Here is a 57671-nt window from a genome sequence, read left to right as displayed (position 1 = left end):
CGCCTGCGTGACAAACCCAAAGGCAATCGTGTTTTTCGTCGCGCTGTTCCCGGGCTTCATCGCGCCGGATCTGAACGTTGTGGCACAGTCTTTGGTCTATGGCGCCGTTTTCATCGCCGTAGATGCGACCTCGATCCTTGCCTATGCACTTCTGACGGTCCGGGCCGTGCGCTCGCCCCTCGCGGCCCGGATCCCCATCCATCGGATTAGCGCCTGTGGCCTCGCGGGCGTGGGCGCCTTGCTGATCTGGAAAGGCTGGCGGGACCTGCCGCGCTGACGCATTGCGCGGCGGTTCGCCTTCGCCGCCCATCACCCGCGTAGGGTGCCGCCTGTCGCCTTCGTCACCTTCTCGACCACCTTCGCGGCCACGGCCTCGATGTCCTTGTCGGTCAGGGTCTTGTCGGTGGGCTGCAAGCGCACGGTCAGGGCAACAGACTTTTGCCCGGCCTCCAAGCTGCCGCCTTCGAAGGTATCAAAAACGCGCACGTCGGAGATCAGCGCTTTATCCGCACCGAGGGCCGCTTGGACCAGCTTTTGGGCCTCCACCTCGGCGTCGACGACAAAGGCAAAGTCCCGATCCACCGCCTGCAGGTCAGACAGGTGCAGGGCACCGCGCGACGCCCCTTGGGCCTTGGGGAAGGGCACCTCAGCGGGCCAAACTGTGAAACCGACCGCAGGGCCCTTCACATCCATGGCCCGCAGGACCTTGGGGTGGATTTCCCCGAACACTGCCAACACTTTCTTCGGCCCCAGGCAGATCTTGCCTGACCGGCCCGGATGCCACCAATCCTGCACGCCGCGCAGGATCTGGGCCTTGGCGGGCGCCCCGATGGCCGACAAAACCGCCTCGGCATCGGCGCGGGCGTCGAAGACATCCACCGGCCGACGGTCCCCATGGACGCCTTTGGGCCCGGTGTGGCCAACCAACAGGCCCGACACCATCAGATGCTGCTCACCCGGCTCCCCCCCGTGGAAGGCCGCGCCGACTTCGAACAGGGCCATATCGGCAAAGCCTCGGGCCTGGTTGCGAGCGGCGGCCTGCAACAGCCCGGGCAGCAGCGCGGGCCGCATATGAGACATGTCCGACGAGATCGGGTTCTCCAGCCGGGTCGCCTCTGTCCCGCCACCGAACAGCGCCGCCGAGGCCTGGTCGATGAAAGCATAGGTCACGCATTCGTCGTAGCCCAGCGCCGCCGCCGTGCGCCGCGCCGTCCGCTCGCGCATTTGCATCGGTGTCAGAACCGGGCGCAACACCTGGGCGGGCCGCGACAGGGGCTTGCCCTGGAGTTTGGTCAGCGAGGCGACGCGCGCCACCTCTTCCACCAAATCGGCCTCGCCCTGCACATCGGGGCGCCAGGACGGCACCGCCGCCATGTCGCCGTCCAACGCAAAGCCGAGCGCAGTCAGCGTCTCGCGCTGTTCATCAGCTGGGATGGCCATGCCAACCAGGCTTTCGACCCGCGCGGTGTCGAGCTTATAGGCACGCGACACATCCGGCACCGCGCCCGCAATAACAGGGCGCGACGCCTCACCACCCGCGTGGTCCAGGATCATCCGCGTGGCGTGGTCCAGCCCATCGGGCGTGAACGCCGGGTCCACGCCCCGCTCGAACCGGTAGCGCGCGTCGGAGTTGATCTTGAGCGCCCGGCCCGTCAGCGCAGTCTGGATGTGGTCCCAGAAGGCGCTTTCGACCAGCACATTCACGGTGTCCTCGGTCACGCCCGAATGGGCGCCGCCCATGATGCCCGCAATACTTTCGACACCGGCGTCATCGCTGATGACCATAGCCCCCTCGGGCAATGTATAGTCCTTTTCATCCAGCGCAGTGATCGTCTCACCACCGACCGCGCGATGCACGCGCAGGTCGCCCTTCACCACATCAGCGTCAAAGACATGCAGCGGACGATTCAGATCGTAAGTGAACCAATTGGTGACATCCACCAGGAAGCTGATGGGACGCAAACCAATGGCCCGCAATTGATCTTGGAGCCAGTCTGGCGAGGGCCCGTTCTTGACCCCCCGAATGAGGCGCAGGGCGAAGACCGGGCAACCGTCGGTCGTATCCTCGGCGATGGTGACACTGGTGGGGCAATCGAAGGTGCCCTCGATCACCGGCGTGCCCTGGGGGATCAGCGCGCCTAGGCCGCGCGCAGCCAAATCGCGGGCTATACCCCGCACGCCCAGCGCGTCGGGACGGTTGGGCGTGATGGCGATCTCGATCACAGGATCGACCTTGGCCGGGTCGTGCTCAGTCAGCCAATCGGTGAACCGCTGTCCCACCTCGCCCGAGGGCAGTTCGATGATGCCGTCGTGTTCGTCAGATAGCTCCAACTCCCGCTCCGAGGCCATCATGCCGAAGCTCTCGATGCCCCGGATTTTGCCGACGCCGATGGTGGTGTCGATACCGGGCACATAGACACCGGGCTTGGCGACGACGACCGTGATGCCTTGGCGCGCGTTGGGCGCACCGCAGATGATCTGTTTGACGCCTTCGTCGGTGGCCACCTGGCAGACGCGCAGACGGTCCGCATCCGGGTGCTTCTCGGCGCTTTCTACGTAGCCGAGGGTAAAATCCTTCAACCGCGCGGCACGATCCTCGACGCCCTCAACCTCTAGGCCCAGATCGGTCAGAGCCTCGGTGATTTGATCGACCGTGGCAGTGGTCTCGAGGTGGCGTTTCAGCCAGGAAAGCGTGAATTTCATCGTATCGGTCCCGCGTCGCTATGCGTCCGCCCTGGGGCAGACGGTTGACGTCCGACTAGCGCATCACCGCGACGGATTGAAGGGCGTGTCGTGAGGGCGGCGTCCCCGTCCTCGGGCGTGCCCCGAGGACCCCCGCCCCAGAGGGTGCGCCCTCCGAACGGAGCACCGCTCACTCCAAGGCAAAGGCAATGCGGCGCACGCGGACGGCTTTGCCAACCAGGGTGTCCGGCTCTTCGCCTTCGTCCTCGCCGCCATTGGCCAAGTAGAAGGCATAGGCCCGCGTGTTGCGCGACAGGACGGTCAACTCGCTCTGGCGAAAGCCCTGCTCTGCCAAAGCCGCGTTCACCGCCTGGAGCAAGCGCTTGCCCAGGCCGCCCCCCCGGCGCGCGGGATCAACATGGAGGTTGTCGATCAACGGAACCGCCCGGTCGGTCAGCGCACAGACAAACCCCGCCACATCACCGTTGGGGACCTCGGCCACGAGGGTGACCTGATCCGCACCAAAGGTCCGCCCGGTCCATTTGTCGGCAAGGTATCCCGGCAGGACGTCCGACAGAACGTGCTGCGGCAGTTCGATACCGTAACTGGACTGCCAAGAGGCGAGGTGCAGGGCGATGATCGCGCGACGATCCCGGGCCGTCGCGGGTCGGATGCGGGCCGTCACAGGGCGCATAGGCTGTCTCCGATCGCAAGGGGGCCGGGGGTGTCGACGGAGGCGCACCAACCGCCATGGTGGCGCACAGCGGAATAGCCGCCTGGACCCAGCGCCTCCTCCATCCGGCTGCAAGGGGCACAGGGGCCCGTCAGGGTCACGACGGCTCCGCCCAATTGGACCTGTCGGCCCCGCAAGGCCGCGAGGTTTATACCGGACACCACGACATTGCGGCGCAGCACGGACGCGGAGACAGGCCCATCACAGAGGGCGGCGATCACCGGGATATGTTCCGCCTGGAGCAGGGTGATCGCGCGTTTGCCCGCGCGTCCATGGTCCCCCCGGAGCCCGTCGCCTTGGATATCGGCGGCCTCCACCACGATCATCTCGGCCCGACGGGCTGGCCGCAACCCGATCCATGTAACGCGCCCGTCCCGGACCTGCCGCCGGATCAGGTCGCGAAGCCCTGTCATCGCGCGAAGGTCGCATGGAGCAGGCGAGACAATTCGTCGGCATCGGTCTGGGTAAAGGCATCGGGTTGATCGCTGTCGATATCGAAGACCGCGATCAGGGTTCCGGTGCCATCCCAGACCGGCAGCACCAATTCGGACCGCGTGGAAGACGCGCAGGCGATATGCCCAGGGAAAGCCTCCACATCTGGCACAAGCTGAGCCTGCCCCGTGCGCGCCGCCGCGCCGCAGACCCCCCGCGCAAAGGGGATCACCAGACAGCCGTGGCCCCCCTGATAGGGCCCGATCTTCAAAAGCTCCGGCGCGACGACACGGTAGAACCCGGTCCAATCGAAACGATCATCCGAATGGTGCACCTCGCACGCGAGGGTGGCCATCAGCGCGATGGCATCGTGCTCGCCCTCGGTCAGGCTGGCGACCGTCTTGTGGAGCGTCGGGTAGTCCACCATCGCGTCGTCCTTGTGGCTACTGGCGGAGCGGGGGTTTCACACCCCCGCACCCCCGTGGAGGTATTTATGCCGAGAAGAAACAGGTTATGGTCGCTCAATGGCGATGGCCGTGCCTTCGCCTCCGCCGATACAAATCGCGGCGATCCCGCGTTTGAGGTCTCGAGCCTCCAGGGCGTTCAGCAAGGTCACGATAATCCGGGCACCAGAAGCCCCAATGGGATGCCCCAGCGCGCAGGCGCCGCCATTCACGTTCACCACGTCAGGCGGCAGGCCCATTTCGTGCATGAAGGCCATGGGGACGACGGCAAACGCCTCGTTCACCTCCCAGAGGTCAACGTCGGATGTGGTCCAGCCGAGCCTGTCCATAAGGGCACGCGCGGCGGGGACTGGCGCGGTTGTGAACAGGCCTGGCGCTTGGGCGTGGCTGGCATGGCCCAGAACGTGGGCGCGGACCGGCAACCCTTCGGCCTCGGCGACGGAGCGTGACGCCAATAGCAGCGCAGCCGCCCCATCGCTGATCGACGAGGAATTGGCGGCGGTCACGGTCCCGTCCTTGCGAAAGGCGGGCTTCAGATGCGGGATCTTATCGGGACGGGCGCTGCCGGGCTGTTCGTCATGGGTAACCTGATGGCTGCCCTTTCGGTTTGTCACTGTGAAGGGTGCGACCTCGGGGGCAAAGGCGTCCGTATCGATGGCGGCCTGCGCGCGGGAGAGGGAGCGCAGCGCGTAGTCGTCCTGCGCCTCGCGCGTGAATTGATAGGCCTCGGCGCAGTCTTCTGCGAAGGTCCCCATGAGACGGCCCTTGTCATAGGCATCTTCCAAGCCGTCCAGAAACATGTGGTCGATGGCCTGACCATGGCCCAGCCGGGCGCCGCCCCGCATGCGCGGCAGCAGATAGGGCGCGTTTGTCATGGATTCCATGCCCCCGGCGACCATGATGCCCGTCTGCCCGAGGGCAATTTGATCATGCGCGATCATCGCGGCCTTCATCCCGGAGCCGCACATCTTATTGAGCGTCGTGGCAGGCACATCCTGCGGCAGGCCCGCGGCGAACCCAGCCTGACGGGCGGGCGCCTGGCCTTGCCCAGCAGGCAAGACACAGCCCATCAAGAGTTCCTCGACCTTGGACGCGGGCAGCCCTGTATCGGCCAGCAGCGCGGCTATCGCCGCCCCTCCCAGATCAGCCGCCGTGGCCTTGCTCAGGGCGCCTTGGAAGCCACCCATGGGGGTCCGGCGAGCGGCGACGATGACGACGTTTTCCATGGCGCGGTTACCCTTTCGTAAGACCTTGGACGGTAGCTTGCCAAAGGTCAGGGCGGAGCGCCAGCGGCAGATGCGGGAAGGGACAGGGATGCAGATCACACAGACGATGCAGGGCGATGTGCTTGCCCTAACGCTCAGGGAAACACGGTTGGACGCGACCGGGGCGCTGTCGTTCAAGGAGCAGATGCGTTCGGCGGTGGCCAATCACGACGGTCGGGTCGTGCTGGACATGCATGAGGTTCAGTTCATGGACAGCAGCGGCCTCGGCGCATTGGTTGCTGGCATGAAAATGCTTGGTGAGGGACGGCGACTGGAGTTGGCCAGGTGTGATGCCATTGTGCTCAAAGTCTTGGCATTGACACGCATGGATAGGGTCTTCGTCATGCACGACGGCCTCCCATGGGAGAGCGATGATCAGGACGCGGCCTGATGAACGCGGCCCGTTCAACAACATCGACCATGTTCTTACATCGCCGCTTCAACGGCACAGCCCATGCCGTGCGGTCCCATTTGCAGTCGATTGAGGACCTGGCGCGGTCGTACAACATCGCCAAAGATATCTATGGGGACGTTCTGATTGTCTTGGGCGAAGTTCTAAACAACATCGTTGAACATGCCTTTGCAGATGAACCCGATGGCTGGATTGACTGCAAAATTAGCCGCCACCGAACGCATTTTCTGATCGAGACACGGGATAACGGCACACCGCTGCCCCCGCGCTTACTGAGCGCAGGCGCCCTACCTGACACGGGAACGGACCTTGAGGATCTGCCGGAAGGAGGCTTCGGCTGGTTCATCGTTCACACCCTGACCGATGACATGATCTACGAACGCCTGGACGGCCAAAACCATTTGAGCTTTTCGCTGGCGATCTCCTAGCTTCGGCCGATGCGAGAGCCCCTGGTGGTCGTGGAGATCGGCCACGTGATCGATTGAAGTGGTGAGTTTGCCCTTTGGTTCCAGGGTAAAGCTATTTGAATTGAGTTGGACCCAACCTTCAGGGTCGACGTTTCCGCGCTAACGCGTCCTGATTGTCTCGGTCAGATCATAAGGCGCGTTCTTACATTGGTCGTTGTTCAGAAAAGCCGCCTTTGTCGCCGGACATGTTTTGTTGATCCGCCAAACGTAAGTTGCCAGCCTAAAGGCCAGTCCCAAAAATGCTCACCCGCGAACGTCATCGTTAAACCGAAGCACAGACGACGCCCATGGGCCCCGATCCCTCTCCGACACCGTCCGATCCGGAGGAGCCATGCGCAGTGGGTGGTCCCATCCGCCTCTGACATCGCTTGTTTCGACTGGACACCTACACCGTGGCGCCTAGGCTCCGATAGGCTCACATGGTGGAGGGGAACATGCGCGATTTTCATCTGCCCGGACGCTCGCAAGTCTATGGGACCAATGGCATGGCAGCCACCTCCCACCCGCTCGGCGCGAGACTGGCCATTGATACTTTGGCGCGGGGCGGGAACGCTGTGGATGCGGCCATCGCTGGCGCCGTCGCCCTTGGCCTGTGCGAACCACAGATGACGGGGCTCGGTGGGGACTGCTTTGCGCTGATAAAACCCCCAGGGTCAGAGACGGTTCTGGCCCTAAACGGATCCGGCCGCGCCCCTGCGGCAGCCACCGCCCAGGCGCTGCGGGCGCAGGGGCACCGGGCCGTTCCGGTGTCATCGCCCGATGCCGTGACAATACCCGGTGCCGTGGATGCATTTTGCACCCTGTCGCGGGAGCATGGAAAGCTAGGTCTGGCCGATATTCTCGGTCCCGTGATCGCGGTCTTCGACGCCGGGGTCCCGGTGGCGCCGCGGGTGGCATTCGACTGGGCCGAAGCAGCGAACACGCTGCAAGGCACGGCGCGCGATGTCTATCTGACAAAGGGCAACGCCCCATCGGTGGGAGATATGTTCCGCCTACCCGGTCAAGCGGACGTCCTGCGCCGTATCGCAAAAGAGGGGCGCGACGGGTTCTACACCGGCGAAGTGGCCGAAGACATGGTCAATAGCCTACGCGCCATGGGTGGATGCCACACCTTGGAAGATTTCGCCGCCACGGCCTGCGATTGGACGGATCCCATCGCAGGCACCTACAAGGGGATCGACTTGGTGGAGCATCCGCCGAACGGCCAAGGCGCAACGGCGCTGCTACTGGCGAACATCCTCGGGCATTTCGACATCACGGAGCTTGATCCCTTGGGCGCCCGCAGAGTCCATTTTGAGGCGGAGGCTACGAAACTCGCCTATGATGCCCGAAACCGTTTTCTAGCCGATCCTGATCATACGACCCGCCTTGCGCATATGACGGCGCCGGAGACGGCGGAGCAATTGGCGCAACTGATCCATCCCAAACGGGCCATGGCCGCACCGGCGCCCCTGACCGAGGCGGTTCACAAAGACACGATCTATATCACCGTCGTGGACAGAGACGGTATGGCGGTCTCTCTGATCTATTCCATTTTTCACAGCTTTGGGTCCGGAATCGCATCAGATCGATTTGGCATCCTCTTCCAAAACCGCGGAGCTGGATTTACCCTGGACCGATGGCATCCCAATGAATTGGGCCCCGGAAAACGACCTATGCACACGATCATTCCGGGCATGTTGCGGCAAGACGGGCGGATCACGATGCCGTTCGGCGTCATGGGCGGCGCCTATCAACCCTGCGGTCACGTTCGATTTCTCTCAAACATGGTTGATTTTGGGATGGACCCGCAAACCGCCATCGACATGCCCCGCGCGTTCGCCGACGGCGACGTCCTGCGCGTGGAAAGAGGCTACAGCGACGCGGTCCGGGCGGAACTCTATGGGATGGGACACCGGATTGAGGTTCCAGCGGGTCCCATTGGTGGCGCTCAAGCCATTGAAATACGCGCTGACGGGGTGCTCGTGGGCGCCTCCGACCCTAGAAAGGACGGGTGCGCTTTGGGGTTATGAGGGGCCAAACTTTTCATGGAAAAGTTTGAAAAGACTTTTCGATGAAAAGTCTTCAACCAATCCGCTCGATGGCGAGCGCTATCCCTTGGCCGCCCCCGATGCACATGGTGATGAGCCCACGGCGGCCCCCGATGCGCTCCAATTCGGCGAGGGCTTTGACCGCGATGATCGCACCGGTTGCGCCGACTGGATGGCCAAGGGCAATCGCTCCCCCATTGGGATTGACCCGGTCGCTGTCCAATCCGAGCGCGCGGCTCACGGCAATCGCTTGGGCCGCAAAGGCTTCGTTCGATTCAATCACGTCGAGGTCGTCGGCACCCAGCCCCGTTTTGGCGAAGAGGGCTTCACAGGCAGGCACCGGCCCAATCCCCATGACCTCCGGGCGGACCCCTGCCAATGCATAGCCCAGAATCCGTGCGCGCGGTGTCAGGCCCATGTCGCGCGCGGCGTCGGCCCGCGCCAGGACGAGCGCCGCAGCCCCGTCATTCAACCCAGACGCATTCCCGGCGGTGACGGTGCCATCTTTCTGAAACGCTGGGCGTAGTTTCGCCAAGGTGTCCACGTCGGTCGTCTTGGGGTGCTCATCCACCGCGAAATCGATCTGCTGCCGCCTCTGGCGGACGGAGACAGGCACGATCTGCTCGGAGAACCGGCCCTCAGTGATTGCTTTGGCCGCCCTCTCTTGGGACTGAAGCGCAAAGGCATCCTGATCGGCGCGGGTCACGCCATGCTCCGCCGCAACGTTCTCGGCCGTGACGCCCATATGACCCGTCCCAAAGGGACATGTCAGTGCGCCAAGCATCATATCCTTGGAGCGCACGTCCCCCATTTTCGCGCCCCAGCGCGCATCCTGTAGGATAAACGGAGAGCGCGACATGCACTCGGCCCCACCGACCAAGGCGACGTCCGCATCGCCCAGCATCAGCGATTGGGCCCCCGAGACAATGGCCTGAACACCAGAGCCGCACAGGCGATTGACGTTCACCGCAGGCACCGTATCGGGCACACCGGCCTCGATGGCCGCCGCCCGGCTCAGGTACATATCCCGCGGCTCGGTATTGATCACATGGCCGAAGACCGTCGTGCCGATTTGGTCGGGCTGCACGCCTGCGCGGGCCATCGCCGCCTCGGAGACGGTCTTCGCCAACTCGATGGGCGTGGTCCCAGCCAAGGATCCGCCGAAGGTCCCGATGGCCGTGCGCACACCAGAAAGGATGACGATATCTGACATTGGGCTCCCTTCCCGCTGGAGGGGCGCCAGGCCCCAGTCCGCGCATATGAACGGACTGGGGGCGGTTTTGAAACCAGGACGTTGCGTTCCGCCTTAGACGTCGAAGCGCAAGGGCGAGACCGTCTGGAACAGGCCCGTTGCGCGCAACTTCTCCAACACCGGAGCGGGCGGCTGATCGTCCAGATACAGCAAGGCGATGGCGTCCTGACCGCGGTCCGAGCGGCCGAGCGTAAAGTTGGCGATGTTCACGCCGTTTTCGCCCATGGTCTGCCCCAAGGTCCCGATGATCCCCGGCACGTCCTCGTTGGTGGTGTAGAGCATATGCGCCCCGACCTCGGCGTCGATGTTGATGCCTTTGATCTGGATAAAACGCGGCTTGCCGTCGGTGAAGACCGTACCCGCGATGGACCGCTCGCGCGACGCCGTCTTGACGACCAGCTTGATGTAGCCGTCAAACACGCCCGACTTGTCCTGACGGGTGGTGGAGATTTCCACGCCCCGCTCCCGCGCGATGACGGGGGCCGAGACCATGTTCACGTCCGGGTTTGTGGCCTTCATCACGCCCGAGATGGCGGAGCAATTCAGCGCCTCCAGGTTCATGTCGGCAACCGCGCCATTGTAGATGATTTCGATGGCCTGGATCGGCTCATCGGTCATCTGGCCCACGAAAGCGCCCAGGTGGTCGGCCAGCTTGACCCAGGGGCCCATGACCTTGGCCTCTTCGGCGGTGACGGACGGCATGTTGAGCGCATTCGTCACGGCTCCGGTCAGCAGATAGTCGGACATCTGCTCGGCTACTTGCAGGGCGACATTCTCCTGCGCCTCGGTCGTGGCGGCGCCCAGGTGGGGCGTGACGACCACGTTGGGCAGATTGAACAACGGGCTCTCCGTCGCAGGCTCCACCGCGAAGACGTCAAAGCCCGCGCCGGCCACATGGCCTTCTTTCAACAGGGCCGCCAAGGCCTCTTCGTCGACCAGGCCGCCGCGCGCGCAGTTGACGATGCGCACGCCCTTCTTGGTCTTGGCCAGGTTCTCGGCGGACAGGATGTTCTTGGTCTGATCGGTCAGCGGCACGTGCAGGGTGATGATATCCGCACGGGTCAGCAAGTCTTCCAACTCGACCTTCTGCACGCCCAGTTTGGAGGCACGCTCATCGGACAGGAAGGGATCGTAGGCCACGACCTTGAGGCCCAGGCCCACGGCCTTCTGGCAGACGATACCACCGATGTTGCCCGCGCCGATGACGCCCAGGGTCTTGCCGGTCAGTTCCACGCCCATGAAGCGCGACTTTTCCCATTTGCCCGCATGGGTCGAAGCGTTGGCCTCGGGGATCTGACGAGCCACGGCGAACATCATGGCGATGGCATGTTCGGCGGTGGTGATCATGTTGCCGTAGGGCGTGTTCATGACGATCACGCCCTTCTTGGAGGCGGCGGGCTTGTCGACGTTGTCGGTCCCGATGCCCGCACGGCCGACAACCTTCAGGTTCGGCGCGGCCTCCAGCAGCTTTTCGGTGACCTTGGTGGCAGACCGGATGGCGAGGCCGTCGTAGTCCTTCACGGCAGCCAACAGCGCGTCCTTATCCTTGCCCAAGGAGGGATCAAAGGTGACGTCGATGCCGCGGTCGCGGAAGATCTGAACGGCGGTTTCCGAGAGTTTGTCGGAGACGAGAACTTTGGGGGCCATGGTGGGCTCCTGTCGCTGAAATTGGGATCCGCGCCCCGGACATGATCCGGGGCCGCTTGCGTTGGAGGGGGAGGCCCCGGATCAGATCCGGGGCGCGTCGCGTCAGGCGGCGGCGGTGGCCGCCGTCTCTGCGCGGTAGGCCCAGTCGAGCCAGGGCAGCAGCGCCTCGATATCCGCCGTCTCGACGGTGGAGCCGCACCAAATCCGCAGGCCCTCGGGCGCGTCGCGATAGGCGCCGATGTCCAGGGCGACGCCCTCGGCCTCCAGCCGTTTGGCCATGGCCTTGGCGGTTCCTTCGGGGGCACCCACCAGCTTGAGGCAGACCGACGTCGTCGACCTGGTCGCCTCGTCCTCGGCCAGGTTCTCGATCCAGTCTCGGGCGGCGCAGAAGTCCCAGATGGCCGTCGCATTGGCCGTAGCCCGGTCGATCAGGCCCTGCAGCCCCAGGTCTTCGGCCCAGTCCAGCGTGACGAGGTAGTCCTCGACACAGAGCATCGAAGGCGTGTTGATCGTGGCACCCGTAAAGATCCCTTCGATCAGCTTGCCACCCTTGGTCAGGCGGAAGATCTTGGGCAGCGGCCAGGCGGGGGTGTAGCTTTCGAGGCGCTCGACGGCGCGCGGGCTCAGGATGATGACGCCATGGGCGCCCTCCCCACCCAGAACCTTCTGCCAGGAGAAGGTCGTCACATCGAGCTTGTCCCACGGCAGATCCATTGCGAAAGCGGCGGAGGTCGCATCGCAGAGGGTCAGGCCGTCGCGGTCGTCGGCGATCCAATCGGCGTTGGGCACACGCACGCCGGAGGTGGTGCCGTTCCAAGTGAAGCAGATGTCGTGCGCAGGATCGATCGTCAGATCGGGCAGCGCGCCGTAATCGGCGGTGCGGACCTCGGCATCGAGCTTCAGCTGCTTGACCGCATCGGTCACCCAGCCGGCGCCAAAGCTTTCCCAGGCCAGCATGGTCACCGGGCGCGCGCCCAGCATGGTCCACATGGCCATCTCATAGGCGCCGGTGTCGGAGGCGGGCACGATGCCGACGCGGTAGTCGTCTGGCACGCCCAGCAGAGCCTTGGTGCGGTCGATGGCGGCCTTCAACTTGGCCTTGCCCACCGCGGCGCGGTGCGAGCGGCCAAGGGGCGCGTCCATCAGATTGTTCAGGGAGTATCCGGGGTGCTTGGCGCAGGGTCCCGAAGAAAAACGCGGGTTTGCCGGCCGCGTGGCCGGGGTCGTCGTCTCGGTCATGTCTATCCTTACAGATATATGCCCTTCGTTGGGGAAGGGTGTCCCAAGGCCGCTGCTATGGGAGCGAAGGGGGTCGCGCAAGACCTGAATCGGCGCTAAGCGGGCCGCGATTGCACAAATTGCGCGGACCTTTGTTCGCCATCGGAAACTTACCAGGGACCCGCCCATGTATGTCTGCGTTCTGACCGCCTCCCCCGCCGCCGCCACGCTGGAGATCCCCATGATCGAGGCGCTGCGGAACGCCTGGGGTGGGGGCGACGCGACCTGGTTAGCCCCTGGAATCGCGGCGGAATTTCCGTTGGACCGGTTGCCAGATACGCTGGATGGTGCGCGCGCCGACCTGGACGCTATGGGCGTGGATGTGAACGTTGTACCCGTCGAGGGACGGCGCAAACGCCTGCTGCTGGCGGATATGGATTCGACCATGATCCAACAGGAATGCATCGACGAATTGGCCGCCGAGGCAGGCGTGGGCGACCGCGTGGCGGCGATCACGGCCAAGGCGATGAATGGCGAAATCGACTTTGAAGGCGCCTTGCGGGAACGGGTTGGCCTGCTTGCGGGTCTTGATGTCTCCGTCATCGACCGTGTGATCGCAGACCGCATAACGTTGATGCCCGGAGGCCCGGAATTGGTTGCGACGATGAAGGCGAATGGCGCGCGCGCGGCGCTGGTGTCGGGCGGCTTCACGGCCTTCACCTCGGTCATCGCGGCTCGGCTCGGGTTCGATGAAAACCGCGCCAACACCCTGTTGGAGGCGGACGGTAAGCTAACCGGCGAGCCCGGCACGCCGATTCTGGGGCGCGAGGCCAAAGTCACCGCGTTGGAGGAGATCACCGCGCAGATGGGGATCACGGATGCGGACGTCTTGGCCGTGGGCGACGGCGCCAATGACCTGGGCATGTTGACCCGCGCGGGCATGGGCGTGGCCCTGCACGCCAAGCCCGCCGTCCAGGCGGAGGCCGGGCTGCGCGTGAACCACGGGGATCTGACGACGCTGCTGTACTTGCAAGGCTACCACGTCGACGCCTTCGTACACCCGTGATCGACCCCAACGTCATCGCGGTGCTGATGACCGTGGCTCTGCTGGCTGGGTTTGTGGATGCCATTGCGGGCGGCGGCGGCCTCCTCACAGTGCCGGGGTTGGTATTGGCGGGCGCAGACCCTGTCACAGCGGTCGCGACAAATAAGGTGCAGGGCATCTTTTCGCCCCTGTCGGCGGCCATCGCCTACGCGCGTGCTGGCCTGGTGGACCTGAGCGCCCAATGGCCCATGGCGCTGACGGCCTTCGGCGGTTCAGTCGCAGGCGCGCTATCCGTGACGCTGCTGCCGGTCGAGACGCTGCGCATCGGTCTGCCCATCCTGCTGATCGGGATCGCCCTGTTCGTCGCGTTCAAACCCGGCTTGGACGACCGGCCGCGCCTGCGGCGGATCACGCCGTTGCTGTTCGGAGCAACGCTGGTGCCCGTCGTCGGGTTCTATGATGGGCTGCTGGGACCGGGGGCAGGCTCTTTCTACATGCTAGGGTTCGTTCTTTTGGCGGGTGATGGGCTGCTACGGGCGACGGCGCAGTCGAAGCTGTTGAACGTAGCGTCAAATGCGGGCGGCTTGCTGACCTTCGCGGTGATCGCCTCACCCTGGTGGATCGCCGGACTGGCCATGGGGGCGGCGGCCTTTACCGGAGCACAGATTGGCGCGCGGGTCGCCAGCCGCAGGGGCGCGCGGCTCATAAAACCACTGCTGGTGACCATGACCTTGGCAATGGCCTGCCGATTGATGTGGGATTGGCTGTAAGTGTCACAATGCTGCAACGCAGCGGCTATACTGGGCCCGCGAATGGTACTCCGGGGGACGGACTCATGGCCGAGATCGACGCTGTAAAGTTCATGTGGCACGTCTTGCTGGGCAAGCCCCGCAAACGCTGACGGCTAGAGGCCCGCTTCGGCGGCGATCTGAGCGCGGCTTTTGCGCGCCCGTTCAGTCGCCGATTTCAACTGGCCACAGGCTGCCATGATGTCCTCACCCCGCGGCGTCCGGATAGGCGAGGCATAGCCCGCCTGCATCAGGATCGTCGCAAAGGCCCGGATGCGGTTGTTGGACGACCGCGTGTAAGCGGATCCAGGCCATTCGTTGAACGGGATCAGGTTCACCTTGGCCGGAATCCCGTCGAGCAGCTTCACCAGACGATGCGCATCCTCGTCGGTGTCGTTCACGCCGTTCAGCATCACATACTCAAAGGTTATCCGCTCGGAATTGGTGGCCTTGGGGTATTCGCGCAGGGCCTCCAGCAGGGCTTCGATGTTCCAGCGCTTGTTGATTGGCACCAGCACATCGCGCACCGCATCCGTGGTCGCGTGGAAGGACACGGCCAGCAGGCACCCAATCTCCTGCGCGGTGCGGGCGATTTCAGGCACAACGCCTGAGGTCGACAGGGTGATGCGACGGCGGCCCAGGGCGATCCCCTCACCGTCCATCACGATCTTCATGGCATCGCGGACGTTCTCAAAGTTATAGAGCGGCTCGCCCATCCCCATCAGCACGATGTTCGACAGCAGACGCGGCCCCGCGTCGCCCGTCCCGGTCCCTGGCTCCGGCCATTCGTCGAGGTCATCACGGGCGAGCATGACTTGCCCCACGATCTCTGCCGCTGTCAGGTTGCGGACAAGCTTTTGCGTGCCCGTGTGGCAAAAGGAACAGGTCAGCGTGCAGCCCACCTGCGACGACACACAGAGCGTGCCACGCCCCTCTTCGGGGATATAGACGACCTCCACCTCATGCCCTCCGGCGATACGCACAAGATACTTGCGCGTCCCGTCCTCGGACACCTGGCGGGTGACGACCTCGGGCAAGGCGATCACGAAGTTCTCGGCCAGCGTCGCGCGGAACGCCTTGGAGAGGTTCGTCATGGCGTCGAAATCGCGCACGCCCCAATGGTACAGCCATTGCCAGACCTGGCCCACGCGCATCTTGGCCTGCTTCTCGGGCACGCCTACGGCAATCAGCGCCTCGCGCAGGGCGGGACGGGTCAGGCCGATCAGGTTCGTCTTCGCCTCCGGTGCCTCTTTGCGGGGCACGGTCAGGGCATCAGGCGTAACAGGAGCAGGCGTCTTAGGCGTGGCCATCGCGACCTCCGAAAACCAAAACAGGCGCCTGATATAGAGGCGCCTGCGAAGAAACTCAATTCAGCGCAACGTCACCCGGAGCACCGTGCCTCCGCGTCGGTGACGGCAGCGGTGAAGCCCAACAGGCTAAAGGTATCTTCCGTGCGTGTCCCACGGCCAGAGCGACCCGTCACGACGGCCTGAGCGCCCCGTTTCATGGCCGCCACGATCCGTTCATCATCGGTGGGGGATGCGGCCCATGCCAGTTCACCGTCCGTGAACAACTCAAACCGGTCAGATCCGATCTCGATCACCACGGTCGAACCATCCGCATAAGGATAGCCGCCCGTCGCCGAAACCTCGCCCTTTTTATCGGACCCCGGCCAATAGCTGACAAACAGGCGAATATCGCCGCGCCGGGCCGCGACGGGTTCCCCATCGCGGGTGTTGAGGATGGATTTCGGCGCCGAGACGATCCAGCACTGGGTCGGATTGTCCTCAACGAAGACGGACCAGTCAGTCTCCGTGTTGACCCGGTTGGAGCTTTGCTGCGCCGACACGGGCAAAGAAAGCGCCGCAATAAGAAGGGCTGAACCAATTGCCTTGGGGATCATATTCTACTCACTGCCTCTGTTATCGACGTGCCGACCGCTTGCCCCGGTTGGCCGGGATCTGGCCGTTCAGGACACGCGGTTCCCAAAACTCCGTAAGGATGATAGCGCAGGTGGGCAGGGGTCGGAACCCCGTGCGGCGGATTTTCGCGCAGCGGGGGCCAGCATGCAAACCGATCACCCTTTCGTCGAGGTCATTCGCGGCGACCGCCTCGAATCCATGCATCGTGGGCACGCGGTCATCTGTGACGGTTCGGGCACCGTGTTGGAGGCCTGGGGCAACCCGGACGCGGTGATCTTCCCCCGCTCGTCGGCGAAAATGATCCAAGCATTGCCGTTGTTGGAAACCGGGGCGGGGCGGGACCTCACCTCGCGCCATTTGGCCCTGGCCTGCGCCTCCCATCGGGGATTGCCGCGCCATGCGCAGTTGGCAGCGGCTTGGCTGTCGGACATGGGGCTGTCCGATGACGATCTGCGGTGCGGCGCCCATGCCCCTTTTGATCGGGAAGCGGCGGATGATTTGGTTCGGGCGAAGACCTCCGCCTGTCAGGTGCACAACAATTGCTCGGGGAAGCACTGCGGGTTTTTGATGGTCGGCCAGAAGCTCGGCGGGGGACCAGACTACGTGGCGCCCGACCATCCCGTGCAGCGGGCCGTGTTGCAAACCTTCGAAGAGGTGACCGGGACCGATAGTCCGGGCATCGGCATCGACGGATGTTCCGCCCCGAACCCCGCCACACCCCTGCGGGCCTTTGGCGCCGCCATGGGCAAGTTTGCCCGCGCACCCCAGGGCAATGACCCGCGTGCCCAGGCCATGACCCGACTGATCGACGCCATGGCCACCCACCCCGACCTCGTCGCAGGCCCCGGCGCGGCCTGCACGGAAATCATGGGCGCCCTCGCCGGTAGGGGCGTGGTCAAAACAGGTGCCGAAGGTGTCTATATCGCCATCCTGCCAGATCTGGACCGAGGCATCGCAGTCAAGATCAGCGACGGCACCACGCGTGCATCGGAGGCCGTGATCGCGGCATTGCTTGTCCACTTAGGCGCCTTGGCCCCCACCGAGCCTGTGGTGACGCGGTTGACGCATGGTCCAATGCGCAATGTACGCGGGACCGAAACGGGTCACCTGCGCGTCACGCTTTGACGGCGGCCCTCGCCGGCGGTGGTGGTGGCGCACGGCGCGGATAGCAGGCTCTGCACAGGCTGCATTTGCGCGAACGGCCACCATGGTCCAAAACAACTCTGCCGTCTTGAGTGCCTTTGGCCCCGGCCTTTGAGTTACATGCGACAGAGGCGCAAGCGTCCCGGCTCATCCTGCTGCTCGCAGCATCGTAAAACCCCTTTGCGCCGGGGTTGCTGCCTTGGGGAAGCGATCGACGCTCTTACAAACAGGGGCCGCCATGGCGTGCTCTTTGTGCGGGGCCGCCAGCGCACAGACGCGGAGAATTGATCAAAAGCCTCCGACAAGCGCGCTTGGGAGACCTTAAGCTCATCAGCTGCGCATGTCGGGGATCGCAGGGGCTCTACTGGCTACACTCGCGGGAACGGCTACCCTGGTCCAGAACTGTCCCGCCTTCTTGAGCGCCTATTGGCACCGAGTAGTGAATTGCAGACGGCAGAGGCGGAGGCGTTTCGGCTCATCCTGCTACCAGCGAGCCAGCAGGTCGCCCTTCGCACCGGGGTTGCCGCCCCAGGAAAAGGATCGGCGCTCTTTCGAATAAGGGGTGCCAGTGCGTGCTCAATGGGCGCGACCACCAGCGCGCAGACGCAAAGAACTCATCATAGGACTTCGCACATGCGCGCCTGGGAGATTCTAGACTCATTGGCTTCGCATCATCGCCAGGCAAACACAGAGATGCCAATGGCAGTTATTTCGCAGACAACGGTCTTCCCTGGGCCGACTGAGAGCGACGGGAGGGCCGATCAGATGATCTCATTTCCAAAACCACCGCACTCTTGGTTTCCGCGAGTGCAGTTGCTCCATGGATAGCATCTTAGGGGCTATTACCGATCAAACAGCCACTTTCGGTAACGTGGACCGGCGGACAACACTGCCTCCGTTCGGCCACTCCTCCTACCAGATAAACCCGGAGCGCCGCATCACACCGCGATCCACCTCAGCAATCGAGATGGGGTTAGCGCGCCGTCGCTGATCACCCATGGACCAACGGCCAACCGCCCTTGCCTGCGATTTCCTCTGTGTAGATCCCAGCTACCCCGGCCCACCTCCCGTCCGATCCAAGACGGCTCCAATTGCCTCTAGCAGAGCGTCTTTCCGCACCGGTTTGGTTTGGTGACTGACGAACCCAGCCGCCTCCAGACGTTCGGTCATTTCCGCGCCGGTATGGGCAGTCAGCGCAATGATCTGAGGTTTAGCACCACCGACCTTCGCGGCATGGGCCTTGATGGCCGCCGTCGCCTCAAACCCATCCATGATCGGCATAGAGATATCCATCAGAACAATCGCCGGCGGGGTCGCCTGGTAAGCGGCGAGCGCTTGAGCGCCATCCTCGACGACCTCCAACTCGAACTGATCTGTCGGCAGCATCCGCTCCAACAGGAACCGGTTTGTGGCGTTGTCGTCAGCGATAAGAATACGAGGCTTGCTGGGCGCAACAGGCGTCTGAGGCGGGATCTGCGTCGGTTGCGCTGACGCCGCATCGGCAATGGCGCGGCGCAGCTCCGTCCCCCGAACAGGCAAGGGTAGAACGCTGTGCAGCCGGTCTGACAACCCCGCGGGAACGGCGGCTGCGGGCCCCAGGGCGATGACAGCACCATCGGTTGGTGGGGGTGTCTGGATGCCGTCCCCCACAGGCAATACGGTCAGCTCCGCCCCCTGCCCCGCGCGCGTCACCACCTGCCCAGCCGCCGACAGTCGTTGGGCCAAGACATCCCCTTGGATGCCTGTCCCGGCGGGCACGCAGAGCGTCGCGCCCAACGGGTCGACCGGGTCAGGCCAAGGCGCGGTCAGCCCTAAGGGCAGGGTGAGCCGGAAACAGGCGCCCTGCTCTTGACCATCGACAATGGCGACATCCCCGCCAAGCCGCTCCGCCAGGCCCTTTGAAATGGTCAGACCCAGGCCCGTCCCCTCTTTCTGGGGCCGCCCATCTTCTACCTGGCTAAAAGCCTCGAAGACAGCGGCCCGCTGATCGACTGGGATGCCAGGGCCCGTGTCTTGGACATCGAGGGTGAGGCGCGCGCCGGAGCCGTCAGGGCTTAGGGTCACGCGGACGACCACATGGCCTGCATCTGTAAACTTCAGCCCGTTGCCCACCAGATTCATGACGATCTGACGAATGCGTCCGCCATCGCCGATGACGTCTACAGGCGCATCCAGCGGATAGTCCAAGGCGACCGTCAGCCCTTCGGCGGGTTTGCCGGCACCCGCCAGACGCAGGCAATCGCAGAGCATCGCCTCCAGGTCGAACACCTCGGACCGGACGTCCAAATGCCCGGCCTCCAGCCGCGAGACATCCAAGGTATCGTTGACGATGACCAGGAGAGCCTCAGCCGAGTCACGGATCGTCCGGACGTATTCCTTGGCTTCCGGGTCGAGATCTTGATCGCAAAGCATCTCTGATAGGCCAAGGACGCCATTCATGGGGGTCCGCATCTCATGGCTCATCCGAGCCAGAAAGGCCTGCTTGGCCAGCGCCATTTGTTCCGCGCTTTCGCGGGCGGCGGCGAGGCTGTCTTCCCGCGCCTGCACGTCCGAGATGTCAATCGCGAGGCTAACGATGTCACCGTCCGGTGCGCGCCGGTCCTGAAAGCGGATGGAGCGCCCGTCGAAGGTTTGGAGCACCTGCATGCCAATTTGGTCTTGCTGCCATCGGTCCAATTGCGCGGCGACCCATTCGTCCGGATCCTCTGCTTCGATGGCAAAGGCGCCTTCCTCGGCGGCGGCCAAAAACATGTCTTCGGCCGTGGCCCCCGGCCCGATTTCAGAGGCCGCATCGAAGAGGTTCAAGTAGACCGTGTTGGCCGCAACCAACCGCCCTGACGCATCGAATAGGGCAAACCCGTCGCGCATCGCCTCCAGCGCGTGCCAAAGCCTGCGGCGCGCGCGATCGGCCTTTTCCGCCGCTTCCTTACGCTCCGCCATAACCTGCTTCTGTCGGTCGGTGAGGCGGACGTTCGTCTCCCGCTCCGACAAGTATCGAAGCGAGAGACGGTCTGCGTTGGCCACGAGGGCCGAATGGGCGCGGCTCAGCTCATGCCGAGTACGGTCGAGCGTGCGTTCCGCCGCGAGACGGCGTCTGCGCTCCTGAAGGTAGAGATTATCGGGCGGCGATCCGTCCATGATCTCCCCTCTGCGACAGACAAACGTCATCCGGTTCCCGGACGGGACGGTGTTCGCACAGAGGAATGAAGGCCTGGTTAACTGCCGCGCGGAGGCGATTAGTTTAAATCCACGTGGAGCGGGTAGGACCGACCGTCAAAGGCACCAAACAAATCGCCCAGATCCGGGTGGGTCACAGGCTCCCCGGACTTGTCGAGCATAAGGTTTTGCTCAGACACATACGCGACGTAGTAGCTTTCGTCGTTCTCCGCCAAAAGGTGGTAGAACGGCTGGTCCTTGCGCGGTCGGGCATCCTGGGGGATGGCGTCGTACCATTCTTGCGTGTTCGAAAACTCCGCATCGACATCAAAAATCACGCCCCTAAAGGGATGTTTCTTGTGGCGGACCACTTCGCCCAAGGCGTATTTGGCTTCATTCTGGAGCATAGCGTTGCCCTTTCCCCTGCCCGTTCCTAGACCGGGGGAGCGCGTCTTGTAAATCAGCCGCGCGCCGAATCGGCGGAAACATACTGTGACACTGGCATTTACAGTCCTCACGATCGTGGCACCGGTATTTGCCCTAGCCGCCATCGGATTTGCATGGGTTCGGCTGGGCCTGGACTATGACACGGACTTCGTGTCGCGCCTGGCCATGAACCTCGCCGTGCCCTGTCTCGTGTTCGTTGCACTGGCCCAGGGCGATATCGACCCGGGCGCGGCGGGTCAGGTAACCCTTGCAACACTGGTCACCTACGGCGCGATGTTTGCGGCGTTTCGGGTCGTCTGCGCCGTCCTGCGGTTGGACCTCCGGACCTATTGGGCGCCTCTGGTGTTCGGCAATACGGGGAACCTGGGCCTGCCACTGGCTCTGTTGGCCTTTGGACAGGTCGGGCTTGGCTATGCGGTTGTCGTGTTTTCCGTCACGGCGATTCTGCAGTTCACGCTCGGCATCTGGCTGGTCTCGGGTGGCGGCAATCCCTTGCGTGCCCTGCGAGAGCCCATGGTGGGCGCGACCTTGCTCGGCGCACTGTTCCTATGGCGGGGCTGGGCCGTGCCAGAGGTGGCGCTGTCCTCGCTCGATCTGGTGGGACAGATGGGGATCCCGCTCATGCTGCTGACGCTTGGGGTCGCGGTCGCCCGGATGCGGCCCCAGGGTGTTCTGCGCATGGGGGTTTTGTCGGCGCTCAAAGTCGTCATCTGTGCGGGGCTGGCCCTGGCCGTGGGGTTGGCTTTCGGCTTGGACGACACCGCGCTTGCTGTAATGGTGGTCCAATTCGCGACCCCCGTCGCTGTCAGTTCCTACCTTTTGGCCGTCCGCTATGGCGCTGATGCCCCGCCCGTTGCGGGTCTCGTTGTTGTCTCAACGGTGATGTCCGTGGGGGCCTTACCGCTGATCCTGGCGGCCTTCGTATGATGTGATTGTCCGAATCGCACCGCATCGGTTAGTCTGCCTGGAACGGTAAAACAAAAGCCGAGCAGTTATTATGAAACGTTTCGTGCAGATCGCCTGTCTGCTCCTTCTTGCTGCGTGCAGTGGTGGCAGTGGTGGGTCGGGCAGTGCGCCGCGCAATTTGGACAACGCGTGTTCGATCCTCGACCAGCGACCAGGATACTTGAGAGCCTTTCGCGCGGCAGAGCGCAAATGGGGCGTCCCGGTTCACGTACAGATGGCGACGATTTATCAGGAATCGAAGTTTATCGCCGATGCGCGCACGCCATTGCGATACTCCCTGGGCGTTATTCCCATTGGGCGCCAGAGCAGTGCCTTCGGCTATTCCCAAGCGCTGGATGGCACCTGGAAGGAATACCAGAATCAGGAAGGCGGGCGCAGAACGAGACGAGATAGCATCCGCGATGCTACGGATTTCATGGGATGGTACATGGCGGCCACGCAGCGGTCCCTTGGGATCTCACTGAACGATGCGCGCAACCAATACCTTGCCTATCATGACGGTCGCACGGGGTATCGGCGCGGCTCCTACAGGGCGAAACCCTGGCTGATCCGTATTGCAGGAGAGGTTGGCGCGCGGTCTGAGATGTACCGAACGCAGCTGGCGTCCTGTCGCTAGACCACGTCCCCTGCCACGGGGGGCGCCTCAGCCCAAGGTCTTGGCCATGGACCGATAAATCGCCTCGGCCAGTCCTGTCTGACCCGATGACGCCACGGCCTGGGCCTGCACCTCTTGCAGGAAACTGTCGAACTGCGACCGCTCGCCCGTGATGGACGGCGCTCCGGTACCAGATGCGCGAAGCAGTTCTTTGAACAGAAACGTTTCCATCGCGGTCGCTTGATCGCGGAGGGCGGCCTCCCGCGCGTCAGCCGAGGGCGGAGCCACAAGTGGCGTCAATGGAGACGAGGCAAGAGGCGTTTCAGTCATTGCAATCCTTTCGGTCGCTGTGTCGACAAGCCGTAAAGCACCGATGGGTAAAGGATTTCGTAACGAGCGCCGCGTATCACCAGGTCCACAGCGAGTCGGGAGGCGCCGGAGACATGTTACAGTTGCCGATGATGCAAGCGGGTTCCGACGGCCACACCACGCCACGCTCGGTTAAGGCATCCGATGGCAAGGATCTTGCTGAGGCACTAGATGCCTTTCGGCAGGCGGTTCTGGCCCCCGCGTCACCCGCTGACACGCCAACAAGACAAGACGCATTGCCGCCAATGCACGGGGCGCCTTCTCCGTCCGGTCAGACGGCTCAAGCTAAATCTCCGGCGGAGGCCTCTGCGGATCAGCCTATCCTCCAGCAAGGGAACAGTGATGTCCCTCGCACCGTCGTAGGGGCGGCCACGTCGACAACGGACGTACCTAAGGCTCAGGCAGACTTCGACCCCCTAGGGCAGACGCCAGTCGAAGCGTCCGCCCAACACAACGACGCGCACCCTCTTTCTATGCCGACCAGAGAGTCTTCGTCGCTGGCCCCTCATCCAGACTACGGCCAAACTTCAGAGCAAGAGGACCGGGTTTTCGAGGCATCTAACACCGCCGCGCCTCTTACCGAGTCAGGGAAGGCGGTTATGCCGACGCCGGTGGTGCAGCTAAACCCAATGCCACAAACAGATCCGCCCTTGAACGCCACTGTCGTTCATAACAAGGCGCCTAACGCCACTGACACGGTGGAGGGCGTCGCTGCAAACAGACCTGACGTAGAGCCCAGGGCACCTGCCGAAGTCGGTTCAATTTCAGCGGGGCGGTCGAACCTGCGCCGAACTGCTGGTTCTGAGACCACGACTGCATGGAACGATTTCGACCAAAGCAACCTGGTTACAGCGAGTGTTTCAACGGCCACCTCGAACCCTGACCGTCCGTTACCCTACAGAACTGAAGTATCGCCGCCCGACGGACTGCCGGGACTGCAGAGCGCGCCAGCCGATGCCGCTGCCGGGCACGCGCCACCCTTCGCACCGACATCCGCGACAGCAGTCGCATGGCCATCCGCCGAAACCGGTGCGTCTTCGTCCGCACGGACCGATTCGCCCCAATCCGCACCGGCATTTTTCGCGCCCACCAAATTCGTAGCCGCGGACGGCTCGCCCAAGGATGTGCTCAGCCGCCACGGACCAAAACACGTTACGGGCGATGCTGGTGCGGGCGAACGTGTCTCAAGACCAATCCCAGATGGCCCTCCGGCGCCGATGACACGCGGCGCATCATATTCGGGCATGACTCCGAACCTTCAGCCCGCGATACCTGTATCCAAGCGCCATGAACCAATGGGGACGCCAACTACTGTCGATTTGCCGCCACTAACGAATGCCCGGCACCCATGGCGCACAACCATCACACAGAATGATCTAGCGCCCACGAGAGCGCCCACCCAATCTATACCGCAGGCGGATCAACCTCTGACCCCTTCGGCGCAGCCGATCGACATTGCGACTCAATCCGCAAACAGCGGATTTCAAAACAACGGCATGCCGACGGAACAGCCACACCAAGGAGTAGCCGCACGGACGAACGACGGGAACGCTAAGGCAACCTCTGCCCCAGCACATCAATCCGAGCGCCAAAGTGACGTGCCGCCGCAGAACTCTGTGGAAACAAAGTCAACCAATGTGAGGACAGATCCCCAAATGCCGGTTGACCCGATGATCGGGCGAAAGGCTTCAAGGCATTCCTCCATTCAACCCGTCGTGCCCCAAACCCAGAACAGCGCGCCGGGTACTCACAAAACTGCCCTCCCGCCAGATGACGCGCCCGCCCAAAAGAATCTTCCTCCATTACCGGCGCAATCGGTTGCTACCGCCCGTCAAATGCCAACGCCAACCGCAGCCGGAGACGGTCCGCCGATACCTGCCACGCGTCAGATTTATCCGGGGGAGACCGTACCGACAGGGACGGCGCCGGCGACCGTACGACAATCATCAGATCTGCTGCGAACGCTCCAAGCAGGGCCCGTGCAAGACCGTCCGCCGACCGCAACTGGCCAGGCTCCTGCTCCGTCATTGGACGTCAAAATGGGGCAACAAAACCTTGGGATCCAAGATGCGCAACGCGCGGCGCCCGAAGGTCCTCCCACAGCAGCCCAGGCAGCACCGTCACCGTCAAACGACAGCGCGTCGCCACGGGACGTAAGTCCTCCACAAGCGAGAGGTATCTCTGATCGGGTCACAGCGTTGGAACGGATGCTTGATACCAACGATACCCCGACGGCTCCCAAACAACGGGACGGACTCGTCCCGCAACATGTTGCTGCTCCCACGGCTAGAAACGTCGCTCCGGATTCCTCTGCCGCGCCACCCCTGCCCTATGGCGGGACCGGTTCCGCTCCAAAACCCGACACGGCGGCGGCGAGGCCAGACATGTTGACCGCCACGACCGAGACGCTCCTGTCCGGCGCTGCCAATCAGTCAGTCGCCTCGGCGCAGCCGCTCCCACCGATCATGACGTTGGATGGCACAAATCTCGCCCAAGCCCTCCGGCATCAGGTGCAGACTCTGGTGGACTTGCAGCAGGCGGCGGGCGCGGATGTACGTCGCCTGCAAGCTACCGAGGGGGACCACCAAACACAGATCGAATTAGCCCCAGCGGAACTTGGACGGCTGAAACTGATCCTGCGATCAACGGATGTGGGGCTCAGTCTCATTGTGACTGCCGAACGGCCCGAGACGTTAGACCTCGTCCGGCGGCACATCGACGGTCTACAGCGGAGCCTTCAAGCAGATGGGGTCGTCTTGGACTCCGTCGACATCGGGACATCGGGCGGCAACGCACGGGCCCATGGACAACAAAGCCATAGCGACGGCGACGCGCCACCCACCTCAGAGGCCGCGACCGACTCGTCACCGATGCCTGCCCCAACCAGTCTTGATCGCGCTACCGGGCGCCTCGACCTCAGTTTTTAGGAAGACCCATGGACATCACCTCCGTCACGCAAGCCTCGACCAGCCCCCCAAGTCAGGAAGCACAATCGCGACAGGCGCTTAGCTCTGACCTGGACACTTTTCTGAAGTTGCTGACCGCTCAAATCGAGAACCAGGACCCCCTGGAACCGACCGACGGGACGGAATACGCGGCCCAGTTGGCGCAGTTTTCCAGCGTGGAACAATCGGTACGAACCAACGAACTCCTGTCGGAATTGATCGCTGGACAGGGGCAGCAAGACAGCGCGTCGGCAGCGGACTTGATCGGACTTGAGGTCCGCCATACGGGCGCCGTTGTGGTCAATGGCGCGGCCACGCCGTTGCTGCTGGATATCCCCTTAGCGGCCGACCGCGCCGAGTTGGTGGCCTATGATCCCAGCGGGACCGAGGTTTTGCGCAGGCCGATTGATCCCACCACGCAGACCTTGGAATGGTCTGGCGGCGATGGGCGCGGTGGCACGCTTCCGGACGGTGTTTATACCTTGAAAACCGCCGCCTATGCGGGTGCCCAAGATCTGGGGGAGCGGGCCGTCGGACACTACGGGAAGGTGAAGGAGGTAACATTGGGTCCAGATGGCACCCGGCTCATCCTGCCAGGCGCGGTTTCCCTTCCACTCTCGGAGATGGAGGCCGTCCGCGCCCCTGCATGAGATCGAAAGTGATTGGTCTTCGAACGGCAGTCTCAGGCCGAAGATGGTGGTTCAGAGGAGCCTCAGACAACGATCCAACAATCGCTTTGAGCCAACCAGGCGAGAACAACAGGGATGCAATGGGGCTCTGATGTTCACTAACCGAGTGCTTACAGGTCGATGAGAACATCGCGGCATAACAGATCGGCGCGACCGAAGTGCCAGCACGCGCTGCAAGTTTGGGCGATGATATGCCGGACGGTAACCGGAGCATCGCCTAACCCCGGCCATGCAGGACAAACCTCCCGCCGCGCAGGCAGCCACTCAGCATCCCAGGACGTCTACGTGACTGGACCCACAGCATGACCAAAAACACCCCCCGGTACGGAGACATCAGCGGACACCTCCAATCACCACATCTTCGGATAACCTACACAGATGAGCAAAACGGTCGATGTGGGTTCATACACCGGCCCAATGGGCAATCGCTGCGCCCATCCCGGTGGCCGCGACACCCGCCAAAAACCACGCGGGGCCAATCCACCGCGAGCCATCGGCGCGTGACGGCTCCGCCTGGACGCGGCGTTTCAAAGCGGCATCCACAGCTTCGGGCAGATGCGGCCCAAAGCGCGACAGCACCTGCGCCGTGCGATACAGGTCACGGACCGCCGCCTGTGGCCCCAGGTTCTCGCGGATGTAGCGTTCGACCTCGGGGCGGGCCGCTTCCCAAATATTCATATGGGGGTTCAGGGTTCGGGCGACGCCCTCAACCACGACCATCGTCCGTTGGAGCAGCAACAACTCCGTCCGGGTCTCCATCCCAAACCGTTCCGTCACTTCGAACAGATAGGCCAACAGCCGTCCCATGGAGATGCGAGAGGCATCCATGCCAAAGATCGGTTCTCCGACGGACCGCAATGCCTGGGCGAAGAGGTCCACATCGCGGTCAGCAGGCACATATCCGGCCTCGAAATGCAGCTCGGCCACGCGACGGTAGTCCTTGCGGATGAACCCCATCAGGATCTGAGCGTAAACGCGGCGCGTGTATTCATCGAGGCGCCCCATGATCCCGAAATCCAGCGCGATGATATCCCCCGACGGCGCCACCTTCAGGTTGCCCTGGTGCATATCGGCATGAAAATAGCCATCGCGCAGGGCGTGGCGCAGAAACATTTGCAGCACGCGATCCGCCAGCGCGGCACGGTCGACCCCGGCGGCATCCATCGCTTCCAGGTCCGCCATCTGGACCCCTTCGGCCCAATCCAGCGTCATCACCGCCCGGCCGGACAGCGTCCATTCGACGCCCGGCACCGTAAATCCTTCATCGCGCGCCGTATTGGCCTTGAACTCACCGGCGGCAGCGGCCTCGGTCCGCAGGTCTAGCTCTTGCTGAACGGTTTCGTCGAAATGGGCGATCACATCCATGGGCCGCAGCCGCCGGGCCGCAGGCGACAGCATCTCTAGCACGCGGGCGCCCAGGTAAAAGGCGTCGATATCCTTGGAAAAGGCCTTCGCGATTCCAGGGCGCAGCACCTTGACCGCAACCTTGCGGTGGTCGGAGGCCAGCCGCGCCTGGTGCACTTGGGCGATGGAGGCAGCGGCGACAGGCTCTGAGAATTCCGAGAACAGCCTGTCCACCGGAATTTCCAAATCCCGCTCGATCATCTCGCGCGCTTGATCCGTGGGAAACGGCGGCAACTTGTCTTGCAGCACACGCAATTGCAGCGCCAAATCCCCACCCACAAAATCGGGGCGCGTCGATAGGATTTGGCCAAGCTTGATGTAGCTCGGCCCCAGCGCCGTGATCGCCCGCGTGACAGGAGGCAACCCCGGGTCGCCTTCGTAGCCGAGCCACCGGAATGGCCAGCCCAGAACACGCGCGACGATGCGCACCTCGCGCGGCGCGTTCAGCTGGTCCAGCACCACATCCATGGCGCCAGTCTTCTCAAAGGTCCCGGCGGTCCGCACCAGCCGCCAGATGTTATGGGGTCCCCTCACGGTGCGCTCACAGCTTCCAGCCGGAATGGAGCGCGGCAATCCCCATGGACAAATTGCGGTATTTCACGTTCTCGAACCCCGCATCCACGATCATGCCCGCGAACCGGTCCTGATCAGGGAACTGCCGGATCGATTCGACCAGATATTGATAACTGTCCCGGTCCCCTGTGATCGCCTGGCCCATGGGCGGGATCACGTTGAAGGAATACAGGTCATAGGCCTTTTGCATCAGCGGATTGGGGAGCTGGCTGAACTCCAACACCATGAGCCGCCCACCCGGGCGCAAGACGCGGAACGCCTCTGACAGGGCCTCATGAATCCGGGTCACGTTCCGAATGCCAAAGCTGATGGTGTAGACGTCGAACGTGTTGCTCTCGAATGGCAAAGCCATGGCATCGCCCACGACCCAATCGAGATGCTCCGCTTGGGAGGCCGCCTCCGCCCGCTCACGACCCGCGACCAGCATTCCCTCGGTCATGTCGCAGACCACCGCACTGGCCCCCGGCGCACGGTCCAGAAACCGAAAGGCAATGTCGCCCGTGCCACCGGCCACATCCAGCAGACGCTGATCGGCGCGCGGGGCAAGCCAGTCCATCATCGCATCCTTCCAGATACGGTGGATGCCCAGCGACATGGCGTCGTTCATCACATCGTACTTGGACGCGACCGAGGTGAAGACACCGTGCACTCGGCCGGCCTTTTCCTCCTCTGGGATGTCTTCGAACCCGAAATGGGTGGTGCGGCCGGTCTCTTGCGTCATGTCGCCCGTGTCCTCATGTGTCTGGATGACTTATAGGGCGCACGCGCCTGCCTGCAACGCGAGGGGCTATGCCTGAACTGCCAGAAGTGGAGACCGTGCGGCGCGGCCTCGCCCCCGCGCTAGAGGGCGCGCGTCTGACACAGGTCGATGTGAACCGTCCAGACCTCCGTTGGCCGTTTCCCACAGACATGTCCGCGCGGCTGACCGGGGCGACGATTACGGCGTTGGGACGGCGGTCGAAGTATCTGCTGGCCCATCTGGACCGGGGCGAGACGCTGATCGTGCACTTGGGGATGTCGGGCCGGATGGTTGTGGACGATACCCGCTTGGGGCAGTTCCACCGCGACCCCGCCTGGCTGCCGCGGCATGACCATGTGGTGTTTCACACCGGGACCCATCGCGTGACGTTCAATGACGCGCGGCGGTTCGGATTTATGGATCTTGTGGCCACTGACGCCCTAGAGACCAGCCGACATTTCGTCCGCATGGGGCCGGAGCCTTTGGGCAATGGGTTCAACGAGGACTATCTGGTTGCCGCCTTCGCGGGTCGGAACACCCCCGTGAAATCGGCTCTGCTGGACCAGCGCATCGTCGCGGGCCTCGGCAATATCTACGTCTGCGAGGCGCTGCACCGGGCGGGCATCTCCCCCCTGCGCAAGGCCGGGCGCATCGCGTCGCCTCGGGTGCGCAGCCTGGTGCCGATTATCCGCGATGTCTTGGGCGAGGCGATTGAGGCGGGCGGCTCCTCCTTGCGCGACCATCGGCAGGCGGACGGAGAGCTTGGCTACTTTCAACACACCTTCCGTGTCTACGACCGCGAAGGCACCCCCTGCCCCACGGACGGGTGCGGCGGAACGATTCGGCGGACGGTTCAGGCCGGACGGTCCAGTTTTCATTGCGTCATCTGCCAAAGGTGAGGGGCGAAAGTCACAGCAACTGCTCAACAATTGCGCAGTGACCCCGGGGCGCCGGGTGAGGTGACTTGAACCTGCGCGCTTTCGGGGGCAGGCAAGGGGACCCGACCAACCTGCGGAGCGTGTCATGGGCTATGAAACTTTGAACGTCGACGTGACCAACCATGTCGCCGTCATCAAGCTGAACCGTCCCGATGCGCTCAATGCGCTGAACTCCAAACTGCTGACCGAATTGGCGAAGGCCATGGGCCAGGCCCAGGGCAACGATAAGGTGCGCTGCATCGTGCTGACCGGCTCGGACAAGGCCTTTGCCGCCGGGGCAGACATTCGCGAGATGTCAGAGAAGAATTTCGTCGACGTCTTCATGGGCGACCTGTTTGGGCCCGAGACCGATGCGATCCTGCGGGTCCGCAAGCCGATCATCGCCGCCGTGGCGGGCTATGCCCTGGGCGGCGGCTGTGAGTTGGCGATGATGTGCGATTTCATCATCGCCGCCGATACCGCCAAATTCGGCCAACCCGAGATCAACCTGGGCGTGGTGGCTGGCATCGGTGGGACCCAGCGCCTGACCCGCGCCGTGGGCAAGGCCAAATCCATGGACATGCACCTGACAGGCCGTTTCATGGACGCCGAAGAGGCGGAGCGCTCTGGTCTGGTCAGCCGCGTGGTGCCCGCCAAAAAACTGATGGATGAGGCGATGTCGGCGGCAGCCAAGATCGCCGAAAAGTCGATGATTACCGCCACCGCCGTCAAAGAGGCCGTCAACCGCAGCCAAGAGGTCGGGCTGTCCGAGGGCCTTCTGTTCGAAAAGCGGATGTTCCACGCGCTCTTCGCCACCGAAGACCGGGCCGAGGGCATGTCGGCCTTTGTCGAAAAGCGCGAACCCCAGTTCCGCGATAAATAAGAGGGAGTGCGGGACACCCGAGAGCGTCCCGCACCTTTGCTAGGCGTCCGTCCCGACCGGGATACCTGTCCATTCCGTCAAGAGCAGATCGCGCATCGCATCCACCTGTGTGGACGAACGCCCTGCGGAGGCAAGCAGTACCAGAACGCTTTCCCAAGGGTCTTTGCCGTCCAACATCATAAAGGCGATCTTGCGCAGCCTCGGCTCAAGGTTCGCCGTGATGCGCTCAGCCGCTTGCCGCCTGTCCAGGTCGGTCACCGTCTCTACAAAGGCCTGAACCTCACGTTGCAGAACATGCAACCGCGCCATCAACCCATTGCGATACGCATGTGCCCGCGCCGCGACATCCGGCGGAAGCAAGGGAAGAACATCGTCTAACCCGTCTTCCGCGATAAGCCGCATGAGGTCCTTTTCATGGGCCAAGCCAGCCAACGCCCGGTGCCGCAAAACATAGGCATCCGCCTTCAATTTGTAGCGGGTGCCATCGGCAAAGGCGACGACCCGGCCCTCCTGCCCCTCTAGGGCACGCCCATCGCGGATGAAGGCCCGAATGTCCTTGATCGGTTCGAACACCTGAACCACCGGCACGGCCCAGGTCGCCGCCAGGTCGCGCAGCTCTTCAATGGGCGCGTAGCGTCCCGACACAGTGTCCCGGACCGCCAGCAGGGTCAGCGCCGGAGACGGGTAGTTGATCACGATCTGATTGTCGGGCGCCGTGTACTCAAAGATCGGTGTCCGCCCTGCCGCCAGAAGGGCCGCAGACAGCGCCCAAACGCCGTCAGACGCCCATGCCTCTGCCGCACGAGCCTGAGCGGACAGGCCTTTCCGCGTCATCAAGACCAGTTTCCCACCGATTTGCGCCGGATGGACCATCGACCCATCTAGCTTATCCATAACGACATGGGGTCCGGACCAATCGACCTCCGACGGATCTTCCCGCTCCCCAATGTTGAAAAACTTGTGGAACGGACGCGCGATCAGACGGCCATCTTCGTCGAACTTCAGGCCCCGGCATTGCTGCGCCACTGAATTGGCAAATGTGCCATCCGTGACATAGCTGTAGTCCACGAAGCTGTAGCCTTCGCGGTGCGCGACGAAGAGGCCTGCATCCTGCGGCAAGTGAGGCGTCACGTCGGCCAGTGTTCTGATCTCGATCTCCATTGGGTTTCTCCTGGGGGAAGGGTGCCAAGCGGCACAAAAAAAGCCGCCTCCGATGGTGGGGGCGGCTTGGGTCCGTCTCAGTGTGGTGACCGGATCTACCGGTTGCACACCTGTCGGATGAGCCACCTGTTGCGCGCCTGACGGTCACCATCCGACAAACCGTTGCGCGAGAAGGCGAAACGGACGACGGCATTATCGTGTGACTGACAAAGCGGCATGGTTGAACTCCTGCCGGTGCGTCTAGGGGGCGGGATGGCGCCCTGTCAACGGCGTGGCTCGATATCGACTCCGGCCCCTGCGCTTGACCCGCCCGCACCTTGGGCGTATGCGCAGCCCATCATGCGTGTGAGGCCCGCTCTGGCCGGATTGGATCCGTGACGGTTTTGACCGTTGCCGAGGGTCGGTGGTTTGCACGCGAATGTACGAAACAGACCGTCCCGAAAGGACCAATCACATGGCCAATTCGCCCCAAGCCAAAAAGCGCGCCCGCCAGAACGAGCGTCGCTTTGCCGTCAACAAAGCCCGCCGCTCGCGCATCCGCACGTTCTTGCGCGCCGTGGAAGAGGCCATCGCCTCCGGCGACCAAACCGCCGCCGCCGCTGCGCTGAAAGCCGCCCAGCCCGAGTTGATGCGTGGCGTGACCAAAGGCGTGTTCCACAAGAACACAGCAGCCCGCAAAATGTCCCGTCTGGCAGGCCGCGTGAAGGCCATGGGCGCCTGATTCTGGTTTGCTGCCTACGCAGTGAAAACACAGTCAAGAGATTCGAAAGCCCGCCACTGCGCGGGCTTTTTTTATGAATTAATTCTAGATCTTATCATCCGTGTGACAGATTCTTGGCAGTCCCGGACGGAGTCAAGTTCGAAGAGTCGTTGAAGGCCCCAGGCTCCAAAAGCTATCACCTTGCTCAGCGAGTCAGATCGCACATGGGGATAATGAATGGGCACGGATGCGGAGCCGTTGGTCTCTGAGGTACACCCTCAGAGAGCTTGGGAAATCTTGTCTGCCGACACCGCAGCCGTCCTTGTCGATGTTCGGACCCAGCCGGAGTGGACCTTCGTTGGGGGACCCGATTTATCGGCCCTTGGTCGTGATGCCATTCGTCTTGAATGGAAGTCATGGCCAGGCATGTCTCAGAACCCGACGTTTGTCGGGGCGCTGCTGGAGCAAGCGCGGCCTTTGCCGTCCGCGTTTTTGTTCCTGTGTCGCTCCGGCGCACGTTCTTTAGACGCGGCTCAGGCCGTCGCGTCAGCGCTTGATGAGAGGGGGCATCACGTTCCCTGCATCAACGTCGCCGAGGGGTTCGAGGGCGATCTGGACGCTGAGGAGAAGCGGGGGGGCCTGAACGGTTGGAAGGCCCGGGGATTGGCGTGGCGTCAGTCCTGAAACAACAACGATAAGAGACGGATAGGGCCGAGACACAATGACCGATGGGACATGGGCTGCCGCGAAACGCGGGATCAGCGACGAGGTTGGTGCGCATAATTACAAGGCCTGGATCGAACCGCTCACGTTCCAACAGATCGACGATGGGACGCTGCATCTGGGGTCGCCGACCGACTTCATTGGGAAATGGGTTGGCCAGAACTTTTCCGAAGTGATCTTGCGCCACGTGTCAGCAGCCGGTGACCCGGTCACGCGTCTCCTGTGCTCCGCGACACCGGCCACTGCTGCGGCGCCCCGCGCCCAACACGCCCAGGTACGCAGCGAAAACGCGCTGGATAAGCGCTTTACCTTCGACAGCTTCGTGGTCGGCAAATCCAACGAACTCGCCCATGCCGCCGCCCGCCGGGTGGCGACCGGGGACAGCGTGTCGTTTAACCCCCTGTTCCTCCACGGCGGTGTTGGCCTCGGGAAAACGCACCTGATGCAGGCCATCGCGTGGGAATTGGCCGAAAGCCGCCCCGAGTGCCGCGTGATGTTCCTGTCCGCCGAACAGTTCATGTACCGTTTCGTGCAGGCCCTGCGTGAAAAGAACACCATGGACTTCAAGCACTTGTTCCGCACCGTCGATGTGCTCTTGGTGGATGACGTGCAGTTCATCGCGGGCAAGGAAAGCACACAGGAAGAATTCTTCCATACCTTCAATGCCCTGGTGGATCAGGGCAAGCAGGTGGTGATTTCCGCAGACCGGAGCCCCGCCCAGATCAGCGACCTGGAAGAACGGATCACGTCGCGCCTGCAATCGGGCCTGGTCGTGGATCTGCACCCAGCCGATTATGAACTGCGGCTGGGCGTGTTACAGCAACGGGTGGACAGCTTCAGCGCCCGTCACCCGAACTTCGAAGTGGCCGATGGCGTCCTGGAGTTCCTAGCGGGCCGGATCAGCACCTCCATCCGCGTACTCGAAGGGGCTGTCACCCGTCTGTTTGCCTATGCCGACCTGATCCAACGTCGGGTCACCCTAGACGAAGCCCAAGATGTTCTCGCCGACTTGCTGCGCCAATCCGAGCGCAAGTTGACCATCGATGAGATCATGAAAAAGACCTGCGAACACTATAACTTGCGCATGTCCGACATGACATCCGCCCGGCGCTCGCGCAGTGTTGCGCGCCCCCGACAGATGGCGATGTACCTGTCCAAGAAGCTGACACCGCGCAGCTATCCAGAGATCGGGCGCAAGTTCGGTGGCAAGGATCACACCACGGTCCTCTATGCTGTGCGCAAGATCGAAGAACTGATCGCTGCCGAGCCTCAGATCGCCGAAGATGCGGAGCTTTTGCAGCGCAAGCTGGAAAGCTGACGTCTGCCATTGCGGAACGACGCGGGGCGTATATTCTGCGCCTCCGCGAAGGTGAGGTGTGAGCCATGAAATTCTCCATTGAACGCGCCGACCTGCTCAAGGCGGTTAGCCAGGCGCAATCCGTTGTGGAGCGGCGGAACACGATCCCGATCCTCGCCAATGTGTTGATGTCCGCGGATGGCTCCGACGTGTCGTTCAAGGCGACCGACCTGGATATTGAGGTGATCGACAAGACCGCCGCCCAGGTCGAACGGGCGGGCGGCACCACGGTCAACGCGGTCCTCTTTCACGAGATCGTCCGCAAACTGCCCGACGGCGCCTTGGTCCAGGTTGAAGAGGATCAGACCCAAGGCCGCCTTCAGGTCCGTGCCGGTCGGTCCCATTTCCAGCTTGCGACCCTCGGGCGCGAAGACTTTCCGGTCATGGCGACCTCGGATTATGACGCGAACTTTTCCTGTCCCGCGCCGGTCCTGCGGCGTCTGTTCGACAAGACCCGTTTCGCCATCTCGACCGAAGAAACGCGTTATTATTTGAATGGCGTCTATATGCACGTGGCCGAGGGAGATGACGGACGCAAGCTGCGCTGTGTCGCCACCGATGGTCACCGCTTGGCCCGTGTCGATGCCCCCCTGCCCGAGGGCCTGGAGGACATGCCTGGCGTCATCGTTCCCCGCAAAACCGTGGGCGAATTGCGCAAGCTGCTCGACGACGACGATGCAGTGATTGCTGTCTCCGTCTCCGAGACCAAGATCCGCTTTGCCACGCCCCAGATCACGCTGACCTCCAAGGTCATCGACGGCACCTTTCCCGACTACGCGCGCGTGATCCCCATGGGCAACACCCGCAAGCTGGAGGTGGACGCCGCCGATTTCGCGAAGGCCGTGGACCGCGTCGCCACGGTGTCGTCGGAGCGGTCGCGCGCTGTGAAACTCGCCTTGGACGAGGATCGCCTGACCCTCTCCGTAAACTCACCGGATTCGGGCAACGCCGAGGAAGAACTCGCCGTGGCCTATGGCGATGAGCGGTTGGAAATCGGCTTTAACGCCAAGTACCTGCAGGAAATCGCCGGTCAGGTGGACCGCGAGAACGCGGTATTCATGTTCAACAACGCAGGCGATCCGACCCTGATGCGCGAGGGCGACGACCAGAGCGCCATCTACGTCGTCATGCCGATGCGTGTCTGACAGCCCGCGCGTCGCGACGCTGTCTCTGTCGCACTTCCGATCGCACCGCCGCACCCATCTGGCATTCGATGGGCGGATCGTCGCGATCCACGGGCCGAATGGCGCAGGGAAGACCAACCTTTTGGAGGCGGTGTCCCTGTTGTCGCCTGGCCGCGGTATGCGCCGGGCTGCCGCCGAAGAAATCATCCGCCGCCCCGAAGCCATCGGGTGGCGTATCACAGCGGCTCTGACCCCCCATCACGACGTCGAATTGCGCGCGGAGCCAAGACAGCCACGCACGACCCGCATAGATGACAAGAACGCCCCCCAGGTGGCGTTGGCTCGGCTTCTGCGCGTGGTCTGGCTGGTGCCGGCCATGGACCGTCTGTGGCTTGAGGGGGCCGAGGGGCGAAGACGCTTTCTGGACCGCATCGTGCTCAGTTTCCTGCCCGACCATGCCGAGGGCGTTCTGCGTTATGAAAAGGCCATGCGGGATCGCAACCGCCTGCTGCGCGACGGCGTGCGGGACGCCCATTGGTACGGCGCGCTGGAGGCGCAGATGGCCGAAGCGGGGGCGAGTATCGGCGCGCGGCGGGCGGATGCCCTGTCCCGCCTGACCGCAGCCCAACCGTCTGATGGCCCCTTCCCCGCCGCCGCCCTGCGCCTCTCCGATGAGGGCGCGCCAGCAACCGAAGAGGATCTGCGCACGGCCTTCGCAGACAGCCGTCCCCGCGACATGGCGGCCGGGCGCACGCTAGTCGGCCCCCACCGCGCCGATCTGATCGGCACCTATGCCGCCAAGGATATGGAGGCGCGGCTCTGTTCCACGGGCGAGCAAAAGGCCCTGCTGATCTCGCTCATTCTGGCCAATGCGCGCGCCCTGCGGGACGAAACGGGGCACGCGCCAATCCTTCTGCTGGACGAGGTCGCGGCCCACCTGGACGCGGGCCGACGCGCCGCGCTCTACGACGAACTCAAGGCGCTCGGTGGGCAGGCTTTTCTGACCGGAACCGGTCCGGAACTCTTCGCGGAACTGGGCACATCTGCCCACCATCTGAGGGTCACGGAGGCGGGTGGCGAGAGCACCGTAGAGGAGGCCACCTAGCCTGCGTCAAAGACCACCAAATATAGTGGCGCCCCCGTGACATTCCCCCCTCGGATCGGTATATCTTGCGTATAGACAAGGGGATAAAAACACATGGCCGAGCAAGCCCCGACGCCCGAAGACTACGGCGCCGATTCCATCAAGGTTCTCAAAGGCTTGGAAGCCGTTCGTAAACGGCCCGGCATGTACATCGGCGACACAGACGATGGCAGCGGTTTGCACCACATGGTCTATGAGGTCGTGGACAACGGAATCGACGAGGCTTTGGCCGGTCACGCCACCGAAGTCAGCGTCAAGATCCATGCGGATTCCAGCGTCTCTGTCCGGGATAACGGGCGCGGAATTCCCGTGGGCATCCATGAAGAAGAGGGAGTGTCCGCCGCCGAGGTCATCATGACCCAATTGCACGCAGGCGGGAAATTCGACTCCAACTCCTACAAGGTCTCGGGCGGTTTGCACGGCGTGGGCGTCTCGGTTGTGAACGCGCTCTCTGATTGGCTGGAGCTGCGCATCTGGCGCGATGGCAAGGAGCATGTGGCCCGGTTCGAGCGGGGTGAAACCGCCGAGCATCTGAGCGTCGTCGGCGACACCACCGAGACAGGGACCGAGGTCCGGTTCATGGCCTCGACCGACACCTTCTCCAACCTGGACTACATCTTCAAAACCCTTGAGACTCGCTTGCGAGAATTGGCCTTCCTCAACTCCGGCGTCCGCATCATCCTAGAGGATGAACGCCCCGCCGAAGCGCTCCGCACTGAGTTGTTCTACGAAGGCGGTGTACGCGAGTTTGTGAAATACCTCGACCGCTCCAAGACCGCCGTCATGGACGAGCCGATCTATATGGAAGGCGAGCGCGACGGCATCGGCGTCGAAGTCGCCATGTGGTGGAACGACAGCTTCAACGAAATGGTGCTGCCCTTCACCAACAACATCCCCCAGCGCGACGGCGGCACCCACATGGCGGGCCTGCGTGGCGCGCTGACGCGGACGATCAACCTCTATGCGCAGTCCTCGGGCATCGCGAAGAAGGAAAAGGTCTCCTTCACCGGCGACGATGCGCGCGAAGGTCTCACCTGCGTGCTGTCGGTCAAGGTGCCGGACCCGAAGTTCTCCAGCCAGACGAAAGACAAGCTGGTCTCCTCGGAGGTGCGCCCGGCGGTCGAAAACCTGGTCAACGAAAAGCTGGCCGAGTGGTTCGAGGAAAACCCCCAGATCGCGCGCCAGGTCGTCTCCAAGATCATCGAGGCCGCCCTGGCCCGCGAGGCCGCGCGCAAGGCCCGCGAGTTGACGCGCCGCAAGACGGCCATGGATGTCGCCTCCCTGCCTGGCAAGCTGGCCGATTGCCAGGAAAAGGACGCCTCCAAGGCGGAGCTGTTCCTCGTGGAAGGCGACAGCGCCGGTGGCTCCGCCAAACAAGGGCGCGCGCGGTCCAACCAGGCCGTCCTACCCCTGCGCGGCAAGATCCTGAATGTGGAACGGGCCCGCTTCGACCGGATGCTGTCGAGCCAGGAAATCGGAACGCTCATCACCGCCATGGGCACCGGCATTGGGCGGGACGAGTTCAACCTGGACAAGCTGCGCTACCACAAGATCGTCATCATGACGGATGCCGACGTGGACGGCGCGCATATCCGCACCCTGCTGCTCACGTTCTTCTATCGACAGATGCCCGAAATCATCGAGGCCGGGCACCTCTACATCGCGCAGCCACCGCTGTTCAAAGTCGCACGGGGCAAGTCCGAGGTCTATCTCAAGGACCAGACCGCGTTGGAGGATTACCTGGTACAGATGGGCATCGACGGCGCGGTCCTGCGTCTGCCCTCGGGCGAGGAAATCGCGGGCCAGGACCTGGACCGCGTGGTACAGGCCGCGCGGGTGTTCAAGCGTATCCTTGGTGCGTTCCCGACCCACTACCCGCGCCATATTCTTGAACAGGCGGCCCTCGCCGGGGCCTTCGAGGCCGGTCAAGCGGACGCCGACCTGCAAGGCTTGGCCGACAGCGTGGCGGCGCGTTTGGATCAGGTGGCCGTCGAATACGAGCGTGGCTGGCAAGGCCGGATCACCCAGGACCATGGCATCAAACTGGCCCGTGTTCTGCGCGGCGTCGAAGAGGTCCGCACCCTGGACGGCGCTGTCCTGCGGTCCGGCGAGGCGCGCAAGCTGGCCCAGGTGTCGGCCGAGACGCGCGACGTCTACCGCGACCCAGCGCGTCTGAGCCGGAAAGACCGGGAAACCATCGTGCACGGCCCCATCGGCCTGCTCGAAGCGATCCTGGCCGAGGGTGAGAAGGGTCTGAGCCTGCAGCGCTATAAGGGTCTGGGTGAGATGAACCCTGACCAACTGTGGGAGACGACGCTGGACCCCGAAGCGCGGACGCTGTTGCAGGTCAAGGTCGAAGACGTGACAGAGGCCGATGACGTCTTCACGAAACTGATGGGCGACGTGGTCGAACCCCGGCGAGAATTCATCCAAGATAACGCGTTGTCAGTGGAGAATTTGGACGTTTGACCGGGATAGCGCCGGCGGGTTGGGCACGACCCTCTCGGGCGGCGGAGGCGGGCTTCAAAGCTGTTGGGGACCACGCCTGGGAAAGCCGATACGATTACCAAGCGCGGCAGCCTCCGCGTCACAGAAATGCCCTGGTCGGCGGTGTAAGGTCCAATAGTCGATCCCGAACCAGCATTCGGATGCTGTTCCTCCGGTATAACTCCGGTTTCAGGCAGGTCGCCGGGGCCAGGTGCAATAAAGTCCGGGAACAGTTTCGTGACATGCCGTCAAAGAATAACTCTGCGGCGCATACGAAATACTGTAGATCGTTCTTCTAATTAGGAAAAAATCTTCCTCACCTCACGGGGTATGTGACTATATCCCGAAGTTATAGGCCGTATTCGGACCAAGAATTTCCAAACCGCGCAGGCATCCGCCCTTGGTTGCAGCGCGGAGAGGCCTCAGTCCCGGTTTGATCTCCGCAGCAACCAAATCTCATGCGGAGATCACCCATGCTTTCCGAACTACTCGCCAGTCTGCGCGCCAAATTGCTGACGACCTCGTCACTGGCGCAGGAAACTGCTCGCGATGGACAGACACTCAACAACGGCTTCTTCCAGAACACCGTTGTCGACAACACGCCGGCCTTTGTGCTGAACAACGACCTTTCCCGGCTCTTGAACTTTGGCGAGATCGAAACCGATGGCGCTGCGTCCGCTGTCTCGGTCGAGGCCGATGACACGCAGGTTTTCAACTTCCGCACGGGCAGTATTGAGGCGAACGGGGCGGATGCCACGGGCATCGAGGTCACCGACGGCTCCAGCGCCGATATTCGCAACTTCGGCAGCATCGCCGGTGCGTTCAACGGCGTTGAGTTCAGTGGTCCAAACAGCTCCGGCACGCTCGACAACTTCCGGGGTGGTGTCATCTCGTCCGACGACCGCGCGGTCGAGATCGAAGGCGAAGGGATCAGCGTTCGCAACTTTGGCGACATTGTCGGCACCGATGACCAGCGCAACGGCACCATCTACACGAACGCCACGGCAGAAGACGTCAGCATCGCGAACTTCACGGGCGGCACGATTGACGCGGGCGAAGGCAACGACGGCGCAGGCATCTCCTTCCAAGTTGGCGATGAAGCGGGCGACGTGGTGTCAAACACGGTCTTCAATGGCTTTGGCGCCACCATCCAAGGCCGCGGCCAAGCTGCCTCGGACACCGGTGGGGCGGGCGACGGGATCCGCATCAACAATGGTGCCGAGGGTACGGTGTCTGATACGGACATCGTCAACTCGGGCCTGATCTCGTCGGAAAGCAATTCCGGCACCGCCGCAGGTATCCGGATCGCCGATGGCGCAGCCACCGAAGGGCGCATCCTAAACACATCGACCGGTGTGATCGAAGGGGTGCGCAACGGTCTCTATATTGGCGACGCCGAGCATGACCTGGATGTCCTGAACTTCGGGACGATCCAATCGGACAGCCGGGCGGTGAACATTGACGGCACCGGCGTTGATCTGACCAACGCGGGCGACATTCTGGGCACGGGTGATCAGCGGAACGGCACCGTCTATGCCGATGGCACCGCCGATGATTTTAGCGTTCGCAACCTTGCCAGCGGAACTATCGATGCGGGCGAAGGCAACCAAGGGTCTGGCTTTGGGGCCGAGATCGGTAGCGCGGAAGATGGCGCCAACACCTTCACGCTGGAAAACAACGGCGTGATCCAAGGGCGTGGCGATGCGGCAGCGGGCACGCCCTTGGCGGGCGACGGTGTGCGGGTTGGCAACGTGGGCAACACTGGCACCACCGACGCCACCATCACCAACACTGGCGAGATCCTGTCCGAAGGGGCCAATGGAACCGTTGCCGGTGTTCGCGTCGTCAACGGCGTGAACTTCCAAGGTGAGTTGACCAACGCGGGCCTGATCGCAGGTACGCAGAACGGCGTCTACTTCGGCACCGGCGACCACACGGGCGGTTCGTTCGTCAACGAAGCGAGCGGCGTTGTGTCGTCCGACAGCCGGGCGCTGAACATCGATGGCACGGGCTTGAGCGTTGAGAACGCAGGCACGATCCTCGGTACCGGTGACCAGCGCAATGGCACGGTTTATGCCGATGGCACCGCCGATGACTTCTCGGTCGTCAACACCGGCACGATTGATGCCGGCGAAGGCAACCAAGGCTCCGGCTTTGGGGCTGAGATCGGTGGTGCCGAAGACGAGGTGAACAGCTTCACGCTGAACAACTCGGGCACTATCGCGGGTCGCGGAAACGCAGCGGCGGGCACGCCCCTTGCGGGAGACGGCGTCCGCATCGGCAACGTTGGCAATGTCGGCGCAACCGATGCCGTCATCACCAACTCCGGCGCGATCACCTCCGAGGGCGCCAATGGCACCGTCGCCGGTGTACGGGTCGTCAACGGCATCGACTTCCAAGGCGAGTTGACCAGCTCCGGCACGATCTCCGGCGTGCAGAACGGTGTCTACTTCGGCACGGGCGATCACACGGGCGGGTCCTTCGTGAACTCCGGCGTGGTGTCGTCGGATAGCCGCGCCTTGAACATCGACGGTGAAGGGTTGGAGGTGCTGAACACCGGCGTCATCCTGGGCACCGGCGATCAGCGCAATGGCACGGTCTATGCCGATGGCACCGCCGACACCTACACTTTCACCAACACCGGTGTTGTAGACGCCGGGCTGGACAACAATGGCTCCGCCGTCTCGCTGCAAACCGGCGATGTGGATGGGGATGTTGTGTCCGCCGCCATCTTTAACCAAGGCATCCTGCAAGGTCGCGGGGACGCGGCAGAGGGCAACACCGTCGGTGACGGCCTGCGCCTTTTCAGCAGCCAGGAAGACGCGAGCTTTGCCGGTTTGGTGCAGAACGAAGGCATCATCGCCGGGTCCGAAGACAGCGGCTCCGCCGCGGGCATTCGCATCGACGGTGGCCTGAACCTGCTGGGTGCGATCCTGAACGAAGGAGAGATCTCCGGGACGGTCAACGCCATCGACGCGACCGAAGCGGGCGACGTGACCTTCGTCAACGATGACGAGGGTGTGGTGAACGGCAATGTGTTGCTGGGCGACGGCGAAGACATCGTGATCGACCTGGGTCAGATCAACGGCGTTCTCGATGGCGGTGCCAGCGATGACGTTCTGATCGCAGGCCAAGGCGACAATGTGATTGTCGGCGGCCTGGGCAGCGACTTCATCGACGGTGGCGAAGGCAGTGACACGGCCGACTTCTCGGACCAGGATGTGGCCGTGACCGTCAACCTTGGGGCCAACGGAAACGGGACCGCCACGCGCGAAACCGGCTTCACGGTCTCGGTCGAGAATGTTGTCGTCGGCGCCTCCCTGCAACCGACCGAAAACATCAACGACGCCGCTGGATTTGTGTCTGAGGCCCTTGCCGGGAACCTCTACTACAACATCCACACGTCGGACTTCCCGGGTGGTGAAATCCGCGGCCAGTTCGAGGTTGTTAGCGACGAGGGCGATGGGCACGGACGTGTCATCGAGCTTGTGGCAACGCTCGACGCAAGCCAGGAGCCCGGTGACACCTCCGACAGCGACGCGACCGGCACGGCGACACTGACCATCTCCGTCGATGAAGCCACGGGTAAGGTTGTCTACTCCTCGGAGTTGACCGTCGTTGGCCTAAACGAGGCGGATCTGCAAACCCCCGGTGCCGGTGGCGTATCGGCCATCCACCTCCACAACGCACCTGCCGGGGTCAACGGTCCCATCGCGCAGGACACGCTGGTGGACGCGGGCGGCACCATCGACGCCGCATCGCCGACGGGTGTGTCCGGCCTGGATGTGATCGACGAAGTGGTCGAGATCGACATCCTCAGCTCCATCGAGAACGTGATCGGCTCGGACGATGGCGACGTGCTCATCGGGTCCAATGCCGACAACACCTTATCGGGTGAAGACGGGGATGACCTGTTGGACGGCGGCCTAGGCGATGACCTGCTGCTTGGTGGCGAAGGCTCGGACATCTTCTCGTTCGAAGGGCTCTTCGGCAACGACACGGTGGGTGACTTTGAGCTTGGCGTGGACCGGTTGGACTTCTCTGACTTCGGCCCGGACTTCGCCGAGAGCCTCGTCGTTTCCCAGGACAACGACGACGCCCTGCTGACCTTCTCGTCGGACGCCTCCGTGCGCCTCGAAGGGGTCGACAGCCGTGATCTGACCGACGACGACTTCATCGTTTGATCAGATCACACCGAGGTGGCGGCCCCCGCCGCCACCTCTTCACGCTGAAAAGAGATCACCCAAATGTTTCAGAAAAAATCCACCGTCAAATCCGCATGGGGCAAGCTGCGCAGCGGCTTTCTCGCCATCGGTTTCTTCAGCATGATCCTGAACCTGCTGATGCTCGCTGGCCCCCTCTACATGCTGCAGGTCTATGATCGCGTGCTGACCAGCCAGAACATGGACACCCTCATTGCCCTTAGCGTTTTGCTGGCGGGTGTTTTTCTGGTGACGGGTCTTCTCGACCTGATCCGCATGCGGATCCTCAGCCGCCTTGGCGCCCGGTTTGAGTTGCAGATCGGCGCGCCGATCCTTCAGGCCTCGATCCGCCAGCGGGTGCAGGGCAAGGCCAGCGCCGACAACCCCGCCGCCGATGTGAACGGCATGCGTGATTTCATTTCGGGACCCACGTTGGTCGCCTTCTTCGACGCCCCGTGGATCCCGCTTTACCTGGGTGTGCTCTATGTCCTGCACCCCTATCTTGGCGCGCTTGGGATTGCTGGCGCGCTGTTCCTGACACTCATGGCCCTGATCAATAACGCGCGTTCCGCCGATGTGATGCAAGACGCAGGCGAGGCGCGCGTCAGGTCCGACAGTTTGTTCACCTCAAGTGAGCAAAACGCAGAGCTTGTCCATGCAATGGGTATGACTGGTGATCTCGCCCGGCGTTGGACGGCTCTGCAACATAACGCCCATCACCTGAAATCGCGCGTGTCCGACCGGCTCGCCAGCTTTTCGGTGATGTCCAAAACGACCCGCATGGCGCTGCAGTCTGGCATGCTGGGTCTGGGCGCTGCCCTTGCGGTCAGCGGTCAGGCCACGGCGGGTGTGATGATTTCCGCCACGATCGTGCTGGCCCGTGCGCTGGCCCCCATCGATCAACTGATCGGTCAGTGGCGGACCTTCCTGGCCGCCCGTGGGTCCTACAAGAAACTGCGCGCCCTGTCTGAGGCGTACCCCGAGCCGCCCAAGCGCCTCGCCCTGCCGCGTCCGCAGATCTCGCTGAACGCGGCCATCGCGCAGGCCGGTCCGCCCTTGGCCCAAAACGCCACCATCGGCGGGATCGAATTTGCGCTGTCGGCTGGCGATGTCGTGGCCGTGATCGGTCATAGCGGATCGGGCAAGTCGACCCTGGCCAAGATGCTGGCCGGAATTTGGACGCCGCAGCGCGGGGCCATTCGCCTTGACGGGACGCCTATGGCCAAATGGGATCCCGAAGACCTCGGGCATCTGGTCGGCTACTTGCCGCAGGACGTCACTCTATTCGATGGCACCATTCGCGACAACATCGCGCGGTTTTCCACATCCATTGACGACAGCAAATTGCTGGCGGCGGCCATCGCGGCCGATGTGCATGGTCTAATCAGCGGCCTTCCGGATGGATACGCGACCGAGGTTGGCAACGGGTTCCACTTGTCCGGCGGTCAACGTCAGCGGATCGCCCTGGCGCGGGCCCTCTATGATGATCCGTTCATTCTGGTCCTGGATGAGCCGAATTCCGACCTGGACGCCCAAGGCGAAGCGGCCCTGCGCAACGCCATACGCGGCGCCAGCGAACGGGGCGCCATCACCTTCGTCATGACCCATCGCCCGAGCACGTTGGAGGCAGTTAACAAGGTCCTGACCCTCAGAAAAGGCACGCAGACTGGCTTTGGCGACAAGGAAGAGATCCTGCGCCCGCGTCAGCAAGGGACGCCTTTGGCCCACACGGCTGCCGCGCAACTGGCCGCGCGCCGCGCGAAACAGCCCGCATTGAAAGGAGCCGTCCAATGACGACCGCACTGACCCCCGCCCGCAACACCGGCGTTCTGCGCCTGGAGGAGTATAACCGCGTCCCAGCCAAAGCATCTGGCGCCAGCATCGCGGGCTTTGTGACCTTTGGGCTCTTGGCCGTTGTCGGGTTCCTGGGCGGCGGCGCCTACTGGGCAACCGCCTCGAAACTGGATGGCGCGGTCGTGGCCCAGGCCAACTTCGTCGTCGAAGGCAATCGCAAGACCGTCGAGCATCTGGATGGCGGCATCGTCAGCAACATCCTGGTCAGCAACGGTGATCTGGTTGAGGCGGGCCAGACCCTGTTGGAGTTGGACAGCACAGACCTGGGCGTCGACCTGGATGTGATCGAAAGCCAGCTCAGCGATCTGTCGGTGCGCCGCGCGCGCCTGATGGCCCAACTGCAGGACGCCGAGACGTTCGATCAGGCCTCCGTCGCGCAGATGATGCGCGTGGACCTGGATCCCGCGACCTGGACCACGGCGTTCGCGACCCAGAAACTGTTATTCGATGCGGAGCGCCGCTCGCGCGATGCAGAGGAGGCGCTGACCGAACAGCGCATCGCCAATCTGGAGGATCAAGTGAGCGGCCTTCAGTCTCAGCGCGCCTCCAACATGCGTCAGCTAGAGATCACCCGTCAGGAGTTGGCAAACCTGCAATCGCTCTTGGACAGAGGTCTTATCGCCGTGGCACGGGTCAATTCGCGCCGTGTCGAGGTTGAGCGTCTCATCGGTGTGGATGCCGCCCTGCTCACCCAAGAGGCACAGGCCCGCAATCAAATCAGCGAGTTGCACCTGGCCAGCATCGGGACCCGCACCCTGCGGGAAGAGGCCGCGTCGAGCGAATTGGCGCAGATCGATGCCTCGCTTGCCACGCTGGAGCCGCAGTACCTCGGTGCATCGGAGCGGCTGAAGCGCGTGGCCATCACGGCGCCCGTCAGCGGGCGTGTGGTCGAGATGACGGTCTTCACCGCAGGCGGGGTCGTCCGTCCGGGCGCGCCTATCCTGGACATCGTCCCGATTGACCAACCGCTGGTGGTCGAGGCCCGGGTGAACACCGCCGACATCGAAAAGCTTTACATCGGTCAATCCACACGCGTGCGTCTATCGGCCTTTGATCAAGGCGATGTACCCGAGGCGGAGGGCCGTATCATCGATATCTCTGCCGATAGTCTGGAAGATGAACGCACCGGCGATCACTACTATACCGCGCGGGTCAAACTGAACGATGCTCAACCCCAGGATGTCGCGGCGCTGGACCTGGTCCCGGGCATGCCCGCCGACCTGTTTGTGAATACCGGCGAGCGCACGGCCCTCAGCTATCTGACCCAACCTCTGAGCGACCGATTGGCCCGCACGTTCATCGAGTAAGCAAGACCCTCGTCACGCCGCGAACGTCGGCGTGACGCCTTTGGGCGGGTTCTCCTGAATATAGGCTCCGATCCTGCCCAGCAGCGGCTTTCGCGGACAATTCAAGCGAGAGGCCGCGCCGAGATTGCGAAGGTTGCCGGGTGCTTCGAACGGAATGAAGGACAAGGGCCAATTGTCTTGGCGGAATTGTTCAGCGGCCAGCGCCGAGACAATTGTGCAATCGTCGGAATGGCAGATATGTCGGCAGATCGTCTCAAAGCGCAGCGCGGTTAGATCGAACCTCTTTGAACCGCGAGAGGCCTGATCAGGTGTCGGCAATCTGTCTTCCAGTTCGTATCCAAACGAATGCGGAAGACGAATAAAATCATGGACCGGCACCTCTTCGGGCCGGATCGACGGCAAGGGGGCAAGGGGATGGTGCTTATTAACAGCCAGATACAGAGGCTCCTCCCAGATCGAGGTGAAGTCGAGGGTCGAGTTGTGGTTCAACTTTGCCACCAAGGCGACGTCCAGGCTGTGATCCTCCACCATCTTCAACATATTCTGCGGCAGGTCTTCGATCATATTGACCCGCATGCGCGGGAATAGAACGCTAAACAGGTTCGAGAAGTAATCGGTCAGATACGGCGCCAGCGTCGGCGTGAGGCCAATGTTGAAGGGCAGCGCCTCTGGATCGCGAAACTCGGTCGCCGTGTCCCTGATCCGCTGCGCACCGACCAGCATCTCTTCGGCAATCTTCACGATGCGTTGACCACAGTCCGTCGGCCGCACCTCTCCGCTTAGGCGCAGGAACAGATCGGCGCCTAACTCCTTTTCGAGCTTCTTGATTTGGTTCGACAAAGCAGGCTGCGAGACGTTGCAAGCCTCAGCGGCCGCGCTGAAGTTGCCAAGTTTTGCAACTGCCGCAACATATTCTAAATCTCTCAAATTCATAGTTTAACACTGTCTTCGTCGTTTCTTCGATGGACCCACGTTGCAACATGCTAAGCCGTGCGTGGACGTAAACCGGGCCGATCGGCGGAACACCCCGTGCGGCATCACTTAGGCGTCACGGGACGTGGATCATCTCACATGAAGGATAGCGCGTGGCTACGTTCATCGAGTGACCGGCAACAGCTTCACGACCTTGAGCCCGGATCGGCTCCAAGCCGCTTCGCCGCAGCATCCGTCGCTTCTGTGCGAGCCCAAGGCGGAACACGTACGATCTTACTGGACGCATAAGGTGAGCATCGTCCGCGTGCTCATATTCATCTTATCGAGCATCCAGATGTCGCGCCGCGAACCCTAGCTGATGTGAATTAAATAAGGACTACCTACGGGCACCAATTTGAACGACTTTTTCCATTCAAATCATCTCACGCAATATCCGCTTTTCGTGAAGCAAGTTTAATTCCACTCTCCAGCGACACAAAGATAGCTAAATCGGCACAGAATGCGTAATTGGGAGACGCAAATGCCGACCATCACATCAACCCTCACAGTTTTTCGCGTAGAGGGTGTCACCGCGCAGTCGCTCGGTGGAACAACCATCGCTGCGGGCACGCAATTGTCCGCTGTAACTTTGACTGCCATTGATCCGATCGATGTCACCCGAACCGACCGCGTCCAAGAACTCGACGCCGCTGTCCTGACCGGGGCATCCATTCGGACATTCCTGGGGGGCTTTTCCAGCACGGCGGAGCCATCCGAAGTGGTGACGCTCCTGATTGACGGGGTCGAGGTGGCGCAGCGTGTGCCGGATCTGAGCGTGATCGTGCCCCAAGGGCCCGGCGGCGAAGATGTTGCGACGGACGGTGGCGCGCTGGCGCGTCCGCTGTTCTTCGAAATCGACGGAACGCTGTTCCTGGTCCCCAGCGACCGGAGGGCCGATGTATCGGGTGTCACTGAAATCACCACGACCGTCACACTGGCCGAGCCGAGCTTCGACGAGGAGATCTCCGTTGTCGGTGGCAGCGGTCCGGCCCCGGTGGATCCCGTGGACCCGGACCCGGTCGACCCTAATCCCGTCGATCCCGACCCAGTCGATCCCGATCCGGTCGATCCGGCCCCAGCACCGACCAATGTGATCAACGGCACTGGCGGACGCGATGTCCTGTCCGGCACGCGCGATGCCGATGAAATCAACGGCGGCCGTGGTCGCGACGACTTGTTTGGCCGCGGTGGGGACGATGTGCTCAACGGTGGCGGTGGCAGCGACGACTTGCGCGGCGGCGGTGGCAACGACGCGCTGAATGGCGGCGGCGGTCGTGATGAACTGCGCGGTGGCGGCGGGGACGATGTGCTCGACGGTGGCCGTGGCAACGACCTGCTCATTGGCGGGCGCGGAGCGGATACATTCGTGTTCGAAACCGGCGATGGCGATGACGTGGTTCGCGGATTCGGCGGAGACGACGTTATCGATGTCAGCGCAATTGCGTCGTTGGGCAACTTCTCGGACGTGGAAGCCGCGCTCACCCAAACACGGGCCGGCGCATCGCTCGACCTCGGAAACGGTGACAGCGTTTTGCTGGCAGGCACATCGGTCGACAGCCTCAGCGCTGAGGACTTCCTGTTCTAGGCGTCCGGCCAAACGTGTGATGCTGCTCGGACCTCCGGGCAGCATCACCTTCCGGTTGTTTGGCGATCAGGGAACATGTCGCGTCCGACCCAGACGTCATTGCCATGACGGGCCTCAGCGGGGAGCCCCCTGCCCCAACAACTTGCACTCCATGCGGGCGGCGGCCTTATCGTTATACCGCACCGCAATCAGGTCCCCTCAATGAAAGTCCCGCGACTTGGGGATGACTCTCACATCCCTGGGGTGGCGGCCCTGGTGGTCGGGGACGGGGCGGACGACCTCATCGGCGCGGGCCAGAGCGGGCGCCAACTCATCCTCGCTCAGCCGTAGCAGCGCGTCGTTGCGATCAACGATATCCCGGGCGACCACGTGGATCACGGCATCATCGTATTGCACGTACCCATGCACCGCCATCATCCGCGCGCCCATGATCGCCTTGCGATGGTGTTTGAACATATCGGGCCAGACCACGACGTTCACCACGCCACTCTCATCTTCTAGCGTGATGAAACAGACTCCCTTGGCGCTGCCTGGGCGTTGACGGATCAAGACCAGCCCCGCGACCGAGACCTGTTGATTGAACCGCAACCGTCGCAGATCGGCGGCGCGGGTATAGCCGCCCTTCGCCATGGCCCGGCGCATGAAGGCAACGGGGTGCGCCTTAAGCGACAGGCGCGCGGTCTGGTAATCGGCCACGACTTGTTCGCGCAGGGGCATAGTCGGCAGGGTGTGCGCTGGCTCCTCCCCCACATCCGCCGCCTCACCATGGGTGAACAGTGGCAGCGCCGGCGCATTGCGGATGGCCTTCGCATCCCAGAGGGCAGCGCGCCGATCCTGCCCGCAGGACCGAAACGCATCGGCAGAGGCCAGGATCTCGATCGCGCGTTTGGACAAGCGCGTCCGGGTGCGCACATTCTCCACGCCTGTGAAGGGCGTGGAGCGGGCGGCGATCAAGCGGGCCAACTCATCCTGGCGCAAGCCGGTCAATTGGCGGAATCCCAGGCGCAAGGCATGGCCAGTGCCGTCAGGCTCCAACGTGCAATCCCAGTCGGAATAATTCACATCGACCGCGCGGACCGGGACCCCCGACCGCCGCGCCATATCCACGATCTGCGCGGGCGCATAAAAGCCCATGGGTTGGGAGTTCAGCAGAGCACAGGCAAAGACATCCGGGTGGTGGCATTTGAGGTAGCTGGACACATACACCAGATGCGCAAAGCTGGCGGCGTGGCTTTCGGGAAAGCCGTATTCGCCGAAGCCCTCGATCTGGCTGAAGCAGCGGGCCGCGAATTCCGGGTCATACCCACGCGCGACCATGCGCCCGACCATATTGGCCTTGTGGTCGCTGACCTTTCCCTTGGCGCGGAAGGTGGCCATGGCCTTGCGCAGTTGATTGGCCTCTGCCCCCGTGAATTTTGCCGCCACAAGGGCGATCTTCATCGCCTGTTCTTGGAAGATGGGCACGCCCAGGGTGCGGCCGAGGATTTTCTTCAACTCATCCGGGTCGTGCCCAGGCCCCGGCTTGGGGTACTGGACCGTCTCGCCCGTTTCACCGGCGCGGCGACGTTTCAGGTAGGGGTGCACCATATCGCCCTGGATCGGGCCGGGGCGGACGATGGCAACCTGGATGACGAGGTCGTAGAATTCCTTGGGCCGCAGCTTGGGCAGCATGGCCATCTGCGCCCGGCTTTCCACCTGGAACACCCCAAGCGAGTCGCCCCGTTGCAGCATCTCATAGGTGGTTTGATCCTCTTTCGGCGTCGTGGCCAGCGTCAGGTCCGTCGCCTTATGGGCGCGCAACAGGTCGAAGCATTTGCGAATGCAGGTCAGCATCCCAAGGGCCAGCACATCCACCTTGAAAATCCCGAGCGCGTCGATGTCGTCCTTATCCCATTCGATGAAACTGCGGTCTGGCATGGCGCCGTTGCCAATGGGAACGGTCGAGGTCAGGGGCTGTTCGGTCAGGATGAAGCCGCCCACATGCTGGCCCAGATGGCGGGGCATCCCGATCAGTTGATCGGTCAGGGCGATAACGCGGCGCAGGTGGGGGTCGGCCAGGTTCACCCCGCTATCGGTCAGGTGCATGTCATCCACGGACCGCCCCCAACTGCCCCAGACGGTCTTGGCCATGGCCGTGGTGACGTCTTCGGACAGGCCCATGACCTTGCCAACCTCGCGGATGGCCATGCGGGGGCGGTAGTGGATGACCGTCGCACAGAGCCCCGCATGGTGGCGACCGTAGCGATTATAGATGTGCTGGATGACCTCTTCGCGCCGCTCATGCTCGAAATCCACGTCGATATCGGGCGGCTCATTGCGGTCGGCGGAGAGGAACCGCTCGAACAGGACCTCATGCTGGGCCGGATCAACCGAGGTGATCCAGAGGCAGTAACACACCGCCGAATTGGCCGCAGACCCGCGCCCCTGGCACAGAATGTCTTGGCTGCGAGCGAAAGAGACGATCTCCTGGATGGTGATAAAGTAGCGGGCCAGACCCCGCTCAGCGATGAAGGCCAACTCGGTCTCGATGGCATCGCGAACCTTTTGGGGAATGCCCTGCGGGTAGCGACGGTTCGCCCCCTGCTCGGTCAGCAATCGCAGATGTGTATCAGGGGTGCGACCTTCGGGGACGTCATCCTCGGGGTATTCGTATTTCAATTCCTTAAGGGAAAAGGTCGCGCGGTCGGCGATCTTGACGCTCTCGCGGATGGCGTGGGGCCAGCGGTCAAACAAGCGTGCCATCTCAGCGGGGGATTTCAGGTGCCGCTCGGCGTTGGGATGCAGCAGATACCCCGCCTCCGTCAGGCGCACCTTTTCGCGGATACAGGTCATCACGTCCTGCAAGGGACGGCGGGCGGGTATGTGATAATGAACGTCGTTGGTCGCCACAAGACGCAGGCCGTGGGTCCGGGCGAGCCTATCGAGGGCTTCGATCCGCGCCTGGTCGTCGCCCCGGTAGTGATAGGCCGCAGCAAGATGCGTCAGGCTGGGCAGTGCGCGGGTCAGGCGCCGGAGGTCTGCGGCAAAGGCGCTGATCTCCTCGGGGGGGAGCGCGATCAGGATGCTGCCCGCCTGATGAGCCGCCAGGTCATCCAACGTGATGTCGCAGGCCCCTTTGTCCTGGCGCGCGCCATCCTGCGTCGTCATCCGCCCCTTGGAGATCAACTGACAGAGCCGCCCATAGGCTGCACGATCGGTGGGATAGGCCAGTAGGTTCGCGCCGCAGGTCAGGATGAGCCGCGTCCCAATGACGGGGGTCATCTTGGCGGTTTTGGCCTCCGTATGGATGCGCACGACGCCCGCCATGGAATTGCGGTCGGCGATGCCGATACGATCATAGCCGAGTTCCCAGGCGGTCGTGACCAAATCCACCGCATCGGAGGCCCCGTGGAGAAAGGAGAAGCACGAGGCGACCCCCAACTCCACGAAAGGCGCGCGGGGGTTGCGGGTGAAGGGCTGGCCTGGATCCAGGCTGCGTTTGTCGGGCGTAAGCGGCGCGTCGGGCATGGGGCTGGCGTCAGAGGGGGGCGATGCCCCCCGCCTGCGGCCCCCCTGCATATTTTTGGAACATCGAAGGGAGGGCGGCGGGCATTTTAGTTAAATTGTCGGCGAATTTTAGGGGCGCGGAGGGGGCGGCTCGCTGGGGTGCAAACCGCGCGGGATATGGCGCGCGGGTCCCATAGTTGGGCAGGCGGTGCTGCCACAGCGCCTTAGGCGAAGAGACCATGGAGAAACCAATCTGGATCCCCGCCCCGGCCATCGCCCGCGATGCCTTCACGGAAGAGCCAATAGCGCGCGCCATCAGAGACCTCGACCTTATAGTAATCCCGCAGGCGCGCGGTCGACGTCGCGTGCCACCATTCCGGCGAGAGACGCTCAGGCCCTTGGTGGCGGCGAATGAGATAGGGTCTGCGGCGCCATTTGAAACGAACGGGGGGGCCTTCGGGAACGGCATAGAGCACCTCGATAGGTTCGGGGGCTTGAAGGAGGCGGATGGGACGTTCTCGGGGAGGGGCGATGAGACCACCGCCGCCAAGCCCCCCCGGGGCCAAGCGATTGGCGCGGGGCGTATCGCCGGTGGGGCGCCAGATCTCGGCCCGCTCCGGCAAGTGGCTGGGCCGGGGGGTGGACCGCTGCACAGCGCGGGGGCCCATGCGGCTGGTGAGGCGATCAATCAAGGTGGCTGTGGCGAGGTCAGCGTCGTCGTCCCCATCCAGACGGGTTTGGGCGGCGGTCTGGGGTTCAACACACGTGGCCTCCACCGCAAGGGTGTCGAAGCCGAACCCAGCGTCGAGGCCTTCGAAGCGCCTCTCCAGCAAGCGAAACAGGTGAGCCGGATCGCGGGTGGCGCGGGCGGTGACAGCCTCGAACACGGATGCCTGACCATCCACATGATAGAGATCGAGGCGCAGGGCGCGCAAGCCTTGACCATCCCGCGCCAAATCGTTGCAGAGGACACGCAGCAGACCCGGCAGCGAGGGCTGCGGATCGAGGATCGGCTCCGCCAGACGTTGTACGGCTCGGTAACGCCGGGGGGGTGCGGGGCTGACGACTGGTTCCGGGAGATGACCGAGGGCCTGATCCAGGCGCCGCAGGGGTGTCATGAGCGCCTTGCCGTCGCGTCCAAACCGCCGATCTAGCGTGGCACGGGGCAGCAGCATCAGATCGCCGATGCGCTTGAGGCCCAGGCGCCGCAGGGTCAGCAAGGTCGCCGCATCGAGCCGCAGCGCCGCCACCGGCAGGGCGGCAAGACGGGCGCGTAGCGCGTCGGGGTGGCTGATCTCCTGCGGGTCGCCATACCGGGCCAGGGCCCAGGCGGCCCCATGGGTGGGAGCGATGGCCAGCCGCGCCTCTTGCCCCAAGTCACCCAAACGGTCCCGCATATCGGCGAGCATCGCCGCTTCGCCCCCCCAAAGGTGCGCCGCGCCTGTGGTATCCAAAACCAACCCATCGGCCCCATCGGTGGCGGACCAGGGGCACCACCGGCGAGACCACAGCGCCATCCGACCGAGCGCCGCCGCATCCCCCGCCAAATCAGCGGGCAAGGCGAGCAGGTCCGGGCAGAGGCTGCGCACATCGACCACCCGCGCGCCACGGGTCGCGCCCATGGCAGCCGCAGCTTCCGTCATGGCATGAATGATCGGTCCATGGTGCCCCTCGGCAGCTAACACCAAGGGCGTGTCGGGGCCGTATTCAGGCGGCGCCACGTCCCAGGGGTCGCAGGCGGGGCGCGGGGTGCGGGTCTGCATCCTCTCCCACCGCGCCATCGCGAAGCGGGGCAACCAGATGGAGACGATCCGACGCGCGGTCATGGCTGGCCACCCAAGTGCCCGGCCGACGCGTGCGAGACCGGAAAAGCTCTGCCGACCAGAGCGCCTCGCCCGGGGCGCGCGCATCGAGCGTGTTGTCCGTTGACGGAGCGGACGCCACACGCCACCGGTCCGGGGCCACGGACAGCGACGGTTCCGCATCCGAGCGCAGGACCCACAATGGCACTTTGGATCGCTGGGAGCGCAAGGCCAACCGCTTGGTTGCCGTGAAATCCAGCACCTTGGGACTGCCCCAGACTTCCCCGATGACGGCGGATAGTGCGCTGCATTCCAATCCCTCCTCCATCGCCCAAAGCGCCTCGGCAGGCGTGCGGGCCGCGACCCGCAAGATGGGCCTGTCCTGACCGGTGATCCCCGCAATGCCGCGGCCATAGGGCAGCCCGCCCTCTTGCGCGGACAGACGGTCCTGCACCCACAAGATCGGCCCGCGACGACTGGCCAATTGGGCCAGGAGAAAAGCGGTCGCCGCCCCATCACGAGAGGTCGTGAAAACCTCGGTCACGGCGGGACAGCACATATCCGCCTTGGACAACATGGACAGAACACCCCGAGAATCGGTCTTAATGTTCCTGTAATGTTCTCATTTTGACTCCGTTTGTCGAGTCCCCTTTCCGCCACGCTATTTGACAGCGTCCGACGACCCGGCACAGTGGGCGCGACTGCACGGGAGGAGGTCCCATGACTCAAGATCCAAGCGATTGGTGGCAGACGTCGATCATCGACATGGAACCAGGACGGATCGCCTTTCGCGGCACCCCAATCGAAGATCTGATCGGCACGACCTCCTTTCCGGAGATGATCTGGCTGATGCTCCGGGGGGATCGCCCGACCGCTGGCCAATCCGCCTTGTTGGAGGCCGCGCTGGTCGCCGGGGTGGACCATGGCCCGCAGGCTCCCTCGATCGCTGCGGCGCGTATGGCGGCAACCTGTGGCGTTGGGCTGAACGCGGCCCTTGCTACGGGGATCAACATGCTAGGGGACATCCATGGTGGCGCGGGCGAACAATGTGCCGAGCTCTATCTAGACATTGATACGCGCGCCCAAAGTGTCCCACTCGCCCAAGCGACTGTGGATGGCCTAGGACATTGGCGCGCGTCACGGGGCAAGATCGTTAGCGGTTTCGGCCATCGTTTTCACAAGCCGGTCGACCCCCGCGCCCCCCGTCTGATGGCGCTTGTGCGAGAGGCAGCCGATCAGGGTATCGTTTCAGGGCGGTTCGCTGATATCGGCGAAGCGGTCCAGCACCAGATCGGCGCCGACCGCGGCGCGGATATCGCCATGAATATCGACGGCGCAACGGCCGTGATCTTCTGTGAATTAGGGTTTCCCCCGCCGCTCTCGCGCGGATTGTTTTGCCTATCGCGGTCGGTGGGCATCTTGGCGCATGCCTGGGAACAAACCGAGCAAGGGGGACGCAACAAGGGCCCGATGCCGCCCAGTATTTTGCCTAAGTATGTACCCGGTTGAATGAAAAAGCCGCCCCAAAGGGCGGCGTTTCAGGTTGGTTGCGGGAGTAGGATTTGAACCTACGACCTTCAGGTTATGAGCCTGACGAGCTACCGGGCTGCTCCATCCCGCGCCAACGAGAGGTGATCTATACCTGGTCTCCGAAGGCCGCAACCCCGGCGGGCGGCATTTTTTACAGAAACGTCACATCAATCTGGAAATGCGGTGGGGGGCGGACTGGGACATTGTTCGAGGAAATTTCCCTTCGAGCTCAATGGCCTCAAACATGCCGTAGGTAGCAGCCCTGATATGCGCCTCGGTCAGACACCGTGGCGCGCTGTACTCTAAGCGACTGTCGTCCACGCCAACTTGAGACCTCGGGTGGGCCGGCTACTGACGCGGTGCGTGCGGGCTTCTTTTTCATATTCCGGAACCATAGCCCTCTGCTTGAGAACAAGGCATATCCCCACAAATTGGTTAAAATGGTGGAAGTCGTAAAGCGGGATGTTGGGGACCATCTGCCAGTGCGCACCATTCCGCGAGTGAGCGTCCCGACCGGCAAACGGCGCGGATCTAAGGGCATACAGCTTAGAATAAGGGCCCGCATTGTCCCAGTAGTGCTGTTGCCCAGTGACGGGTCGCTCCAAGCGGAAGGGAGCGAGTTCGACCGACGGCTGATGCGCCACATCAAAGCGCACCGGCGCCACAGCTGGCCCACGGGCATCGAAACCCCGCAGGTAAACTGAGGGAAGTTCGTCAACGTCAGGATCTAAGACAATAAACTCGCCTACACCACTCGCCATTGCAGGATGGTATTGGGTCAGTAACCCTATGACGATAGCCAGGGTTAGAATTCGGTTTGGTGTTTTGAACTGACAGCCCTTTTTGTAGCTTAGGATCGGGAGAGTGTTACGGCAGTCGCTGGTTTCCTGGCGCAGTCCAATTGCAACGTGATCGATGCTATCGAGGCATTCACCGGGCCTGTTAGAACACAGCCGTCGTTTTATGGTGTGAGACGGTCATGGTTGTCGCGCAGGGTCTCAGGTTAGGCGATGAGTTCCCCGTCCCTGTCGGCACGGTCATTATGCCCCGTTCT

General features: G+C 63.1%; 44 protein-coding genes and 1 tRNA gene (1 of these 45 running past the window's edge). 24 read left to right on the top strand and 21 right to left on the bottom strand.

The window, feature by feature from the left end; genetic code table 11:
• On the top strand, positions 1-277 hold the 3' portion of the coding sequence (locus K5R33_RS16320) for a LysE family translocator (protein ID WP_220750149.1). The gene continues 335 nt to the left of window position 1, outside the view; only the last 277 of its 612 coding nucleotides appear in the window; the start codon falls outside the window, past its left edge; its stop codon occupies positions 275-277.
• Between the two features lie 32 nt (positions 278-309).
• Here K5R33_RS16320 and pheT read toward each other — a convergent pair whose 3' ends face one another.
• The 5 genes from pheT to K5R33_RS16295 form a co-directional block, all read right to left on the bottom strand.
• Positions 310-2703 (bottom strand): phenylalanine--tRNA ligase subunit beta, encoded by a 2394-nt coding sequence (pheT, locus tag K5R33_RS16315; RefSeq protein ID WP_220750148.1) that lies wholly within the window; start codon positions 2701-2703, stop codon positions 310-312.
• A 169-nt stretch (positions 2704-2872) separates the two neighbouring features.
• On the bottom strand, positions 2873-3376 hold the full coding sequence (locus tag K5R33_RS16310) for a GNAT family N-acetyltransferase (protein WP_220750147.1): 504 nt from the start codon (positions 3374-3376) through the stop codon (positions 2873-2875).
• Positions 3364-3828 (bottom strand): MOSC domain-containing protein, encoded by a 465-nt coding sequence (locus K5R33_RS16305; RefSeq protein ID WP_220750146.1) that lies wholly within the window; start codon positions 3826-3828, stop codon positions 3364-3366. The genes K5R33_RS16310 and K5R33_RS16305 overlap by 13 nt, the downstream gene beginning before the upstream one ends.
• The gene (gene msrC / locus K5R33_RS16300; protein ID WP_220750145.1) at positions 3825-4274 is read right to left on the bottom strand and encodes a free L-methionine (R)-S-oxide reductase MsrC; all 450 of its coding nucleotides are present in this window, start codon (positions 4272-4274) and stop codon (positions 3825-3827) included. Before msrC ends, K5R33_RS16305 begins: the two co-directional genes overlap by 4 nt.
• Positions 4275-4358: 84 nt before the next feature.
• Positions 4359-5537 carry a thiolase family protein gene (locus K5R33_RS16295; protein ID WP_220750144.1) on the bottom strand — a complete coding sequence of 393 codons (1179 nt, stop codon included), beginning with the start codon at positions 5535-5537 and terminating at the stop codon, positions 4359-4361.
• Here K5R33_RS16295 and K5R33_RS16290 point away from each other — a divergent pair.
• The 3 genes from K5R33_RS16290 to K5R33_RS16280 all read left to right on the top strand — a co-directional run bounded on the left by K5R33_RS16290 (position 5536) and on the right by K5R33_RS16280 (position 8467).
• On the top strand, positions 5536-5967 hold the full coding sequence (locus K5R33_RS16290) for an STAS domain-containing protein (protein ID WP_308442988.1): 432 nt from the start codon (positions 5536-5538) through the stop codon (positions 5965-5967). The genes K5R33_RS16295 and K5R33_RS16290 overlap by 2 nt on opposite strands.
• A complete protein-coding gene (locus K5R33_RS16285; RefSeq protein ID WP_220750143.1) occupies positions 5967-6416 on the top strand; it encodes an ATP-binding protein in 450 nt (149 codons plus the stop codon). Before K5R33_RS16290 ends, K5R33_RS16285 begins: the two co-directional genes overlap by 1 nt.
• Positions 6417-6889: 473 nt before the next feature.
• Positions 6890-8467: a gamma-glutamyltransferase family protein gene (locus K5R33_RS16280; protein ID WP_220750142.1), complete on the top strand. Its 1578-nt coding sequence runs from the start codon at positions 6890-6892 to the stop codon at positions 8465-8467.
• Between the two features lie 52 nt (positions 8468-8519).
• Here K5R33_RS16280 and bktB read toward each other — a convergent pair whose 3' ends face one another.
• From bktB to K5R33_RS16265, 3 genes are all read right to left on the bottom strand, one after another.
• Positions 8520-9698 carry a beta-ketothiolase BktB gene (gene bktB / locus K5R33_RS16275; protein WP_220750141.1) on the bottom strand — a complete coding sequence of 393 codons (1179 nt, stop codon included), beginning with the start codon at positions 9696-9698 and terminating at the stop codon, positions 8520-8522.
• Between the two features lie 93 nt (positions 9699-9791).
• Positions 9792-11384: a phosphoglycerate dehydrogenase gene (serA, locus tag K5R33_RS16270; protein WP_220750140.1), complete on the bottom strand. Its 1593-nt coding sequence runs from the start codon at positions 11382-11384 to the stop codon at positions 9792-9794.
• 102 nt (positions 11385-11486) lie between these two features.
• Complete coding sequence (locus tag K5R33_RS16265; protein WP_220750139.1) at positions 11487-12623, bottom strand: phosphoserine transaminase; 1137 nt, start codon at positions 12621-12623, stop codon at positions 11487-11489.
• Positions 12624-12789: 166 nt separating this feature from the next.
• On the opposite strand from K5R33_RS16265, the gene serB reads away from it, so the two are divergent.
• Complete coding sequence (gene serB, locus K5R33_RS16260; RefSeq protein WP_220750138.1) at positions 12790-13668, top strand: phosphoserine phosphatase SerB; 879 nt, start codon at positions 12790-12792, stop codon at positions 13666-13668.
• Positions 13669-13694: 26 nt separating this feature from the next.
• Positions 13695-14417: a TSUP family transporter gene (locus K5R33_RS16255; RefSeq protein WP_220750307.1), complete on the top strand. Its 723-nt coding sequence runs from the start codon at positions 13695-13697 to the stop codon at positions 14415-14417.
• A 134-nt stretch (positions 14418-14551) separates the two neighbouring features.
• Here K5R33_RS16255 and rlmN read toward each other — a convergent pair whose 3' ends face one another.
• Both rlmN and K5R33_RS16245 read right to left on the bottom strand, forming a co-directional pair.
• Positions 14552-15745 (bottom strand): dual-specificity RNA methyltransferase RlmN, encoded by a 1194-nt coding sequence (gene rlmN, locus K5R33_RS16250; protein WP_220750137.1) that lies wholly within the window; start codon positions 15743-15745, stop codon positions 14552-14554.
• A 71-nt stretch (positions 15746-15816) separates the two neighbouring features.
• Positions 15817-16338 carry an invasion associated locus B family protein gene (locus tag K5R33_RS16245; RefSeq protein ID WP_220750136.1) on the bottom strand — a complete coding sequence of 174 codons (522 nt, stop codon included), beginning with the start codon at positions 16336-16338 and terminating at the stop codon, positions 15817-15819.
• Positions 16339-16501: 163 nt separating this feature from the next.
• Between K5R33_RS16245 and K5R33_RS16240 the strand changes: the two genes are divergently transcribed.
• The gene (locus K5R33_RS16240) at positions 16502-17482 is read left to right on the top strand and encodes an asparaginase (RefSeq protein WP_220750135.1); all 981 of its coding nucleotides are present in this window, start codon (positions 16502-16504) and stop codon (positions 17480-17482) included.
• Between the two features lie 1068 nt (positions 17483-18550).
• On the opposite strand, the gene K5R33_RS16235 is transcribed toward K5R33_RS16240, so the two are convergent.
• Positions 18551-20638: an ATP-binding protein gene (locus tag K5R33_RS16235; RefSeq protein WP_220750134.1), complete on the bottom strand. Its 2088-nt coding sequence runs from the start codon at positions 20636-20638 to the stop codon at positions 18551-18553.
• A 98-nt stretch (positions 20639-20736) separates the two neighbouring features.
• Positions 20737-21063: a heat shock protein HspQ gene (hspQ, locus tag K5R33_RS16230; protein WP_220750133.1), complete on the bottom strand. Its 327-nt coding sequence runs from the start codon at positions 21061-21063 to the stop codon at positions 20737-20739.
• Between the two features lie 85 nt (positions 21064-21148).
• Here hspQ and K5R33_RS16225 point away from each other — a divergent pair, with 85 nt between their 5' ends.
• Both K5R33_RS16225 and K5R33_RS16220 read left to right on the top strand, forming a co-directional pair.
• Positions 21149-22030: an AEC family transporter gene (locus tag K5R33_RS16225; RefSeq protein WP_220750132.1), complete on the top strand. Its 882-nt coding sequence runs from the start codon at positions 21149-21151 to the stop codon at positions 22028-22030.
• Between the two features lie 70 nt (positions 22031-22100).
• Positions 22101-22685: a transglycosylase SLT domain-containing protein gene (locus K5R33_RS16220; protein ID WP_220750131.1), complete on the top strand. Its 585-nt coding sequence runs from the start codon at positions 22101-22103 to the stop codon at positions 22683-22685.
• A gap of 27 nt (positions 22686-22712) precedes the next feature.
• Here the strand turns inward: K5R33_RS16220 and K5R33_RS16215 are convergent, their stop codons facing one another.
• A complete protein-coding gene (locus K5R33_RS16215) occupies positions 22713-22994 on the bottom strand; it encodes a flagellar biosynthesis protein FlgJ (protein ID WP_220750130.1) in 282 nt (93 codons plus the stop codon).
• Positions 22995-25417: 2423 nt separating this feature from the next.
• On the opposite strand from K5R33_RS16215, the gene K5R33_RS16210 reads away from it, so the two are divergent.
• A complete protein-coding gene (locus K5R33_RS16210; protein WP_220750129.1) occupies positions 25418-25960 on the top strand; it encodes a flagellar hook-length control protein FliK in 543 nt (180 codons plus the stop codon).
• A gap of 8 nt (positions 25961-25968) precedes the next feature.
• Positions 25969-26628, top strand: coding sequence for a flagellar hook capping FlgD N-terminal domain-containing protein (locus K5R33_RS16205; RefSeq protein WP_220750128.1), 660 nt, complete (start codon positions 25969-25971; stop codon positions 26626-26628).
• A 441-nt stretch (positions 26629-27069) separates the two neighbouring features.
• On the opposite strand, the gene ubiB is transcribed toward K5R33_RS16205, so the two are convergent.
• Together ubiB and ubiE are read right to left on the bottom strand one after the other, a co-directional pair.
• Positions 27070-28605, bottom strand: coding sequence for a 2-polyprenylphenol 6-hydroxylase (gene ubiB / locus K5R33_RS16200; RefSeq protein WP_220750127.1), 1536 nt, complete (start codon positions 28603-28605; stop codon positions 27070-27072).
• A gap of 7 nt (positions 28606-28612) precedes the next feature.
• Entirely contained in the window at positions 28613-29365 is a 753-nt protein-coding gene (ubiE, locus tag K5R33_RS16195; RefSeq protein ID WP_220750126.1) for a bifunctional demethylmenaquinone methyltransferase/2-methoxy-6-polyprenyl-1,4-benzoquinol methylase UbiE, read from the bottom strand.
• Positions 29366-29433: 68 nt separating this feature from the next.
• On the opposite strand from ubiE, the gene mutM reads away from it, so the two are divergent.
• Both mutM and K5R33_RS16185 read left to right on the top strand, forming a co-directional pair.
• Positions 29434-30282, top strand: a complete 849-nt coding sequence (mutM, locus tag K5R33_RS16190) for a bifunctional DNA-formamidopyrimidine glycosylase/DNA-(apurinic or apyrimidinic site) lyase (protein WP_220750125.1) — start codon at positions 29434-29436, stop codon at positions 30280-30282.
• A 124-nt stretch (positions 30283-30406) separates the two neighbouring features.
• Entirely contained in the window at positions 30407-31183 is a 777-nt protein-coding gene (locus K5R33_RS16185; protein ID WP_220750124.1) for an enoyl-CoA hydratase, read from the top strand.
• Between the two features lie 39 nt (positions 31184-31222).
• On the opposite strand, the gene K5R33_RS16180 is transcribed toward K5R33_RS16185, so the two are convergent.
• On the bottom strand, positions 31223-32344 hold the full coding sequence (locus K5R33_RS16180; protein WP_220750123.1) for an RNA ligase: 1122 nt from the start codon (positions 32342-32344) through the stop codon (positions 31223-31225).
• 454 nt (positions 32345-32798) lie between these two features.
• On the opposite strand from K5R33_RS16180, the gene rpsT reads away from it, so the two are divergent.
• The 9 genes from rpsT to K5R33_RS16135 all read left to right on the top strand — a co-directional run bounded on the left by rpsT (position 32799) and on the right by K5R33_RS16135 (position 47242).
• Positions 32799-33065: a 30S ribosomal protein S20 gene (gene rpsT, locus K5R33_RS16175; RefSeq protein ID WP_220750122.1), complete on the top strand. Its 267-nt coding sequence runs from the start codon at positions 32799-32801 to the stop codon at positions 33063-33065.
• Between the two features lie 216 nt (positions 33066-33281).
• A complete protein-coding gene (locus tag K5R33_RS16170; protein ID WP_220750121.1) occupies positions 33282-33728 on the top strand; it encodes a rhodanese-like domain-containing protein in 447 nt (148 codons plus the stop codon).
• 37 nt (positions 33729-33765) lie between these two features.
• Entirely contained in the window at positions 33766-35085 is a 1320-nt protein-coding gene (gene dnaA / locus K5R33_RS16165; RefSeq protein ID WP_220750120.1) for a chromosomal replication initiator protein DnaA, read from the top strand.
• A gap of 65 nt (positions 35086-35150) precedes the next feature.
• A complete protein-coding gene (gene dnaN, locus K5R33_RS16160) occupies positions 35151-36269 on the top strand; it encodes a DNA polymerase III subunit beta (protein WP_220750119.1) in 1119 nt (372 codons plus the stop codon).
• Positions 36262-37353 carry a DNA replication/repair protein RecF gene (recF, locus tag K5R33_RS16155; RefSeq protein WP_220750118.1) on the top strand — a complete coding sequence of 364 codons (1092 nt, stop codon included), beginning with the start codon at positions 36262-36264 and terminating at the stop codon, positions 37351-37353. The genes dnaN and recF overlap by 8 nt, the downstream gene beginning before the upstream one ends.
• A gap of 93 nt (positions 37354-37446) precedes the next feature.
• Entirely contained in the window at positions 37447-39861 is a 2415-nt protein-coding gene (gyrB, locus tag K5R33_RS16150; RefSeq protein ID WP_220750117.1) for a DNA topoisomerase (ATP-hydrolyzing) subunit B, read from the top strand.
• 491 nt (positions 39862-40352) lie between these two features.
• Positions 40353-44063 carry a beta strand repeat-containing protein gene (locus K5R33_RS16145; protein WP_220750116.1) on the top strand — a complete coding sequence of 1237 codons (3711 nt, stop codon included), beginning with the start codon at positions 40353-40355 and terminating at the stop codon, positions 44061-44063.
• Positions 44064-44126: 63 nt separating this feature from the next.
• The gene (locus K5R33_RS16140; protein WP_220750115.1) at positions 44127-45875 is read left to right on the top strand and encodes a type I secretion system permease/ATPase; all 1749 of its coding nucleotides are present in this window, start codon (positions 44127-44129) and stop codon (positions 45873-45875) included.
• Positions 45872-47242 (top strand): HlyD family type I secretion periplasmic adaptor subunit, encoded by a 1371-nt coding sequence (locus tag K5R33_RS16135; RefSeq protein ID WP_220750114.1) that lies wholly within the window; start codon positions 45872-45874, stop codon positions 47240-47242. Before K5R33_RS16140 ends, K5R33_RS16135 begins: the two co-directional genes overlap by 4 nt.
• 12 nt (positions 47243-47254) lie before the next feature.
• Here K5R33_RS16135 and K5R33_RS16130 read toward each other — a convergent pair whose 3' ends face one another.
• The gene (locus tag K5R33_RS16130; RefSeq protein ID WP_220750113.1) at positions 47255-48175 is read right to left on the bottom strand and encodes a LysR family transcriptional regulator; all 921 of its coding nucleotides are present in this window, start codon (positions 48173-48175) and stop codon (positions 47255-47257) included.
• 520 nt (positions 48176-48695) lie between these two features.
• On the opposite strand from K5R33_RS16130, the gene K5R33_RS16125 reads away from it, so the two are divergent.
• On the top strand, positions 48696-49799 hold the full coding sequence (locus K5R33_RS16125) for a calcium-binding protein (protein WP_255576494.1): 1104 nt from the start codon (positions 48696-48698) through the stop codon (positions 49797-49799).
• Between the two features lie 198 nt (positions 49800-49997).
• Here K5R33_RS16125 and K5R33_RS16120 read toward each other — a convergent pair whose 3' ends face one another.
• The 3 genes from K5R33_RS16120 to K5R33_RS16110 form a co-directional block, all read right to left on the bottom strand.
• A complete protein-coding gene (locus K5R33_RS16120) occupies positions 49998-53306 on the bottom strand; it encodes an error-prone DNA polymerase (RefSeq protein WP_220750111.1) in 3309 nt (1102 codons plus the stop codon).
• A gap of 203 nt (positions 53307-53509) precedes the next feature.
• Positions 53510-55048 carry a Y-family DNA polymerase gene (locus tag K5R33_RS16115; protein ID WP_255576493.1) on the bottom strand — a complete coding sequence of 513 codons (1539 nt, stop codon included), beginning with the start codon at positions 55046-55048 and terminating at the stop codon, positions 53510-53512.
• The gene (locus tag K5R33_RS16110; protein ID WP_220750109.1) at positions 54993-55664 is read right to left on the bottom strand and encodes an ImuA family protein; all 672 of its coding nucleotides are present in this window, start codon (positions 55662-55664) and stop codon (positions 54993-54995) included. Before K5R33_RS16110 ends, K5R33_RS16115 begins: the two co-directional genes overlap by 56 nt.
• Before the next feature lie 143 nt (positions 55665-55807).
• On the opposite strand from K5R33_RS16110, the gene K5R33_RS16105 reads away from it, so the two are divergent.
• Positions 55808-56596: a citryl-CoA lyase gene (locus K5R33_RS16105; RefSeq protein ID WP_220750108.1), complete on the top strand. Its 789-nt coding sequence runs from the start codon at positions 55808-55810 to the stop codon at positions 56594-56596.
• Positions 56597-56631: 35 nt separating this feature from the next.
• On the opposite strand, the gene K5R33_RS16100 is transcribed toward K5R33_RS16105, so the two are convergent.
• Positions 56632-56708 (bottom strand) — tRNA-Met (locus tag K5R33_RS16100).
• Between the last annotated feature and the right edge of the window lie 963 nt (positions 56709-57671).

Source organism: Jannaschia pagri, assembly GCF_019655435.1.
GTDB lineage: Bacteria > Pseudomonadota > Alphaproteobacteria > Rhodobacterales > Rhodobacteraceae > Jannaschia > Jannaschia pagri.
This window is presented reverse-complemented; position numbering and strand designations above follow the sequence as displayed.

What these genes read in the sequence shown, in the direction of transcription:
- pheT (WP_220750148.1), bottom strand. Translation starts at nt 2,703, where the DNA reads ATGAAATTCACGCTTTCCTGGCTGAAACGCCACCTCGAGACCACTGCC.
- K5R33_RS16310 (WP_220750147.1), bottom strand. Translation starts at nt 3,376, where the DNA reads ATGCGCCCTGTGACGGCCCGCATCCGACCCGCGACGGCCCGGGATCGT.
- K5R33_RS16305 (WP_220750146.1), bottom strand. Translation starts at nt 3,828, where the DNA reads ATGACAGGGCTTCGCGACCTGATCCGGCGGCAGGTCCGGGACGGGCGC.
- msrC (WP_220750145.1), bottom strand. Translation starts at nt 4,274, where the DNA reads ATGGTGGACTACCCGACGCTCCACAAGACGGTCGCCAGCCTGACCGAG.
- K5R33_RS16290 (WP_308442988.1), top strand. Translation starts at nt 5,536, where the DNA reads ATGGCGCGGTTACCCTTTCGTAAGACCTTGGACGGTAGCTTGCCAAAG.
- K5R33_RS16295 (WP_220750144.1), bottom strand. Translation starts at nt 5,537, where the DNA reads ATGGAAAACGTCGTCATCGTCGCCGCTCGCCGGACCCCCATGGGTGGC.
- K5R33_RS16285 (WP_220750143.1), top strand. Translation starts at nt 5,967, where the DNA reads ATGAACGCGGCCCGTTCAACAACATCGACCATGTTCTTACATCGCCGC.
- K5R33_RS16280 (WP_220750142.1), top strand. Translation starts at nt 6,890, where the DNA reads ATGCGCGATTTTCATCTGCCCGGACGCTCGCAAGTCTATGGGACCAAT.
- bktB (WP_220750141.1), bottom strand. Translation starts at nt 9,698, where the DNA reads ATGTCAGATATCGTCATCCTTTCTGGTGTGCGCACGGCCATCGGGACC.
- serA (WP_220750140.1), bottom strand. Translation starts at nt 11,384, where the DNA reads ATGGCCCCCAAAGTTCTCGTCTCCGACAAACTCTCGGAAACCGCCGTT.
- K5R33_RS16265 (WP_220750139.1), bottom strand. Translation starts at nt 12,623, where the DNA reads ATGACCGAGACGACGACCCCGGCCACGCGGCCGGCAAACCCGCGTTTT.
- serB (WP_220750138.1), top strand. Translation starts at nt 12,790, where the DNA reads ATGTATGTCTGCGTTCTGACCGCCTCCCCCGCCGCCGCCACGCTGGAG.
- K5R33_RS16255 (WP_220750307.1), top strand. Translation starts at nt 13,695, where the DNA reads ATGACCGTGGCTCTGCTGGCTGGGTTTGTGGATGCCATTGCGGGCGGC.
- rlmN (WP_220750137.1), bottom strand. Translation starts at nt 15,745, where the DNA reads ATGGCCACGCCTAAGACGCCTGCTCCTGTTACGCCTGATGCCCTGACC.
- K5R33_RS16245 (WP_220750136.1), bottom strand. Translation starts at nt 16,338, where the DNA reads ATGATCCCCAAGGCAATTGGTTCAGCCCTTCTTATTGCGGCGCTTTCT.
- K5R33_RS16240 (WP_220750135.1), top strand. Translation starts at nt 16,502, where the DNA reads ATGCAAACCGATCACCCTTTCGTCGAGGTCATTCGCGGCGACCGCCTC.
- K5R33_RS16235 (WP_220750134.1), bottom strand. Translation starts at nt 20,638, where the DNA reads ATGGACGGATCGCCGCCCGATAATCTCTACCTTCAGGAGCGCAGACGC.
- hspQ (WP_220750133.1), bottom strand. Translation starts at nt 21,063, where the DNA reads ATGCTCCAGAATGAAGCCAAATACGCCTTGGGCGAAGTGGTCCGCCAC.
- K5R33_RS16220 (WP_220750131.1), top strand. Translation starts at nt 22,101, where the DNA reads ATGAAACGTTTCGTGCAGATCGCCTGTCTGCTCCTTCTTGCTGCGTGC.
- K5R33_RS16215 (WP_220750130.1), bottom strand. Translation starts at nt 22,994, where the DNA reads ATGACTGAAACGCCTCTTGCCTCGTCTCCATTGACGCCACTTGTGGCT.
- K5R33_RS16210 (WP_220750129.1), top strand. Translation starts at nt 25,418, where the DNA reads ATGTTGACCGCCACGACCGAGACGCTCCTGTCCGGCGCTGCCAATCAG.
- K5R33_RS16205 (WP_220750128.1), top strand. Translation starts at nt 25,969, where the DNA reads ATGGACATCACCTCCGTCACGCAAGCCTCGACCAGCCCCCCAAGTCAG.
- ubiE (WP_220750126.1), bottom strand. Translation starts at nt 29,365, where the DNA reads ATGACGCAAGAGACCGGCCGCACCACCCATTTCGGGTTCGAAGACATC.
- mutM (WP_220750125.1), top strand. Translation starts at nt 29,434, where the DNA reads ATGCCTGAACTGCCAGAAGTGGAGACCGTGCGGCGCGGCCTCGCCCCC.
- K5R33_RS16185 (WP_220750124.1), top strand. Translation starts at nt 30,407, where the DNA reads ATGGGCTATGAAACTTTGAACGTCGACGTGACCAACCATGTCGCCGTC.
- K5R33_RS16180 (WP_220750123.1), bottom strand. Translation starts at nt 32,344, where the DNA reads ATGGAGATCGAGATCAGAACACTGGCCGACGTGACGCCTCACTTGCCG.
- rpsT (WP_220750122.1), top strand. Translation starts at nt 32,799, where the DNA reads ATGGCCAATTCGCCCCAAGCCAAAAAGCGCGCCCGCCAGAACGAGCGT.
- K5R33_RS16170 (WP_220750121.1), top strand. Translation starts at nt 33,282, where the DNA reads ATGGGCACGGATGCGGAGCCGTTGGTCTCTGAGGTACACCCTCAGAGA.
- dnaA (WP_220750120.1), top strand. Translation starts at nt 33,766, where the DNA reads ATGACCGATGGGACATGGGCTGCCGCGAAACGCGGGATCAGCGACGAG.
- dnaN (WP_220750119.1), top strand. Translation starts at nt 35,151, where the DNA reads ATGAAATTCTCCATTGAACGCGCCGACCTGCTCAAGGCGGTTAGCCAG.
- gyrB (WP_220750117.1), top strand. Translation starts at nt 37,447, where the DNA reads ATGGCCGAGCAAGCCCCGACGCCCGAAGACTACGGCGCCGATTCCATC.
- K5R33_RS16145 (WP_220750116.1), top strand. Translation starts at nt 40,353, where the DNA reads ATGCTTTCCGAACTACTCGCCAGTCTGCGCGCCAAATTGCTGACGACC.
- K5R33_RS16140 (WP_220750115.1), top strand. Translation starts at nt 44,127, where the DNA reads ATGTTTCAGAAAAAATCCACCGTCAAATCCGCATGGGGCAAGCTGCGC.
- K5R33_RS16135 (WP_220750114.1), top strand. Translation starts at nt 45,872, where the DNA reads ATGACGACCGCACTGACCCCCGCCCGCAACACCGGCGTTCTGCGCCTG.
- K5R33_RS16130 (WP_220750113.1), bottom strand. Translation starts at nt 48,175, where the DNA reads ATGAATTTGAGAGATTTAGAATATGTTGCGGCAGTTGCAAAACTTGGC.
- K5R33_RS16125 (WP_255576494.1), top strand. Translation starts at nt 48,696, where the DNA reads ATGCCGACCATCACATCAACCCTCACAGTTTTTCGCGTAGAGGGTGTC.
- K5R33_RS16120 (WP_220750111.1), bottom strand. Translation starts at nt 53,306, where the DNA reads ATGCCCGACGCGCCGCTTACGCCCGACAAACGCAGCCTGGATCCAGGC.
- K5R33_RS16115 (WP_255576493.1), bottom strand. Translation starts at nt 55,048, where the DNA reads ATGCAGACCCGCACCCCGCGCCCCGCCTGCGACCCCTGGGACGTGGCG.
- K5R33_RS16110 (WP_220750109.1), bottom strand. Translation starts at nt 55,664, where the DNA reads ATGTTGTCCAAGGCGGATATGTGCTGTCCCGCCGTGACCGAGGTTTTC.
- K5R33_RS16105 (WP_220750108.1), top strand. Translation starts at nt 55,808, where the DNA reads ATGACTCAAGATCCAAGCGATTGGTGGCAGACGTCGATCATCGACATG.